Here is a 57150-nt window from a genome sequence, read left to right on the forward strand (position 1 = left end):
TTCGTATCTTTAATTGCTGTACATTCAAACACGAACATAATGGTAAATAATACACCTACTTGAAGTAAGCCCATCCAGCTTGCTAAACGCAGATTGATAATAGCCACTACACATAGTAATAATCCCCCTAATAGATAACTTTGCACTGGTGATAAATAAAAGAGCGGTGGTCCATACCATTTATTTAGTAACATAACGAAAACAATCAACGCAATTGGTAAAAGTGATATACATATATATATAATAGAGAATTCCTTTAATTTACTTGTTATAAATGCAGATTTACGAAAAGCAATGATGCCCATAGGAATACTAACAGCCAATACTATTGGATAACCGATTAAACTGATTAACGATATAGATACAGGCTCATTCACTCCATGAAACAAAAGATCTGGAACAGACCAATACGCAAGAACTCCAATGATAAAGAAAGTGAATAGATTCATGTTTTCTTTTTTATCAAGCTCCATTTCTTTTGCTAATTCTTCAGCATATACCTCTGGTGAATCTCCAAAAATATCTGCAACTGTTTTCCCTTCCTTTTCTCCTTCTATTAAGTGAAGTTTTGCATCTTCTATAAAAGAATCAATATCTTCCTTTTTTATTCCCTTCGTTACTAAATATACTGTTGTATCATCTAGAAATTTCTGTGCTTCCTTTGAAAACATTATTTTCCTCCTTTTATTTCTATATCAACCGTTATTTTTCTTTTCTTCCCTTTTACTTGACCACTTAATAAGCATATACAAGCTACCAAATTTATCTAGCTGCCTCTCTTTTATTCGCCTTCATAATAAATTCAATCGTAATAAGAATAAATAGACTGCCATACAAACAGACAATTTGAAATAACATTGGAATTAAATCCTCTGATGTAAATGTTTTAAAGACGAGCAAAATAGCGAGCGGAACCACTAAATATAAAACTTTATACCATCCTTCAAAGTACACATTTATAATTACTGTTGCGATGAAGATTGTGCCTGCTATCATATAACTTTGCAACTGAGTTAATGCAATCATTGGTGTAGGATAGATGATATCTAATATAATTACTGCCCCTAATAAAACCACCGGAACTGCCATCAATAACACTTGGACAAACAATTGTTTTGAAAAATGTAATCGAAAAGCCATTTTACGGAAAGCAAGATTGGGTACTATAAGCGCAATCATTAATGCCATTCCATAACCAATACATTGAACGACTGAAAACTGTAATTGTCCACTATCACTTACAACTAAGATAGAGGCAATAATCCAAAACGCAACAATATTCATCACTGTATATCCGATTTGTTTCCAGCTCTCCCTGCGATCTTTTTCCATTACTTTAACAAGTTCATTTGCATATTCTTTTGGCGAACTTCCAAAAATATCTGCTACACTTTTCCCGTCCGTTTCACCCTCGATTAAATGTAACTTTGCATCTTCTAAAAAGCTCTCAACATCACTTTCTTTTACACCCTTTGCCGTTAAAAACAGGCTCATATCTAATAAGAATTTTCTCGCTTCGGTAGATAGCATCATCGTCGTCTCCCCTTTCCTTCTAGCAAACGCTCTACACTACTTTGCATCGCTTCCCAGCGTCCCATAAACTCATCTAACGCATCTTCACCTTTTTCTGTTAATGTATAATATTTTCGTTTTGGACCAGATGGAGATTCCTTCATTGTACTTACTATCAGCCCTTCCTTTTGCATCCGTATTAATAACGGATAAATACTTCCTTCACTTGCCATAGTGAAACCATACTTAGCTAGCTTTTCACTCATTTCGTATCCATATATTTCTCCTTCAGAAATAATTGCAAGAAGACAACCTTCTAAAATCCCTTTCAGCATTTGACTTGTCGACATAATTCAAATCCTCCCTCTATCTTGTTTTACAAGATAGATAAGCATAAGTATCTTGCTTTACAAAATAGTATAGCAAAAGCTATTTTGCAAAGCAAGATAGCTCAGCGTATTTTTTCCAAATCTTTGCAGGATTTTCATTACATTCCCTCTAAATAGAGCAATAAGGCAAATTTTATATAAAGGAGTGCTCTCATCATGGTTTCAAATCGTGTCGTCTTTTTAACAGGTGCTGCAAGTGGAATTGGTTATGAAATGGGAACTGCTTTTGCGAAAGAAGGAGCAAAAGTGGTAATTAGTGATCGCCTTGAAGATCGTGCAAAAGAAGCTTCTGAACAGTTACGCAAGGAAGGATATGAAGCAATCGGCCTAAGATGTGATGTTACATCTGAGCAAGAAATATCCGAAGCTATTTCTGAAACTGTTACTCAATTCGGTTCTCTGGATGTGTTAATAAATAATGCTGGTATGCAACACGTTTCACCTATTGAAGAATTTCCAACCGACAAGTTTGAACTTCTTATTAAAATTATGCAAATCGCACCTTTTATCGCAATAAAACATGCTTTTCCAATTATGAAAAAGCAACAGTATGGACGCATTATTAATGTCGCCTCTATTAATGGACTTGTTGGGTTTGCCGGAAAGGCTGCATATAATAGCGCGAAACACGGTGTAATTGGTTTAACGAAAGTTGCTGCGTTAGAGGGAGCTACACATGGTATTACGGTAAATGCTCTCTGCCCAGGATATGTGGACACACCACTCGTCCGAAATCAACTTCAAGATTTAGCAACAACAAGAAATGTTCCACTAGAGCGTGTATTAGAAGATGTTATTTACCCACTCGTACCACAAAAACGATTGCTAGCTGTAGAGGAAATTGCTAATTATGCTTTATTTTTAGCAAGTGAGAAAACAAAGGGTATAACTGGTCAGGCCGTTGTCATTGATGGAGGTTATACAGCGCAGTAACTCTTCTTAATTATGAAAAAGGCTTATGCTCTAGAGCGATAAGCCTCTTTCTTCACTTCGTTTCATGCGGAGCTTCATATCTTGTGATTTGCTGTGGTAATTTCTCAATCGCAACAATTACACCATCTAATTTACTTTCAATGCGATGCAGTAAGTATAGTGTTACAACGATTGGGAACCCAACATTACCAATCATAGATATCCATTCCTCCATCTATTCCCCCTCCTTTCTTTTAAATAAATAAGCAAAAGAAAGGGAATTAGGCAATAAAAAAGCTACTATATATTATATTTTCAACATATAAGCCACAGTTATGAAAACAAAAGAAGTTCTCCACTTATTTCCTCCTGATGTTTTCATATGGCATGAGGCTAAAAAGAGAACTGACTTTATGCCGGTCTTTCAATGCGTATTTGTTGAGTTTGCGTTCTCGAATAACGAAGCAATCTCTACTGCATAATCCCCTTGTAGAATTCCCTTTTCAGTAATAATTCCCGTAATAAGATCATGAGGCGTTACATCAAATGCAGGATTATAAACACCGACGCCCTCTGGAGCAATTTGTTTTCCAAAAACCTTTGTAACCTCAGATTCATCACGTTCTTCAATCACAATTTCAGCCCCTGTTTTCTTCGTAATATCAAATGTAGAAAGTGGAGCAGCAACGTAGAAAGGAATCTGAAAATATTTTGCTAGTATAGCTAAATTCAAGGTCCCTATTTTGTTTGCTGTATCACCGTTTGCAACAATTCGATCTGCTCCTACAATAATAGCATCGATATTTTTTGTTCGAATCGCATGGGCCGCCATATTATCTGTAATAAGCGTCACATCAACACCCGCTTGTTGTAATTCCCATGTAGTAAGGCGTGCTCCTTGCAAAACAGGTCTTGTTTCACATGCATAAGCATATAAGTTCACCCCACGCTCTTTCCCGATATAAAATGGAGCTAACGCTGTTCCATAACGAGCAGTAGCAATGCTTCCAGCATTACAAATCGTTAAAATGTAATCACCGTCTTTAAATCTAGTTAAAGCATGCTCTCCAATGCTGCGGCACACATTTTCATCTTCTTGCTGAATTTTCAGTGCTTCCTCTTCTAATATTTTTCTTGCTTCCTTAATTGTTGTTACTTGCTTGATAGAAGCAGCCATACGATCAATTGCCCAAAATAAATTAACAGCTGTTGGACGTGAAGTTGCTAAATAATTACAATCTCTTTTAAATTGTTTTTCAAAGTCAGCGATATTTATAACACTATATTTTTTGGCTGCAAGTACTAGACCAAAAGCTGCGGTGATACCAATTGCAGGCGCCCCTCGCACCTCTAACATAACAATACTTTTCCATACATCTTCAATACTAGTTAACGTTTTATATTCAACAACATGCGGCAATCTTGTTTGATTTAATACTGCAAGAGAATCTCCTTTCCAGCTTATAGAACGTGGAACAACAACTGTTGTACTCAAGCTTTCACTCCTCCTCCAACGATATGTTGAAATAATGTTTGAAACAATCGAGCATCCGCACCTTTCGTTTCATGTAACAATAGTTCTCTACCTAAATATAATGCATGTTTTTTAGCTTGAATTCTTCGATTCTCATCCTGAATTCCATCTAGATCTGCTACATGTGCCAATCCAATTGTGCGGCGAATCATTTCACAACCTGCAAATCCAAGTGCATCAGCAAAAATATTTTGTAGTACAATTGCGAGCCATTGTTTCTCCTTTGTATATGGTTCGACCCCTTCTAGCACCCACAATTTTGTAAATACTTCTACAAAATTACTCCATGTTTTTTCAATATGATAGAATAAAACATTTCGTTTCTCGCCTTCTCTGGATAGTGCATTTAACAATAAATTTGCAATAAATTGACCAAGATCAAATCCCATTGGTCCAAACGTTGCAAATTCTGGATCAATCACCTTCGTTTCAGAAGGTGATGCAAAAATACTACCTGTATGTAAATCACCATGAATTAATGCTTCTTTTCTCGTTAAAAATTTATATTTATACTGCGCTACTTGTAACTTTAATTTTTTATCACACCAAAGCTCATCTAAAACAGGTTGCAAGTCTTTCTCATAATCGTTTGTTTCATAGTTTCCAAATGGATTTGTAAATACGAGATCTTCTGTAATTTTACAAAGATCAGGATTGATAAATTTTCCATCTAGCACCCTCTTATCTTCTGCCAATAATCCAAAATCTGAAGTATAAAAAAGAACATGCGCTAAAAAGCGTCCAATATGATGAGATAAAAGTGGATAATCTTCTCCCTCAATCAATCCTTTACGAGTAATTGTAAGAGCTGATAAATCTTCCATTACTGTCACAGCTAATTCTTCATCATGACCATATACTTTCGGAACATATTCTGGTACATATTTTGCAAAAATTTGTAAAGCTTGACTTTCAATTGTGGCTCTTCTTAACGAAAGTGGCCAGCTTTCCCCAACGACTTTTGCATATGGAAGAGCTTGCTTTACAATGATACTACGTTCTTCATCCTGGAGACGGAATACGTAATTCAAATTCCCATCTCCTATTTCATGACAAGTTATCTTTGCTTTTTCTCCAAAATATCCATTCTCTTTTGCATATTGAACTGCTGTTTCTTCTGTTAATGAACAATATCCCATTTTCTTATCCCCCTTTTTTAATCCAGAGGCTTTTCATCATAAGAAAAACCTCTTTCCATGAAGAAAGAGGTTTGAAGTTTATCTTCTCCCCTCTTATCTGTCAGAAAGCTATTCTTTCTGCTGGAATTAGCACCGTGCCTTTTTGGCGCATAAGCGCCCCATCTCACAATGGTATTACGGTCGGTTGCTGGGTTTCATCGGGCCAAATCCCTCCACCTGCTCTTGATAAGAGTTGCATGATTTATTTGAATTTTTAACTTTCTGTTACAGACTATAGCAAGAATAAAAATCATTTGTCAATATTTTTATTTATATAATTCTGGACGTCGATCAGCAAAAACAGGAATCCCCTTACGCACTTCCTTAATTTTTTCTAACTCTAAATCCCCATACAAAATAGATTCTTCTTCTCCTGCTTCCACTACCACTTCTCCCCATGGATCAACAATAAGAGAATGTCCCGCAAATACATTATTTGGATCCTTTCCTGCTCTATTGCATGCGACCACATAACATTGATTTTCAATTGCTCTCGCTTGAAGAAGTAAGCGCCAATGAGCTAAGCGAACAAGCGGCCATTCTGCTACAACGAATAACACCTTTGCTCCTCTTCCAGTATGAACACGCAGCCATTCTGGAAAACGAATATCATAACAAATGACACCACCGCATTGCACTTCATCCAATGTAAATTCCCCGGTTTCATCTCCTGCTATTAAGTAATTATGCTCATTCATCAACTGGAACAAATGGACCTTACTATACTCATTTTGCAGTTTTCCTTCACGATTTACTATATACATCGTATTCGTAACACCATGCTTTGTTTGCTTTGCAATAGAACCGCCAACAATATTCACACTATATTGCTGTGCCCATTCTGAAAGAAGTTGCTTTGTTTGAATCCCGTCCTTATCTGCTATTTCTGGCAATCTCTCTAAATCATAACCAGTCGTCCAAAGTTCTGGTAATACGATAACGTCCGGTTTTCCTTGCATCGCTTCTTCTATTTTCTTCTGTGCATTTTCCATATTTATTTTCACATCACCAAAAGCAATATCCATTTGAATACATGCGATTTTCATTTTATCCACCTCGTCTTCAATTTTTTCTTTACAAAAACTTGGAAAGGTTATATCATTTGTCACTAGAATTGTAACAATTTTCAAAAGAGGTGGAAAGTATGAAGCATTTTCAACCCTCCAGTATTGTAACATCATTACCAACGCAGTTTTTCGCTTCACTTGTTGCAAAAGTTAACAAAGTCGTCGAAGCAGGACACGATGTTATTAATCTAGGGCAAGGCAATCCAGATCAACCAACACCGCCGCATATCGTAACAGCTTTACAACATGCAGCAGAAAAAGCAGTTCACCATAAATACCCGCCATTTCGCGGACATGAAAGCTTAAAAGAAGCTGCCGCTACATTCTACGAGCGTGAATATGGCGTCAAAGTAAATCCCAAAACAGAAGTTGCTATTTTATTTGGGGGTAAAGCCGGATTGGTTGAGTTACCACTTTGTTTTACAAACCCTGGTGATACAGTACTTGTACCAGATCCAGGATACCCTGACTATTTATCAGGTGTCGCTTTAGCAAAAACAAAATTTGAAACAATGCCTTTACTAGCAGAAAATAATTTTTTACCAAACTATAAAGAAATTGATGCATCTATTGCCAAACAAGCAAAATTAATGTTTTTAAACTATCCAAATAACCCAACTGGCGCTACTGCTTCAAAGGAATTTTTTGAAGAAACAATATCATTTGCAAATAAACATGATATTTTAGTAGTTCACGACTTTGCTTATGGAGCAATTGGCTTTGATGGTAACAAACCAACTAGCTTCTTACAAGCAAATGGTGCAAAAGATGTCGGCATTGAAATTTATACACTCTCCAAAACATTTAATATGGCTGGCTGGCGCATCGCCTTTGCAATCGGTAATGAAAGTGTCATTGAAACAATTAACCTATTGCAAGATCATATGTATGTCAGCATTTTTGGTGCTGTTCAAGAAGCTGCTTGTGAGGCACTATTAAGCTCACAATCTTGTGTAAATGAACTTGTTGAACGCTATGAGTCACGGAGAAACGCACTTATTACAGCGTGTCGTTCAATTGGCTGGGATGCTGTCGCACCAAAAGGATCATTTTTCGCATGGCTTCCTGTTCCAAGCGGATATACATCGGAACAATTTGCTGATTTATTGTTAGAACAAGCGCATGTGGCAGTTGCACCTGGAGTCGGATTCGGTGAGCATGGCGAAGGCTACGTTCGTATTGGCTTATTACATACAGAAGAGCGACTACAAGAAGCAATTCAACGCATTCATAAATTAAAAATTTTCAAAAATCATTGACATCACAAAAAAACTCTGTCAAAATTCAGATATCGAAAAAATTTAAACATTTCTAAATACTTCTTATCAAGAGCAGGTGGAGGGACGAGCCCGACGAAGCCCGGCAACCGATCTACAATTGTAGGCACGGTGCTAATTCTCGCAGCATTACGCTGACAGATAAGGAGCTGGTTGTAAAAAAACCTCTCCTTAGCTGAGAGGTTTTTTTATTTAACTAGGAGGTTATGAAAATGAGCGGAATAACAGCAACTTATTTAATTCATGATGATTCTCATAATTTAAACCAAAAAGCAGAACAAATTGCTCTCGGTTTAACAGTCGGTTCATGGACTCATCTACCACATTTATTACAAGAACAATTAAAACAACATAAAGGCAATGTCATTCACGTTGAAGAGTTGGAAGAACAAAATGATGTAAATACGTATCTTGGAAAAAAAGTAACACGTGGACTCATTAAAATTCAGTATCCATCAGTAAATTTCAGCCCTGATTTACCAGCTATTTTAACAACAACTTTCGGAAAGCTATCATTAGATGGTGAAGTTAAACTCGTTGATTTAACATTTTCAGATGACTTAAAAAAACATTTCCCTGGTCCGAAGTTTGGCATTGAAGGAATTCGAAATCTCTTACATATTCAAGATCGTCCACTTCTGATGAGTATTTTCAAAGGAATGATTGGACGCAATATAGGATATTTAAAAACCCAATTACGTGATCAAGCAATTGGAGGCGTAGATATTGTAAAAGATGATGAAATCTTATTCGAAAATTCATTGACGCCACTCACAAAACGGATTCACGCTGGAAAAGAAGTATTACAATCTGTATACGAAACATATGGTCATAAGACTTTATATGCAGTGAATTTAACGGGACGTACTTATGATTTAAAAGAAAATGCAAAACGAGCAATTGAATACGGTGCTGATATTTTACTTTTTAATGTATTTGCGTACGGATTAGATGTACTACAATCACTTGCAGAGGATAAAGATATTTCTATTCCTATTATGGCTCATCCTGCTGTAAGCGGCGCATACGCTTCATCGGAATTATATGGATTTTCTTATTCACTACTACTTGGAAAGCTACTTCGTTATGCTGGTGCAGACTTTTCTTTATTCCCATCACCTTACGGAAGCGTTGCACTAGAAAAGAAAGAAGCTCTTCTGATTACACATAAATTAACTGAAAAAGACCCATCTTTAAAACGAAGCTTTCCTGTCCCATCGGCCGGTATCCATCCTGGCTTCGTCCCGTTTATCCTTCGTGATTTTGGAAAGAATGTTGTCATTAATGCAGGCGGTGGTATTCACGGTCACCCGGCTGGAGCACAAGGCGGTGGGAAGGCATTCCGTGCAGCAATTGATGCCACTTTACAAGGTACACCATTACACGAAGTAGGTAACGTTGATTTACATGCTGCACTGCAACTATGGGGAAATCCATCACGGGGGGTGAAACTATGAGTCTTCAAATTTTTTGTGACTTTGATGGTACGATTACGAACAATGATAATATCGTTGCTATTATGAAGAAATTCGCTCCACCAGAAGCTGAAACGATCAAACAAAAAATTCTATTGCAGGAAATCTCTATTCAAGAAGGTGTTGGGGAGATATTTTCCCTTTTACCTACAAGCTTACAAAATGACATCACTACTTTCATAAAAGAAACAGCGGTGATTCGAGATGGATTTCAAGAGTTTGCACAGTTTGTCCAAACAAATCAGATTTCACTTCATATTATATCGGGAGGAATGGATTTTTTCGTCTACCCTCTTCTCAAAGGGTTAATCAACCCAGATCATATTTATTGTAATACGACTGATTTTTCAGGGGAAACCATTCAGATAAACTGGCCTCATCCGTGTGGTGAACATTGTAAAAATAAATGTGGGCTTTGTAAATCGACACTGATTCGTCAATTAAGTTCAAACGGTGATTTTAATATTGTAATTGGAGATTCAATTACAGATTTACAAGCAGCAAAACTTGCTGATAAAGTATTCGCCCGTGATTTTCTCATTACAAAATGTGAAGAACATCAAATTTCCTATACAGCATTTGAAACGTTTTATGACATACAGGCAGAAGTTAAGCAATTGTTGGAGGTGATAAAATGAAACAACTTTTTCGCCAATGGGAAGAATTAAGTAAACTAAAGAAAGAATTAACAGATCGCAACTGGTTTCCTGCTACAAGTGGAAACATTTCAATAAAAGTAAGCAATGCTCCAATTACCTTTCTTATTACAGCAAGTGGCAGAGATAAAACGAAAACAACACCTGATGATTTTCTATTAGTTGATCATACTGGAAAGGCTGTTTTAGAAACCGATTTACGTCCTTCAGCAGAAACATTGCTGCACACTCATATTTACAATCATACAGAAGCTGGATGCGTCTTACATGTCCATACAATTGATAACAATGTAATTACAAACGTATACGACAAAGCAGTTTCATTTTCTAATCAAGAAATCATTAAAGCTCTTAATATATGGGAAGAAGGAGCTTCTATCAAAATTCCAATTATTGAAAATCATGCTCATATTCCAACGCTAGGAGAAGATTTCCGAAAACATATTCATGATGATGCTGGAGCCATACTCATTCGCAACCACGGTATTACCGTTTGGGGAAAAGATAGCTTTGATGCAAAGAAAAGATTAGAAGCATATGAGTTTTTATTCCAATTTCATATAAAACTATTATCAATTCAAGGAGGCGTTTCACATGGCGCAAATTCGTATTCATGAAATTAATACTCGCATTGAAAATGAAGTGGAAGTAGAGCAATTTTTACAAGGAGAAGGCGTTTTATATGAGAAATGGGATATTTCAAAACTTCCCACTCATTTAAAAGAAAATTACTCCTTAACTGATGAAAACAAAGAAGAAATTTTAGCAGTGTTTTCTAATGAAATTGCTGATGTTTCGAATCGTCGAGGTTATAAAGCACACGATGTTATTTCACTTTCTAGTAGCACACCAAACCTTGATGAATTATTAATTAACTTTAAACAAGAGCATCATCATACTGACGATGAAGTTCGCTTTATCGTTAGTGGCCATGGTATCTTTGCCATTCAAGGTAAAGATGGTCAATTCTTTGATGTCGAACTTGAGCCTGGTGATCTTATCTCTGTACCTGAAAATGCAAGACATTATTTCACGTTACAAGATGATCGCCAAGTTGTAGCCATTCGTATTTTTGTTACAACAGAAGGCTGGGTTCCTATTTACCCCGCTATTCGTGGGCAGTAAGATCTCCACTCAAGATTGAGAGAGGGACAAGGATCCATAAAAGCCCCATTGATGAGGGCTAATAATCAATGGTGGATAAAGCCCCCGACTGATTAAAGTTTCACTTTACTAAGGTAGTTAGTTGAATAGAAGGTACTGGACCCCCTTTTCCAGCCTTTTATTCACTCTACATATATACATCCTCCTATGGAACAGGCTTATTTCACAGTTGTGAAGTAAGCCTGATTTTTTTTCTTTTCCCACAACACACACTTCCTTCTCGTTTTAAAATTTATCAAGTGTATTTACGAATAATTTTTGAACATTTTTTGAACTTTTTCTGAAAATTCTGTTTAAATTGTGCTATAATACAAATAATAGAAAATGAAAAGAAAACTGTAAATAGAGGAGGAAAAACATGAGCTTAATTATCGCACTTATAATTGGTGTTACTTGCGGAGCTGTCCCTGCCATTCTTGGTGCATTTATGGAAGAATTAGAAATCGGTATGTTAGGTTTTGTCGCATCTTCTGTAAGCGCTTTATTATTTGGTTTGTATGGTGCTATTCCTGTTGCTATTCTGTTTGCAGTATATATATTACGTCACGCTCGTGCAAAACAATTTAGTCCTAATCACATGGCCCAAATTATCCCATTTCCAATTGAACGCTCTCGTCGCGCTTCTAGCTTATAATCCCATTACATCGTATTGCATACTTTTATATCCTCACAATAATACCGCCTGCCTTTGTCCAAATCAACTTCCAAATTTCCCGAAAAATATTGTAAACAAAAAAAGTCCTCGATTGAGGACTTTTTTATTTATTATCTTCTAAAAACTGAAATAGTTCTTGTAAATGCAGAGCCTCTTTCTCGTAGCTAACAGATACATAACATACACCATCAATTTCAGCATGCATATAAAGGTCAATTTCTTCACGATCATACTTTAAAGCTAAGTAAAATTCCATTTCTTCTAGCATTTTCTTTGACGTTCGAATAACGTAATGGTCATCTTCATCGCGCCCATATTCAAATGTTGGCTCAAAATCATATTTTTGTTTAAATGCTGCTTGTTGTTTATCGTTAATCGGCATACAAGTTGTACGTTGCACAGCATCAATCATTCCATCAAATTTTTCTAAATTCATCCTATTACCCCCTTATGTATTTTTTATATAATACTTGTGTTCCACTGTCTTCTTCTCCTGCTTCCACTAATTGTTCATATAAGTCTTTTGCAAGAGTTAAGCCTGGTACAGGTAATTCTAATTTTTCAGCTTCATCTAACGCGATTTTCATATCCTTCATAAAATGTTTCACATAAAATCCTGGTGCAAAGTCCTCTTTTAACATACGTGGAGCTAAGTTACTTAATGACCAACTACCTGCTGCCCCAGTTGAAATACTTTGTAATACTTTATCAGGATCTAATCCTGCTTTCTTTGCATACGCTACCGCCTCACAAACTCCTATCATATTAGAAGCGATTGCAATTTGATTACACATTTTTGTGTGCTGTCCACTTCCTGCTGGCCCTTGTAGTTGAATGTTTCCCCCTAGTTTCTCAAATAAAGGTAAACAAACTTCATATACTTCTTGATCTCCACCAATCATAATGGCAAGTCTACCTTCTTTTGCGCCAATATCTCCTCCTGATACTGGCGCATCTAAAGTATGTACATTTTTTGTTTTTCCCTCTTCATATATACGTTTTGCTAACGTTGGTGTCGATGTTGTAAAATCAATTGCAATTGTCCCTTCATTTGCATGCGCGAGAATTCCTTCTGTTCCAAAATAGATTTCCTCTACATCATGCGGATATCCTACCATCGTCATAACAACATCTACATTCTTTACCAATTCTTTTGGTGAATCGCACCAATGTGCTCCTTCTTCTAATAAAGAAGTTGCTTTCTCTTTCGTACGGTTGTATACATATACTGTATAACCACCTTTTAATAGATGCTGTACCATACTTTTCCCCATAACACCTATACCAATAAAACCAATTGATGAAATTACTTGTTTCATCTACTCATCCCCTTTGTTCTATTAAGTCGCTGACCATCTTCCGAAATTCTTTATTAAAATCATCATCCACGCCATTTTGCACATTTGAAAATAAAATAACAAATGTTTTCTTATCTTTATTGAAATTATTAAATGTATTCCAACCAGCAAGTACACCATGATTATGAAAATAATCAGGATAAATATAAAAACTAAATGCATATTTCTTTTCAGATGATGGTGTAAACATCATTTGTATACTTTTCTCTGAAAGAAGTTTTCCATTTATAATTGCCTCATCTAACTTCTTCATATCCACAACTGTAGTATACATCTCACCACAACCATATAGCCAGTCCATTGCTAATTTTGGCGCTGGTACGAGTACATTATCTTTCTTTCTATATCCTTTAGTAAAATGTTGATCTCCTGGCACCATATTCCCCATACCTGATTCATACATTTCTACTCGTGCAAATATATTCTCCTTTATATATTCTCCTAAAGGTTTTTTAGATATATTTTCTACAATATAAGCAAGCACCATATAATTATAGTCAGTGTATTCCCAACCAGTTCCTGGCGGAAAAACTACTTGTTGCTTTCCAATCCAAGTAACTAAATCTAAACGGGATGCAGCATTCACTTTTCCCTTTCCTTTTCCTGGTAAGCCAGAAGTATGTGTCAAGAGGTGATATAATGTAATATTTTTATTTGCCGGGAATGAAGGGATATATTTATTTACATTATCCTGAATATTTACCTTTCCCTGCTCTTGCAACTGTAAAATGGATGTTGCCACAACAGTCTTTGTAATTGAACCGATGCGATATTTTGTTTGCGGTGTATTTTTAATGTTTTTTTGAACATCCGCATACCCATATCCTTTATTCAGCACCACATGATCTTTATCCGTGACAAGAACCGTCCCATTAAAACCTTTATCTTTTAAATATTGATCTAACTTTTGGGCCACACTGGCATAATCAATTGACGGTGCCTTTTTTTCTTCTCTACTATCATGTAGCGCAGACTCAACAGAAGGCGTTACTTTAGGAGTTACTACTTCTTCCTTCTTTTGTATATAAAAAAAGTAATACACACTTCCGCATACTATAAAGCAACTCAAGACCATAATAATCCATTTTTTTATCATTCAAAACCTCCGAAGTTACTTCGTTGTAAATGGTCCCCCTCTTTCTATTATCAGACAACAAAAAAAAATCGCAACACTTTGTTGCGAAAAATTCACATTTTTTCTTTTCTATATAAACGCACCTGGTTTTTCCCATTTTTTTTCGCTTCATATAAAGCAATATCTGCTCGTTGTATTAATTCCTCTTTTGTAATTCCTTGCTCATACAAAGCAACCCCGAAACTCGCTGTTAATTTTGAAATACTAGAAAATTGTTTCGTTTCAATAAAAAAACGCAAAGACTCAGCAACTTGGAAAACCTCTTTTTCCGTTGTATTTATTACTAATATACTAAATTTCTCTCCACCCCACCGTGCAAAAATATGCTGGGATCCCATTTTCGATTTCATAAGTTCTGCTAACTGAATTAATGCCAAATCACCAAAATCATGGCCATATGTGTCATTCACTTTTTTAAAATCGTCTATATCAAAAAGAATAAGTGCCATTGTTCGATTTATACGTTCTTCACTTTTCCATTTTTCCTCCAATAGTTGTTGAAACTTCAAGCGGTTATAGATTTCTGTTAAAGGATCAAATGCAGCAAGTTGCTCTTGTTCTTGATATAATTCATCTAATTCCGTAATATCTGTACATTTAACAATAAACCTAGATAAATCTTCTGGCACAGATGCCGCACGTAATAAAAAGATAAATTCTTCACCTTCAAAATTATACATTTTAATCTTTCTAGCTTGTGCTAAAGAATCATCAAGCCATGTGATATCGTGATTTGTTGCGTAATATCCATGCTCTTCAATAAAATGTTCCGCAAATATCATATGATTCTCATGATATGAAAATAAATCTTCATATCCAAAAAAATTCAAAAAGTTCGTATTACAGTCCACGATCTCATCATCTTCTACAATAAATAATAAATCATTTTGAAAATCAAACATCATTTGAAGAAGCTCTTGTTGAATGGTTACTTGCTGCAATAGGGATAATTGATAGAGACTTTTATTTATCTCCTCTAGTATCCCTTGTGGTGTAACAGGGGCCATCACAATATTTCGGATCCCTATTTTAAGTAAATCTACAAATTTTGAAGTCACCGGCTGATCCCAAATAACAATAAACGAACTCATCTCATCATACATACGCCTTATATGCTCTACTTGTGTACCCTCCGATACATAAACGATTACAACTTGCGGTCTTACTTTTTCAAATAACCTTTCTCCTTCTTCAAAGCTATTTGCTATAAACATACATTTGGGATGTATATCATCAATCGTATACCGATGATTGCAGCCTTCTTCTATATAAAGTACATTTACATGGAGATCCTGTAATACGTTTTGAAAAACTGTATTCTCTAATAAAAAATGTAGTATGTTCACCACTGTTCTTCACTCACTTCATATATCCTGTTCTACTGAATTCTTCGCTATCCTTTTCTATGGACCGTTATCAAAAGAACTCGATTGGTGAGGGTTGAGCATCAGTAGGAACGAGAATCTCTCCCACTGACAGGAATTTCACTTTACTTATTAATTCTTGATCTATGAATCATCTTTTTATTGTATGACTACATGAATAACAGCGATTGTACGAATGTCCCCTTTTTATCCTATTCTCAACAACTTGACAATTAAAATAAAGATATTATATTCTTTTACAGTGATAACTTACAAAATGTAAGTGTTTTTTGACATGTGGTATTTTTTGTGAGCCCACATAAAAATTTGGAGGTATATTATGACACAGCAAGATTTCTTTACTGTTTTATACGAACGAACATCTAATCGCGCATTCAACCCTGAAAAGGAAATTTCAAAAGAGGAATTACAAGAAATTTTAAAAGCAGCTGCCCAAGCACCATCAGCTTGGAACTTACAACATTGGAAGTTTCTTGTTTTCCAAGGTAAAGACGTACAAAGCCGTTTACATCCCATCGCTTATAATCAACAACAAATTCTTGATGCCTCTGCAGTAGTAGCTATTTTAGGCGATTTAGAAGCAAATAAAAACGTCGATCCTGTATATGGACCAATCGTAGAGCAAGGATTTATGAAAGAAGAGGCCAAAGAACGTTTAACGCAAAATATTGAATCTGCTTATAAACGTGAACAATATCCACGAGATGCAGCCTTCTCTAACGCATCCCTAGCAGCAATGCAACTTATGCTTGCAGCAAAAGCAACAGGCTGGGATACTTGCGCAATCGGTGGCTTTAATCAACAAGCACTAACAGAAGAGTTTAATGTTTCTTCTCGTTATGTACCAATCATGCTCATTACAATTGGTGAATCTACATTAAAAGGACATCCAGCACCACGTATGAAGGTCGATCAAGTAGCTGAATGGGTAAAATAAAGGATATCTCAATGACATTACGAAAAAAGCGACATTCCTTTTCGTAATGTCATTTTTTTGTAATATTTCAACATACAAATCCATACATCATCACAAAATAAATCATAAGATATGCTTACATCTATTCGAAAAACGTAGTATTATGTCGAATCTTGTTATACATTGAAATATAAAGGGTGTTTTTTTGTTACAATTATGATACAATGGTAACAAATAGATAACAAGAGAGGGATTTTCATTGAATTCATATGGAAGCTTTATTGCATTTCTAAGCTATACCGTAACTGTATTGCTTCTATACTTTATTGGAGATGCCACAAATATTACAATGCTACAATTTCCAAAAGAAAAAGCACTACAGCTAGAAGAAGGACTACATATCTCACAATCTATCGTACCATTACTTTTGGCTCTTCCCGTATATGCAATCGTTTTATATAAAAGCAGAAAAGTGTGAAGGATACCTCGTCATAAATGAAGGTGTCCTTTTTTATGTATCCAATTCTTTATAGATAATAAAACCTAAAACTTCGTATTCATTGCTTTTGAATGAATACGAGGGAACTCCTCATAAAAATCTCAATTCTCAAATAAAGCGAAACTTTAATCAGTAAGGTTTTTTCCATCCCTCCACTGATAATCGAGCTTTTACAGGATAAAGAAACATACTATAATACAGGTTTTAATCTATTCAACCTGTCATTTGTCCCTATCCAAATACCATTAAGTAACAAATACCCATCTGGTTATTTAAAATAAGAAAATATCCCAGTAAAAATTCCACGCTCTGTCCAATCACCCCATACCGAACTTACATACATTATAAGTGTGAAGGGGGTGAAGAATTATGTTTGGATCTTTTGGATGTTGTGATGACTTTAGAGATCGTCATCGCGAAAGAGATTGTCACCGCGAAAGAGATACTCACCGTGAAAAAGAAGACCATAGTAAAAGAACAGCAGTATGTAACGTACTTGCAAATATTTCAGTAGGAACAGAGATTTCCCTTTTAAGCATCAAAGGTAACGGAACATTCCGCAATGTAATTTTTGAAGGGTTTGCTAACGGTGTTGCTCTTTTCTCTGCTTTAGCTATGGGAGATGACAAAGATAATAAAGACGATAAGAATAACCAGAACACAAATAAATTTACAGGCATTTTACGAGTTTGCCCAAATGATATCGTAGCAATTGCTATTTAATTCTATCTCTTATCCTCAGAAGCATAAAAACAAATCTAAAATTAGTATATAAAAAAAACCTGAGATCGATTTGAAATCGGTCTCAGGTTTTCTTTTTCATATTAAATGCTTTTCACTAATTCAACAACTTCTTCAGCAGTTGACATTGTTAATGCTTTTTGTGCTAACTCTTCCATTTGTGCTTTTGACAACTTGCTTAGTTGTGTTCTTGCAGGAAGGATTGATGTTGCACTCATACTGAATTCATCTAAACCTAATCCAAGTAATAATGGGATTGCAAGTGAATCTCCTGCCATCTCCCCACACATACCAGCCCATTTTCCTTCTTTATGAGCAGCATCGATAACCATTTTTACAAGACGTAAAATAGATGGATTATACGGTTGGTATAAGTAAGATACACGTTCATTCATACGGTCAGCAGCCATTGTATATTGGATTAAATCGTTTGTTCCGATAGAGAAGAAGTCAACTTCTTTAGCAAACTGATCAGCTAATACTGCAGAAGCAGGGATTTCAACCATCATACCTACCTCAATATCGTTAGAAACAGTTGTACCAGCTTGAACAAGTCTTTCTTTCTCTTCTAATAAAATTGCTTTTGCTTGACGGAATTCATCAAGAGTTGCAATCATTGGGAACATAATTTTTAAATTACCATATACGCTAGCACGAAGTAATGCACGAAGTTGTGTACGGAACACATCTTGTTCTTCAAGACATAAACGAATTGCACGGTAACCTAAGAATGGATTCATTTCTTTTGGTAAATGTAAGTATGGAAGCTCTTTATCTCCACCGATGTCAAGTGTACGAACAACAACTGGTTGATCTGCTTTTACACCTTCAAGAACTGCTTTATACGCTTCGAACTGCTCTTCTTCTGTTGGAAGATTGTCACGACCCATATATAAGAATTCTGTACGGTATAAACCAACGCCTTCTCCACCATTGTCGATGATACCTTGTACATCATTTGGTGTTCCGATATTTGCAACAAGCTCAACGTGGTGTCCGTCGCTTGTTACAGTAGCTTGATCTTTTAATTTCGCCCATTCTGCTTTTTGTTCTTCGAATTTTGCTTTCTTTTCTTCGAAAGTACGAAGTGTTTCTTCAGAAGGGTTTACAATTACTTCTCCATCTAGACCGTCGATAATTACGATATCGCCGTTTTGGATTTTCTCCATAACAACTTTCGTACCAACAACAGCTGGAATTTCCATAGAACGAGCCATAATTGCAGAGTGAGATGTACGTCCACCGATATCAGTTGTGAAACCTTTTGCATACTTACGGTTTAACTGAGCTGTATCAGATGGTGTTAAATCTTCAGCAATGATGATGACTTCTTCAGAAATTGTACCTGGATTTGAGAAGTTAATTCCTAGTAAATGTGCAAGAACACGTTTCGTTACGTCACGGATATCCGCAGCACGTTCTTTCATATATTCGTTATCCATGTTTTCAAACATAGTAATGAACATTGTTGCAACTTCATCCATTGCAAATTCAGCATTTACTTTTTCACTATTTACTTTATCTTTTACTGGATTTACTAGTTCTGGATCATTTAGTACTAGTAAATGTGCTTCAAAGATAGCAGCTTTATCAGCACCAAGTTCAGCAAAAGCATGGTCTTTAATTGCTTCTAATTCAGATTTTGCTTTCTCAAGCGCAGCGTCTAAGCGTGCAATTTCTGCAGCTTCATTCGTAATCGTTTTCTTTTCAATGTTAAATTCAGGATTCTCAAGTCTGAAAGCCTTCGCAATGGCAATCCCACTTGATGCAGCGATCCCTTGAATGTTAAGAGTCATTATTCTCCTAATCCTTCGTTTTTCATAGTTTCTTCGATAGCTGCTAGTGCTTGAGCTGCATCATCACCATTTGCAGTGATTTTAATTTCTGCGCCTTGTTGAATACCTAAAGACATAACACCCATGATTGATTTTAAGTTAACGTTTTTACCGTTATATTCTAAATTGATATCAGCACCGAATTTGCTTGCAGTGTTTACAAGTAGAGTTGCTGGACGAGCATGAATTCCTGAGTCGCTAGTTACTTTAAAGATTTTTTCCATAATAATCTATCTCCTTTAAATACAGTATTTTTTAGTTGTATAGACGTTAGTACTACATAATCTATTGTATATAATAGGCGATGTGCGGTCAACCACATCGCCCATTATAATTATAAACATTTTGCGTCAATTTCTTACTGAATGTCAATAATAGATGCTTCGCCTTTCTTGACATTCCCTTCTTTTTTCAATTCAACTTGTTGTCCTTGCCCTAAATTCGTAAAAATAATTGGCGTGATAATAGACGGTGCATTTTCTTTTACAAATGCTAAATCTACTTTTAATAAAGGTTGTCCTTGTTTCACTGTATCTCCTTGTGCTACAAGCGCTTCAAAGCCTTCACCATTTAATTTTACAGTATCAATACCGAAGTGAATTAAAATTTCTTTTCCACCTTCAGATTGAATACCAATTGCGTGTTTTGTAGGGAATACATTCACAATTTCACCGTTAACTGGAGAAACTACTGTTCCTTCTGTTGGCTCAATTGCAAATCCATCTCCCATCATTTTTCCTGAGAATACTTGGTCAGGTACTTCTGTAATCGGTAAAATTTTTCCCTCAATTGGTGATACGATTGTTTCGTTTTCATCCACTTTTTGAGGAGTTTCTTCTACTTTTACAGGCTCTTCTTTTTCAACATGAGGTGTGCGACCTGACATAATATCATGAATTTGTGACTTCAATGTGTCTGATTTCGGTCCGAAAATAGCTTGAATGTTATTTCCAACTTCAAGTACACCAGCTGCTCCAAGTTCTTTCAAACGATCTTTGTTTACATTTTTTTGTTCGTTAACTTGAACACGTAAACGTGTAATACAAGCATCTAAAGAAGCGATATTCTCTTTACCACCAAGTGCTACTAACACTTCACGTGGAAGTTCGCCTGCTTCTGCCTTTCCTGTGCCGTCATTAGCATTTGCTACTTCACGACCAGGTGTTTTTAAATCCCATTTACGGATTGCAAAGCGGAATCCGAAGTAGTAAATAACTGCTAGTACAAGACCAACAACAATTACCCACCACCATGCTGTACGGCCCGGTAGTACACCAAATAACATAAAGTCAATTAAACCACCAGAGAATGTCATACCAATTTTAACACCTAAAATTTGCATTGTCATAAATGATAGACCAGCAAATACAGCATGAATTCCGAATAATACTGGTGCTACGAATAAGAATGAAAATTCAAGTGGCTCTGTAATACCTGTTAAGAAAGATGTTAATGCAGCAGATCCTAAAATACCAGCTGCTAATTTTTTATTTTCCGGACGTGCTTCATGATACATTGCTAAAGCTGCTGCTGGAAGACCGAACATCATGAACGGATACTTACCAGTTGTAAATGTACCTGCTGTTAATTCTACACCGTCTTTTAACTGTGCCATAAAGATTTTTTGGTCACCGCGGATTAATTCGCCAGCTGCATTTGTATACTGACCAAATTCAAACCAGAATGGTGAATAGAAAATGTGGTGTAATCCAAATGGAATTAATGAACGTTCAATTAAACCGAATATGAATGCTGCTAACGTTCTATTTGCATCAATCATTTGATGCGAGAATGTATTTAAGCCACCTTGAATGTATGGCCAAACGAAACACATGATAATCCCTACTACTAAAGAGAATGTTGCCGTTGCAATAGGTACGAAACGCTTACCTGCAAAGAAACCTAAGTATGATGGTAATTCAATGTTGAAGTATTTATTATAACAATATGCCGCTACTATCCCGACGATAATACCACCAAACACCCCTGTTTGTAGTGTCGGAATTCCTAATACGTTCGCGTACGCAGGATCCGCAAAACCAATTTTTACTGGATCTGTTCCCGTACTTGTTACTTTCACTAGCTTATCTACTTCTAAGAACACACTCATCGTTTTGTTCATAATTAAGTAGCCAACGAATGCCGCTAAACCAGCTACTCCATCTCCGCCAGCTAAACCAATTGCTACCCCAACTGCGAATAATAACGCCAGGTTAGCGAAAATAATGTCACCAGATTGCTCCATGATTTTTGCAACCATGACAAACCAATCTGCTTTTAAAGCAGGAATCAAATTTGTTAGCTGTGGATTTTGAAATGCATTACCAAATCCAAGCAAAATACCTGCCGCCGGTAAAATCGCTACTGGAAGCATAAGCGCTTTTCCGACTTTTTGAAGAACACCAAAGATCTTCTTAAACATGGAAACCCTTCCTCTCTTATCTATATTGATACTTTTCGACAAACGCCAAAAAGGCATGAGGAAAAAAAGATAGAACGATAGCTATACAAAGGGTAGTATGTCCCTTTCTCTAGCTTACATTCCTGACTTTTCTCCACTCATGCCTGATCGAATCAGTAACACGTGTCAAAAATAGGTTTACGTATAAGTTCACTATTTTTAAAGCAAACGTTTTCGTTGTTTACCTTAACTTGTTTGTCGAATCTTGTATAACTTTGCATGACTTATTATACAAAACAATTGTAAGCGATTCAATCATTTTTTTTAACGTTTTCATTTTAGACAAAAATATATGTTCTCACGCATGGTCTGCTTTTACTAATCTTTGCAGGTGCATCGTTAAATAAATACTTTCAGCCTCATATACAGGTAACTGCAATTCTTTTTGCATAACCTTTACCAACTTCCACGCTAAATTATAACAGACCGGGTACTCAGCTTTTAATAAATCAGTAAATCCTTGTGACTCCTCTACTTTTTCTCCGTTTTTCACCCGCTCAATTGCATATTGCAAGTGGCGAATAAGACGTAAATAATGAATGCTTTCTGAATCTAATGTAAGGTGCAAATTTGTTTCAATTAAAGAAACAAGCTGCGCAATAAGACGGGAGTTTTGATTAACAGAAGATAAATCAGAATTTGTGAGTGAGCTATAGATATGAAGTGCAATAAAACCGATTTCCCCTTCTGGCAATGTAATTTGCAAACGGGAATTTAAAAGTTGTACAACTCCCTCAGCAATTTTATACTCTTCTGGGTACAGCATTTTTGTTTCAACTAAAAAAGGATTATCTATTGCGAATCCTTGTTTCAATCTTTTAATAGCAAAAGAAATATGATCTGTTAAAGCGATATGAATATGTTCATTTAATGGAGAATGTACTTTCTCTTGAATATACATCATAATATCATTCATCAATTCAATTAGCTTTTCACTTACCTGTGGTACTAACAGTTTATATTGTTCACGGTCACGTTCATTTTTTAAAATAAACATTTTTTCAATTTGTGCAGGTTCTAGCACATCTTTTACTTTTTTTCCAAATCCAATTCCTTTACCAATCACTACTACTTCCTCATGTTCAAAATGGCTAGCAATGATGACATTATTATTTAAAACTTTTTTAATTTCTAGACAATTATTCATAGAACACCACCCTCGTACTTAAATAGCCTGCTTTTATGTTACAGAACATTCTTCTTTTTCGTCAATGTAAAACATCTACCATTTTAGAAAAATTCATTTTTTAGACATGCTTACACTATATACGTATAATGTAAGAGCAGATGTACATAGAAAGGAGAGCGCAACATGATAAAAATGTTTGTAAGTGATATTGATGGTACGATGATGCAACATGGAGGTTTAATTGATGAACAAGATGTGATTGCTCTTCGTAATCTTGCAGCACAAAATGTAATTCTTTGCTTCGCCTCTGGTAGGCTTGATAATGAAATCGCTGGTTTAATGAAAGAAATCGATACTGATTTTCACCGTATTAGCGTAAATGGTGTATTTGTATATACTCATGAGAATAAACAGTTATTGTCTGCGACATTTGATTCAAGCATTTTACCAGAGTTGTTAGCAATAACAAAAGAAGAACCTTATTTCCGTTATGTAAGTGATGAATACAATTATTACATCGAGGAAAAAACACCGTTTATTCATGAACTCGAAAAACAAGTTACAATGACTTCTGTTGAAGAACCAAACTTATTACAAAAAATTGATGATACAATTTTCCCTAATAAAATTTCAGTTGGAGGCACAAAAGAAGATCTACAGTCACTTCAGAAAAAAATTGATGAGAAATTCAATGGTAACGTCAGTACCTTTATCTCTGCTGAGCAGTGCTTAGATGTTATGCCACCAAATATTAGTAAAGGCGCTGCTATCTCTGTTTTACTACAAGAATTTCAAATAAAGCCTGAGGAGATTGCTTGTATTGGTGATTCTTATAACGATATTCCAATGTTCGCACTAACACCTCATAGCTTTGCCATGGCGCAAGCAGATGACGCAGTAAAAGAACATTCTCATCATGTCGTAGACTCTGTAAAAGATGCTGTCGAACACGTTCTAGCCTACAATTCAAAACAAAATAAAAATACGACTCACTCCATATAAGGATGAGTCGTATTTTTATTTCTTTACATACCTAATTGATCGAAAGTTTACTGCGTTTCAAAAATCACTTATTTCGTGAAATACTCGTAATGAACTTATAACGATCACCACGATAAATACATTTCACGTATTCTAGTGGTAATTCCCCTTCTGCATATGACCATTGTCTCATGACAAGCACAGGGGCTTTTTTAGGTATATGAAGATGTTCCGCTTCATCATCCGTTGCAATTGAAGCTTCAATTGCTTGAGTAGCACGAACAAGTTTAAAACCTAATTTTTTCTCTAAATGTTCGTATAAGGATTGTTGCAAAATCTCTTCATTAATATCTTTTACAAGAGTTGGCGACAAATATGTCGTCTCAAAAGCAATCGGTTCATCATCAGCTAGACGAATACGTCTCACCTCATAGACTGATTCCCCCTCTTGAATTCTAAGCCGCTCTGCTACTTTAACAGTAGCTGGAACGAGGCGAAAGCTTAATAGCTGACTGCTCGGTTTCATACCACGGGAGAGCATATCCTCTGTAAATCCCGTCATTCCTTGCAGTTTTTGTTCTACTTTTGGAAGTTGAACAAACGTTCCAATTCCACGCTTTCGATATAAATATCCTTGTTCCACTAAATTGTTAATTGCTTGTCTAATTGTCATGCGACTTACTTCGAACTTATCACAAAGTTCATTCTCAGATGGAATTTTATCTCCCGGCGTCCATTCACCGTCCTCAATTAGCTGTTTCACCCACTCTTGAATCTGATAATAGATCGGAAATGGTGAATACTTGTCGATGTTCATCAGCAATCGCCTCACTGCATAAAGATAGAGCTTCTGGATCAGCAATTACGGTTACATTCGGATGACGTTGCAATACTGTAGCAGGACACGCTTCGTTATACTCACCTTGCAATAATTCTTTGATTGCTTCCGCTTTTTTCGGTCCCATAGCAACAAGTAGAATTTGCTTCGCTTTCATAATGCTACCAATTCCCATTGTAATTGCATGAGTCGGCACATCTTCTTCTTTTTCGAAGAAACGAAGGTTTGCTTGGCGTGTAGATTCTGTTAATTCCACAATATTAGTTGGAGAATCAAAAGATGTTCCTGGCTCGTTAAATCCGATGTGACCGTTTTCACCGATTCCAAGAATCTGTAGATCAACTGGGTTAGCTGCTAGAATGCCTTCATAACGCTTGCACTCTTCCTCTAAATCACTTGCCATCCCATTTGGTACATAAGTTTCTTTAAAGGGAAGATGATCAAACAACTGTTCTTGCATAAAGTAATGATAGCTGTTTTTATCTTCGTGTGGTAAATTTACGTACTCATCTAAGTTTACAGTGGTTACATGGCTTGTATCAAGTTTATTTTTTCGCATTTCTGCATAAATACCAAGTGGAGAGCTTCCTGTAGCCATTCCTAACGTTGGATTTCCTTTTGATTTTACAACTTCTTCAATTAATTTATAACCTGATTCGGCTAATTCTTCTGATGTTTTTACAACAAGAATATTCATTTGTTACTTCCCTTCCTTCATATGAATTCCTAATCGAACCGTATCATATACATGTAAATCTTCGGTCATGACAACAAAGTCCGCATCTTTTCCTACTGCTAATGCCCCTTTATTCGTTAATCCGAACTCTTCTGCTTGGTTAACTGATGTCATAAGTACAGCATCTTCAATGGAACACTCTGTAAATTCAATTACATTTCGGAATGCTTGGTCCATTTTCAAGATACTACCTGCTAACGTTCCGTCTTCTAAACGGGCGCTACCATCTTTCACATGTACAGGCTGTCCACCAAGCTCATACAATCCGTCTTCTAAACCTTTTGCGCGCATCGCATCTGTAATGACGCTTACTTTTTTAGGACCTTTTAATTTATATGCTAATTTCACCATATCTGGGTGAATGTGAATACCATCTGTAATTACTTCAACCATTACATTTGGGTTCAATAACACATGACCGACAACACCTGGTTCACGGTGATGTAAGCCGCGCATTTGATTGTATAAATGTGTTGCATGTGTAATATGTCTATTTTTTAATTGTGCATCAATCGCATCTGTATGGCCCATTGTACCAATGACACCAGTTTCAGCAAGATACTTTTCAAACTCCACCGCACCCTCTTCTTCTGGTGCATATGTTACTAATTTAATTAAATTACCGCTCGCTTCTTGCCATTGTGTAAATTGCTCAATATTCGCAGGAACAATATGTTCAAGTGGCTGTGCTCCTGCACGTTTTTTCGAAACATACGGTCCTTCTAAATGAATATATTCAAAATGCGCTCCTTTTTCTTTCGCTTCTTTGGCAGCACTTAAAGCCACCTCGATCGCTTCTGGCGCTTGTGTCATTGTTGTTGGGAAGTAAGTTGTAACCCCTTCTTTTAACATTTCTTTACCAAGAGTTACTAATCCATCGCTATTTGCATCCATCGCATCAATATCGTATCCACCATGAATATGAACATCGATCATACCTGGAATCACAATTTTTCCTTCTGCATCCAAAACAGCTTCATTTTCTTGTGATACATATTGAGCCATCAAACCAATTTCTTCAATTTTTTCTGCGTAACGAATAAATCCACTTTCCACTACTTCGTGACCTGTATAAATTTTGGCATTGATGACAACTTGCGTTTTCATTTTCATCGATCCTTTCCCATGAAATACCTACTTGTTATTATTACCTATTTGCCTAATTCCATCTTAATATATACACGAGTAGTTGTCTATACATTGAAAGTAAATTTCCTCTTTTATAAATTTAAAAAGGAAACTTACTCTTCTCTAAGTATAATATATATTATTCATTTTTCCAAAAGAAGACAGTGAATCTTTTATGAATTTCGGTATCGATTCATTATTTTTTTAAACTTTTAACAACCATTCCTTACAGATTCATCTTAATAATGGCAGGGGTAAATTAGACCACATTACAAGATGCTCTCCATCTGTTTCAATTTCGACTGTTTGTTTATCTGTTGTATATATCATCACACCATGTCTCTTTAACCTTTTTACTACACTTTGATGAGGATGCCCATATGGGTTATTTTTATCATAAGAAAGAATGGCGAATTGAGGATTTGCTTTTTCTAAAAGCTCTTCACTAGTTGACGTATACGAGCCGTGATGACCTACTTTTAAAACATCTGCATGTACATCATACTGCTTTATTATTTTCTTTTCAGTTTGTATATCTGCATCTCCCATTAATAAAAAGTCAGCTTTATTATATCGAACTTTTAAAATAATTGATGATTCATTATTTTCATCCTTTGACTTTCCATTATTTAAAACCTGGATTGAAACTTGGGGATCTAACGGAATATACTGTCCCTGTTTTACCCGAACAAATGGAATCCCCCTTTTTTTAACATTATTCCTATACGTATGATATGTAAAAGAACTATAAGTTTTACCGCTATCTAATACAAGTGACACTGGCATTTGTTCTATAATAGGTATAAGCCCACCTATATGGTCCATATCTGGATGAGTTCCTACCACAACATCTAAATGATTAATTCCCTTTTCAACCAATTTTTGAATAATTACCTCTCCAGCTTCATAAGGTCCTCCATCGATTAACATGGTTTGACCATTCGGTAAAATAATCAGTGTTGCATCACCTTGTCCTACCTTAAAAAAACTTACTTTCATTTTCCCAAAATGCAGACGTTGCATAGAAAAAGAGGACGCAGTATGAACAGACGTCATATATCTTTTGGCAGATGTGCTGTTTAATGAGAAACATAATAAAACAGAAACTAACAATAGAATAATCCGTACACCTTTCATAATTCGTCTCCTTTTTTCATTTAGTATGACACGAGGTGTATTTCATATACAAAAAAAGCTTAGCAATATGCTAAGCTACGATTTTGACAGTTCCTGTAAGGAACCAAAGAATAAGTCTGCTTCATTCATTTGTTCATTTTCATCAGAAAGGGTTGGTAAATCATCTAATGTTTGAAGTCCAAACGTATCTAAAAATTCTTTCGTCGTGCCATATAGAATAGGACGTCCTGGTCCTTCGGCGCGGCCCGTTTCTTTTATTAATAAGTGCGAAACCAATGTTTGCAGTGCTCGATCTGTTTTCACACCACGTATCTCTTCTATTTCTGTTCTTGTAATTGGCTGACGATAGGCAACAATCGCCAACGTTTCAAGAGCGGCCTGTGAAAGAGATGCTGCTGTTGGTGTATCCATTAATTTTTGATAATAAGGCGCATGTTCTTTTTTTGTCGCAAGACGGTATACTTTTGCAAATTGTACAATTTGCAAGCCGCGCTGTAATCCTTCACATTCCTTTTGCATTTCCTCGATAATCTGCATTACACTTTTCACTTCAATCTCAAGTACTTTTGCAATTTGTTCTGGATAAACTCCTTCATCACCTGCAACAAATAAAAGTCCCTCAATAATCGCCATTTGTTCTTTTCTATCCAATATACAGTCTCCTTTCTCCTATCTTTTCGTGCAAAAATATCCACGACAAAAACCGAATCACAGTCTATTGCGTCCGGTCCAACATTCCTTCTACTGTTCCAAACAAAATGCTGTAAAACTATGATCAGCGAGGTTACTCCCACTGATCATTCGTCTTGACGAGTCAAATACTTACTACTAATTTTCATTATAACCTTGAAACAGGGATTTACTAAGATTTAGAGCGAGTTAAGAAGATTTCATCAAAGTTGTGTTCCTGCTCAATAACAATCTGCTGATTTTTCATAAGTTCAAGTATGGCTAAAAACGTTACAACCATTACTTCGCGCTCCTCATCAACAAATAAATCATAAAAACTTTGGCGGCCTTCTACCGTTTCTAATTTCTTTAAAATATCACTCATACGTTGTTCAATCGGTATCTCTTGACGAGTAATTCTCGTCGTTACTGGCCGTTTGGATTTTTTTCGACGTATAAGCTTTTGAAACGCTGCCAACATATCATATAGTGTGACATCGAGAGGTACGTTCGTCTCCTCTTCTTGTTGAAACGATGTAAAATCGATTGGTGGACGTGTATAAAGTTGTGCTCTCTCATGTTCTCTCTCTTTTAACTCAGCAGCAACTTGTTTATATTTTTTATATTCAATTAACCGCTCCATTAACTCTTGACGAGGGTCATCTATAAAATCTTCACCACTATCAGGTACATCTTCTTCTTGTTTCGGTAACAGCATTTTACTTTTAATTTGTAATAGCGTTGCAGCCATTACTAAATATTCACTTGCAACATCCAATTGCAATTCTTTCATCGTGTGGACATAAGACAAATACTGCTCTGTAATTTCCGCTACAGGAATATTATATATATCGACCTCATAACGATGAATTAAATGTAACAATAGATCTAAAGGCCCTTCAAAAGCCTCTACTTTAAAATTATATTGCACAAAGCATCCCACCACATTTTTTCTATAACAACATAAGTATAGAGCATACTTATGTTCTATCCAACCTTTTTAAGAAATTTAGTTGAAAATAGACATTTGCCCATGCAATAATGCCCACCCCTTCATATGCTAACAGTGTAGTAAGTTCAATGTAGGAGGTAAAAACTATGGGCCATGTTGATTGTGGTTTTAACGGCGGTTTCGCTTTACTTGTTGTGCTCTTTATCTTACTAATTATTGTAGGCGCAGCTTGCTTCTGCTAATGCAGAATATAATAAACGACTAGAGAACCTCTAGTCGTTTATTATTTATCCCGCTATTTACGGCGTTTCACTTCATGATACACTGTACATAAGACCATTTAGACAGGAGCGAAAAGAATGTATCCTACTGCATACATACAGTTTTTAATTCATTTTCACGGAGATTACGATTACTTTGAATGTCACGAAGTATTAGAAGAGTATTGGAAATTAAAACCTCGAGGAGAACGCGACAACTACTGGGTTGGTTTTATTCAAATAGCAGTTTCTTTGTATCATCACAGACGCTTGAATTGGAACGGTTCGATGCGAATGATGAAAAGTGCCATTGCCATTTTACAAAAAGAAAAGAAACAAGTGCACAAATTAGGGCTAGACCAACAAAAACTGTTAACTATTTTACAAAAACAATTACAGTCGATTCAAAGGAAAGAACCCTTTACACCTATATTTTTACCTTTTTCAGATCCTTCTTTAGAAAACACATGCTTGCAGTTATGTACAGAAAAAATGATTCCGTGGAAAGATCTTCATTCTTTCCCTACTGATTACATTGTCCATAAACATAAATTGCGTGACCGACGTGATGTAATTGTCGAACGAAATGAGCAACTACAAAAAAGAAAGCAGAGATGACATGGTTCCTATCTCTGCTTTCATGAATGTATATTCTGTTCAACTTCCTTGCACTTTTCACAAAAACTAGCAGTTTGTTCATTACCACAAACCGTAACACCCTGAAACTTATTTTTTAATTCTTGTACCATTTTCGTACCAATCCCCATGTGACGATGCGATGGATTCACACTAAGATGTTGAATCTCTAATGCATTTTCTCCATTAATTACTCCAACGATTCCAACAAAATCATCATTTTGTTTCCATAAATACAATTGCCAATTATCGTTTTCATTATATTCTTTCATTGTTACTTGTAAAGTTTTTACATCTTTTTCAGTTGGCATAAAAGAAAGTAGCCCCATTGCAATCTTTTCATAACTTTTTTTAAAACGAATTAACATAAGCCTTATCCCTTCTTACAAAAGTTACAAACCATGTATCCCCTCTAGCACTATTTCTGTATCATATCCATTCTACAATATTTTCACTATAGTGAGAAGAGCTACAAAAAACAACTTGATAATCATACAAAGAGAGTGTAGGAAAGTCAACTGCATATACAAATCTTACTATATCCTATGTATATTCACAAAAACTAGTTCTTCGTTCCATACTTGTATTTTCTACATTATCATTTACTGCATAACCGCCAGTAATTCCTCTTTATAACGTAAAAGATTCCCATCTCTCTTTTCAGGCTTATGATAAAAACTGAAAGAGGCCAAAAACATTTTTCACACAAGTAAGCAAAAAAAAGAGAGCTACATTGCTCTCTTCCCCTTATTCTTCCCAAACTTTAACTTCTTTCATAACATCGCCTTGACGCATATTTAATACTGTTTCAATACCACTTGTCACTTTACCAAATACAGTATGTACGCCATCTAGGTGTGGTTGTGGCTCATGAACGATAAAGAATTGGCTACCACCTGTATTACGGCCAGCATGTGCCATAGAAAGTGATCCAACTACATGTCGATGAGGATTCTCATCAGTTTCACATGGAATAGAGTAACCAGGACCACCTGCACCTGTTCCTGTTGGATCTCCGCCTTGGCTTACGAAACCAGGAATCACGCGGTGGAATGTAACCTCGTTATAAAATCCTTGATCTGCTAATTTCTTAAAGTTTTCAACTGTTTTTGGTGCTTCTTCTGGGAAAAATTCTAATTCGATTTTTTCACCGTTCTCCATTACTATGTATCCTAAAGTTTTCATACGTATATGTCTCCTTTCAACTATCTCAGCACTATATTACCATATTCGTGCTCAGAAACAAAAAGAATCCGACAATCTGTATACTTCTTTTTTTAAATCAGCAAGAAGACAGATGACAAATTTCAAAAATATACTATAATTACTTTGTTGCCCGAAAATTCCAGAAAGAGAAAGGGAGCGATTTTTCGTGAAAACGAAACTTTTAGCTCTGCTATTAGCTGTCACATTATTTATGATTCCGACAGCTTCATTTGCAGACGTGATTGAGGGAGAATCAATCGTTACACTAGGAGAAAACTTATCTGAACAACAAAAACAAGATCTTTTGAAAGAGATGAAAGCTCCAAAAGATGCACAAATTATTACTGTATCTAATGCGGAAGAACATAAATTTTTAGAAGGTATCGTTCCAAAAGCACAAATTGGCACGAGAGCTATTTCCTCTTCTATGATTACGTATACAAAACCAGGATCAGGACTTATTGTACGAGCAAAAAACATTAACTGGGTAACAGATGCCATGTATACAAACGCACTCATTACAGCGGGTGTCAAAGATGCAGAAATTCAAATTACAGCACCATTCAAAGTATCCGGAACAGCTGCTTTAACAGGATTAATGAAAGCTTACGAAACAACATCGAAAAAAGAAATTCCTGAAGAAGTAAAAAAAGTAGCCAATGAAGAAATGGTACAAACTGCCAAGCTCGGTGACCAAATTGGTGAAGAAAAAGCTGTTCAACTTGTTGCAAAAGTAAAAGAAGAAATTGCTAAGGAGCAACCAAAAACAACAGAAGATTTGCGTGCGCTAATTAAAAAAATTGCTGAACAACTCGGTATTACATTAACAGATGAGCAGTTAGATAGCTTAGTTTCATTGTTTGATAAAATGAAAAATTTAAATATTGACTGGGACCAAGTTGGTAGCCAATTAAATAAAGCGAAAGAACATGTTTCAGCATTCTTAGGGTCTGAAGAAGGACAAGGATTCCTAGATAAAGTAAAAGATTTCTTCTCTAGTATCATTGATTTTATTAAATCCTTATTTAAGTAAGAAAGAGCTCGTCATTGACGAGCTTTTTCTGTATGCATCCAATTTTAAAAATGACGTAAACCCTCTTCTTTTTTAGATGGGAGAGATCATCCACCCATGCATAGAATCGATCAGTTCTTTTTTCGCCCCATTCCTTGTGAAAACAAAGAGAGGAAATGAGTGTATTTGCGGACAGTAACACTCTCATCTCAAAATATTTCACTTTATATAAGCAAGGGCAACTTCATAACAGCTTCCTCTACTGAGCGAACAACGTGACCTGCCTTTTCCTTTACATAAGGATGTGCATGATGAAGAGTAAACGAATGTGGTGTTACTGAAAACATCGAGATATCATTAAAAGAATCCCCGATACATGCTACTTCGTGCGCTTCAATTTTCAAATGCTCCATTAAACGTTTTAAAGCATTTCCTTTACTAACTCCTACTGGCATAATATCTACATAACCTTTTCCAGAAATGAAAATTTCAGCTTGCTCATGAAAAACCTCTCTTAATTCTTGATCCAACACCTCAATCTTTTCAGTTTCTCCATACACAAATAATTTTGCAGGATGGACTGTCTTACCGAATTCTTCTTCTAATGCTTCAATTTCAGCAATATGCACCCCCATATATTTTTCAAAAACGTAATGGTTTTCATTTTTCTTTTTTGTATATCGTTGCTCTTTTGCACACACAATATCAGCTAATCCTTTTTCATGTATATATCGGTATATTTCCTGGGCAACTCCGTTATTAAATTTCGATTCATGGAATACTTGCCCATTTGGTAGCAACATCGTAGCTCCATTTAAACCCGTTGTATAGTAAGGGAATGTGAACTCTTTCACTGCATCATGAATCCTATGCGTAAAGCGGCCAGAAGCAAAGCAAATATTTGTCCCTTTTTCCGCTAGCCAACAAAGTGCTTTTTCATCTTCCTTATGAATATGACTCACATTATAAACAAGTGTATCATCCAAATCACTTACAAATAATTTGATCATGCTCTCTTCCCCTTTCATACACAATTTCTACTCTAAGTGTACGAAAAAAATGTTATGTTTTTGTTAAAAAACGATAAATTTATAATAAAAAATAAGTAGGAAAATAATCCTACTTATTTTTGTCTACGTATATTTTGTGGGTGTACAATACTCGGACGCACTTTTAAACTAGACATAGTTGGGCGTAATAATATTGTTTTTAATGCTCCCCAGTCAAATGGTAAAAACGGCCATAAATATGGCGTTTGCAAGCTTTTGATGGACGTTAAAAATAAAATTAACATCGTCATGCCAATTACAAATCCTATCTCATGGAACAAACCAGTTAAAATAATAACAAATAATTTTCCGAGTTTGTTTCCAAGTCCTAATTCATAACTTGGTGTTGCATATATTCCAAGCATTGAAACCGCTGTATATAAAATAACCTCTGGAACAAATAACCCAACGTCAATTGCAATTTGCCCAATTAAAATCGCTGAAATTAAGCCAGTAGCTGATGATAGAGGAGTCGGTGTATGAATTGACGCCATTCGCAAAAATTCAAGTCCAACATCAGCTATAATGATTTGTAACAAAATAGGGAGATTGGTCATTTTATTGGGCCCAATGAAAGCAAGTTTCTCTGGTAATAATGTTGGATCGAATACAAACACGAGCCAAAATGGCAGTAGAAACAAAGAAAATATAATACCCATAAAACGAACCCATCGTAAAAATGTACCAACTGCCGGGTTTTGTCTAAACTCTTCTGCGTGCTGCACATGATGAAAATAAGTTGTTGGTGTAATCATTACGCTTGGTGATGTATCAACAATAACTAATACATGCCCTTCTAATAAATGATTTGCTGCTACATCCGGTCTTTCCGTATAACGAATAAGCGGGAAAGGATTATAACCCTGCTTTACTAAAAACTCTTCAATCGTTTTATCAGCCATCGTAATTCCATCTACTTCTATACTCTCTAGCTCTTGCTTAATGATTTTTATCAAATCTGGATTCGCAACATCTTGAACATACGTAATGCAAACATCGGTTTGTGACCTATCCCCTACCCGAATAATTTCATTCCGAAGGCGCGGATCACGAATACGTCTTCTTATCAATGCTGTATTGACAACAATATTCTCCACAAAACCATCTCTTGCCCCGCGCACTACTTTTTCTGTATCTGGCTCTGTTGGTGTACGACCAGGATAACTACGGACATCAATTACAAAAGCTTCCGTTTCACCTTCTACAAAAATAACCACGAGACCAGATAAGACTTGTGTCATTACGTCATCCATCGTTTTTACTTTACTTACTTGTTGATGAATAAGCCGATTTTCTAAAAGCTTGACTGTATCTTCCTCGACATCCCTTATCTCATTTGTATCCACTGCTTCTTCTAAAATCGGAATAATGTAGTTTGTATCACACAATCCATTTACAAATAATACACCGATTTCTTTATCAAGAATTTGAAACTTACGAATCCCAACATCAAATGTGACGCCAAGTCCAGCTGTTTGTTTCAAATAATTTTCATTATCACTCAAGAAGGAAGAAATCGGGATATTAACTTTCTTCTGCTCTGTCATAAAACCCACTTCTTTCTAAAATTAATTGAATTGCTTTCTTTGTAATGGGTGATCCTCGCTCCCATTCATCATTTCCACACATCTTCCCTATATCACCAATCCCAACAATGACCGGGACGTTCAATTCATCTAAACAATAAATTGTATCTCCATTAATTCTGCCAATTTCACCATCAGCCAGTCCAAATTTATCAACACCGTATTCTGTTAACCTTCCTTCTCGATCTACACTTACATCTACACGCGCCCATTCTAGATGATGTGTATTCGATGCAACAGCTAAAATGCCGAGAACATCAATTTGTTTATGCGTTGCTACGTATTTTAACGCTTTTTCACCAGAACCTTCTCCAATAAACCCACTATCATCAAACATGACAAATACAGGATCGGATGGCGTTTGCATAATTAGCTCCACAATCTTCTTTCCTGTCAATTTTGTTGGATTGCTTTGCGATGCAGAAATACACCTGCCGCCAAATTCCTTTGTTAACAGTTCAATTGCTCGCTTTGCATATTCATCTCCATCTGTCACCAAAATAACCCTTCGTCTCATTTGATTTTATCCTTTCGGTTTACATATAAGTGCTACAAAAAATGCAAATAATATCGCTGCTGAAATACCTGACGATGTTAAACTAAACATGCCAATGCCGATTCCTAAATAACCATGTTTTTCAGCCGCCTCTAATGCCCCATGTAAAAGAGAATGTCCAAAGCTCGTTATCGGAACAGTTGCTCCTGCACCTGCAAATTTTATGAGCTTATCATATAGCCCAAAGCTATCTAAAATGGCTCCTACTACTACAAAAGTCGCCATTAAATGGGCGGGGGTCAGTTTTACAAAATCCAATAGTAGTTGTCCAATTACACAAATTATCCCTCCAACAATAAACGCATATACAAAGTCCACCGTTCACACCCCTTTCACCCTTTCAAATACAACCCCATGCGCAATTGTCGGTATCGTTTCTTTTTGTTGTATCATAATCGGACTTAACAATGCTCCTGTTGCCACTACAAACATACGCTGTAAGTTTCCTTTTTTCATTTCTTCTAGTAAATGACCGTATGTTACAACTGCCGAACAAGCACAACCGCTCCCACCTGCAAAAACCTCTTCTTGATCTCTTTTGTAAATCATTAATCCGCAATCATTATATATATTTCCTAAATCATATCCTTCCTCAAGTAAAAGTTGCTTCGCAATTGGCGCTCCAACCCCTGACAAATCGCCTGTAACGATAAGATCATAATCCGCTGCACTTCTCCCTAAATCTTCAAAATGTTGTTGAATCGTATGAGCAGCTGCAGGTGCCATGGCCGATCCCATATCGAAAGGGTTTGTAATTCCTAAATCTCGTACTTTTCCAATGGTGGCCGCTGTTATTTTAATATCACTCGGTTCTTTACTAATTAAGACAGTCCCCGCTCCTGTAACAGTTGAAGTAGCTGTACCAGGCCTTTGTCCGCCGTATTCCGTCGGATAGCGAAACTGCCTTTCTGCAGTTGCATTGTGACTACTAACCGTAGCTATCACACGATTAGCAAAACCTCCATCAATAAAAGCTGATCCAATTGCTAGCGTCTCCATTGAAGTTGCGCAAGCACTAAACATGCCTAAAAAAGGAACGCCAAGCCCTCGAGCCACATAATTGGCTGTAGTAGTTTGGTTTAGTAAGTCACCTGCTAAAAAAAAATCAATTTGTGAAGAGTTTATATCACCTTTTTGCATGGCCTGCTGAACTGAGTCATTCATCAATCTTCTTTCAGCGAGCTCCCAATTTTCTTCCCCGCAGTGCAAATCATCATACGAAACATCAAAACACTTTCCAAGGGGGCCTTCCGCTTCTTTTGGACCGACAGCAGTACCTGTTGCATTCACAAATATATGATTTTGAAATACCCATGTTTGCTTTCCTGTCAATCTCATATCTAGTCTCCTTTAAGACATCCAAAGTTTAAATGTATATCTGATTAGGCCAACAATATATGCTCCAACAACTCCAAATACAATGACACTTCCAGCAAGCTTAAACATATTTGTCGCAACTCCAAGCACAATCCCCTCGCTGCGATGCTCCATCGCTGCACTTACCATTGAATTTGCAAATCCAGTCACAGGAACTGCTGAACCCGCCCCTCCAAATTGACCGATTTTATCATACACACCACATCCAGTTAATATGGCTGATAATAGCACAAGCGTTGCTACTGTAGGATTTCCCGCATTACTCTCACTGAAGTGAAAATAATACATATAAAATTTCATCAAGCATTCTCCTACTGTACAAATCACTCCTCCTACAACGAACGCTTTCATACAATTCATTACATAATTTGGATTTGGATGATAATCTTTTACTTTATTTATGTAATCGTCTTTTAATTTATCTTGTGCCATCTTGTTGCCTCCTATCTTGCAAAATAAATCCAATGAAATAAAGACCCCATTACTTTTCCAAGTACAAGTGCAACGAGTAAAACAACAATTTTCCCATCTACTCCCACCCGTTTTGCTAATATAGGCAAAACATTTAATACTTCTGTCAAAGCCGCAGCAAGCATACCGATAAATGTTCCACAAAATAAGCCAAGTAAAATGAGCCAATACTGAGATACTTGAAAGGTTACATCCCTTAAACTGCACCATGCTCCTATTAAAGAACCACCTATTACAGCCCATTCAAACCATTGAATACGATGCCCGCTCCTTGTTAACTGCGCTAAACGCGGGATAACACCGAGCACAGCTAAAAATGCAACGTAGCCCCCTCCAACCGCAATCCCACCAGCAAGTCCCATTACAATCACCAAACCATACTCAATCATCTGCAATTTGTTTTGCACTCTCTTTATTTTCATTAATCATGACATATTGATCGAGCGACTGTTGATATTGGAACATTTCCACTTCTAACGGACTGGGCTCCTCATTAATTCGTTTTTGAAACACATGATTAAAAAATAAGACCATCCCTAATCCCAGCCCTAAAGAATAAGGAATTTGAAATAAGAGCGGTTTATAATTGACTTCGCCTGTAATCATGTAATATAAGCGCCAATGTACTTGTTGCATACTAACATCTTCATGAAAATAAATAATCGCCAGAGCTGCCCCAACAAAAAGTAACATCCAAACTAACCCAAAGAAAATAGGATGCACTTTCTTTTTTTCATAGACAATTTCAACAAGCGTTTGTCCCGGGCCAAATAAATTAATTTGTATATGCTTCGTAGCTCCCTCAATCACTTGAATGATTCTCATTGCATCAATGACAACATGTGTTTTATCATGTTTGGTGATTTTATAAACAAGTTGCTTTTTTATCTTTTCTACTACATTCGAATCCCCAACTACTTGAGCAATATCTTCAACTTTCACCTCATATGAAGGCGATACCCTCAAACGATTTCGCATTTTAATATAGATTGTTTGCTCCACTCCATTCACCTCTTCACAATTCCTCGTAGTTGTAGTATGGTTTTTGGTATTTTTTCTAATACAACTTTTTTATAAAAGTGTGAGAGACTTACTATTGAATCCAATAAAAAACATCTGCACCATGTTGGTGCAGATGTTTTTTATTAAACTTTCTTTTTCCTAAATAAATTTGCAATACTTAATGCTAAACCTCCCCAAATCACGACAATCCCGATAATCATCATCATAATTGCTGATCCACTCATTATGAAACACCTCGATCCTTCCATTCTTTTTCAAGCCGGGCGGAATCTGAATGTATTTGCGCATTCCATTTTTTTACACTAATAATTAATGCAATGATAAGAAATGCTGCTACTAGACCCCAGCCATACGTCACGACAAATTGTGTTGGATAATCACCATAGTTCTTTTGAATGTTTTGAATCGTACCATCAATAAGCATATATCCTAACATAAGCGGTGTAATAACAAGTAAACTAACTCTCCAGAACATCCCTAGTTTAATATCCGATGTGAAATTCGCATGATTTTGGTATACTGGTAAACGGCGAAGGATTAAACCAACCGTTACAACCTCTACTAGCGCAATGACAATAAGTCCAAAATTATTTGCAAAGTAATCCACAACGTCTAGGAACATCAATCCGCCGCGTGTTGCAAATATAAGTGAAACTAATACAAGAAGAGTACCCATAATTCCAATCGTCTTCTGACGGCTTAGGCCAAACTTCTCAGATACTGCTGCAAAACATACCTCTGCTAATGAAATAAGTGATGTAATTCCAGCTACCGTTAAAGATAGGAAGAATAATACGCCAAATAGTGGTGACATCGGCAATTCATTAATAATTTGCGGGAATACGACAAACGCAAGTCCAACCCCAGCACTCGCTACTTTATCAACTGGTACTCCCATGTTATTTGCCATAAAGCCAAGTGCGGCAAAGACACCAATTCCAGCTAATAATTCAAATCCCGAATTCGCAAAACCAGTAATAAAAGCGTTATTTGTTGTATCAGAATTTTTCGGTAAATAACTAGAATACGTAATCATAATTCCAAATGCTAACGATAAACTAAAGAAAATTTGTCCGTAAGCAGCAAGCCATACTTTTCCATCTAAAATACGACTCCAATCCGGTTTAAAAAAGGCATCAAGCCCTTGCATTGCTCCTTCCATCGTAACAGCGCGAACAACAATAATTAGAAACATCACAACAAGTAAAGGAATAAAAATGCGATTTACCACTTCAATCCCTTTCTTAACTCCTTTAAATGCCACACCTAGTACAATAATCCAAACGAGTGCGAGTGGGATTAATACTTCTGGTACAAGCCCTCCAAATTGTCCTGGTTTTTCTGCAACTTGTAAGTATTCTTTAAATAGAAAGCCTTCTGTATCTTTTCCCCATGCACCTGTAATCGAAAAGTATGTATATGATATCGACCAAGCGATAATTACGGAATAGTACGTCGAAACAACAAACGTAACCGCCATTTGCCACCAACCGATAAATTCGGCCTTTGGGTTTATTCGAAAGAAAGTTAACGGCGCTGATCCACGGTGACGATGTCCAAGAGCAAATTCAAATGCTAATAATGAAATACCAGTCGTTAATAATGCAAATAAGTACGGTAAAAAGAATGCGCCTCCTCCGTTTTCATACGCAGTATACGGAAAACGCCATATGTTTCCTAGTCCAACCGCAGAACCGATTGCCGCGAAAATAAATCCGGCCCTCGTTCCCCATTGCTGCCTTGTTTCCATGTTTTCTTCCTCCTTTATGACAAGTTTATACTTGGATTATATTTTAAATTTACTAAATTATCAATAAATTCTGTAAATAAATATGGATGATTGAATTTTTTTGATTTTGGAAAGGATAACAACAATAACATACGCTACTATGATTTTCTATTTTCATTTGAAACATCACTACTTTCTAGTCCAAAATAAAAAGATCGAATAGATGGCTATTCATCTATTCGATCTTTCATCTGTTTTAATATTTTCTTTTCAAGCCTGGATACTTGAACTTGTGAAATCCCAATTCGCTCCGCTACTTCTGATTGGGTTTGATCTTTATAATAGCGCAAATACACAATTAAACGTTCACGCTCATCTAGCTCTCTAATCGCCTCTTTGAGAGCGATTTTTTCGAACCATTTTGTTTCTGTTTGATCTGCAATTTGATCTAATATTGTAATGGGATCCCCATCATTTTCATAAACCGTTTCATGTATGGATGACGGAGTACGACTCGCCTCCTGTGCAAGAACAACTTCTTCTGGCGTCAGTTCCAATGCTTCAGCAACCTCATTAATCGTGGGGGCCCTTCCATATTCTTTAGAAAGTTCATCCTTCATTTTCCGGATTTTATTTCCAGTCTCCTTTAAAGAACGACTTACTTTCACAGATCCATCATCTCGCAAGAATCGCTGTATTTCACCAATAATCATTGGAACTGCATAGGTTGAAAATTTCACTTCGAAAGACAAATCAAATTTATCTACCGACTTCAAAAGTCCAATACAGCCAATTTGAAATAAATCATCTGGTTCATATCCTCGATTGAGGAATCGTTGTACAACTGACCATACAAGACGCATATTGCTTTGGACTATCGTATCTCTCGCCCCTTGATCTCCATCTTGACTTTTTTGAATTAACGCTTTTAACTCGTGGTCCTTTAACTGAGGTTTCTTCTTCTCATTTCTGACCTCTATGTCCATAGGCAATTCTCCTTAATTGCATAGAGCGTTACTATTTGATAAGTATTTTGTCAAATGGATTGTTGTCCCGAAAGATTCATTTGAAATAACTTCTACTTCATCCATAAAATTTTCCATGATAGTAAATCCCATTCCGGAACGCTCTAATTCAGGTTTAGTTGTAAAAAGAGGTTGCCTTGCCTCGTCTAAGTTAAAAATGCCAACCCCTTCATCTCGAATCGTGAGTTTCACCATTGCTTCTTCCAAAATCACTGAAATGTAAACAAAACCTTCCGCATTCCCTTCATATCCGTGAATAATTGCATTTGTGACTGCTTCAGACACAACCGTTTTAATCTCTGTCAATTCCTCCATCGTTGGATCTAATTGTGCAATAAAAGCAGCAACTGTAACGCGAGCAAACGATTCATTTTGACTTAACGCTGAAAATTGAAGGTTCATTTCATTTCTCATTTATGCCACCCCCAATGTCGCGAGCGCATGCGCTTCACTTTCTTCTAAGCGAATAATTTTAAACAGACCAGACATATCAAATAAACGCTTTACAGGTGGTGAGATTGCACAAACGACCATCTCCCCTCCTAAACCTTTAACATGCTTATATCTGCCTAATATAACACCAAGACCAGAACTGTCCATAAATGTTAACTTCTCTAAACTTAGTACAATATGATGAGCGTGATGCGTCTCAATCATATCCGTTACTTTTGCTCGCAACTCTTCAGCAGTATGATGATCTAATTCACCCGCTAGCCGAACACATAAGACATCACGCTTTACTTCTAAATGCATGGAAAGACTCACACGATTTCCTCCTTATGCTTAAACTTGACTCATTACATAAGATTTTCGTGAACATAAAATAAGAATCCTTCCTACTGACAAAAGAAGTACTATTTCGCCATAATGTGAACCTTTCAGCAATTATTCTACCTTTTTCATGTATGCGGATAGAAAAACGGCAATATCTTTGCCGTTATTTCGATGTTGAAAATGTTCCTAAACTTCTTTTAAATAGTTCCCACCAGCTTGCTGCAGCAACATCCTCTTTCGCTACAATCGTTTGCTTTAATAAAACATTTTTATCTTTTTTAATAACAAGTGTACCGAGTGCATCGCCTTTTTTAATTGGTGCTTTTACTTTCTTCTCAGTGATAATTTCCTGTTTGACCTTGTCCATATTCTCTCCTTTTTTCATAAGAAGAGATACATTATCCGATGCAACTAAATCTACCTTTTCTTTCTTACCTTTTCCTACTTTTACGGTTTGAATTTTTTCACCGCGCTTATACATTTTTTTCGTTGTATATTGCCCAAATGCATAATCAAGGAGCTTTGTTACCTGATTGTTACGTTCTTTTGATGTTGGTGCTCCCATAACAACAGAAATAACACGCATGCCATTTTTCTCAGCTGATGCAGTTAAACAATATTTTGCCTCTGTCGTAAAACCTGTTTTCACCCCATCTACCCCTGGATAAAAACGAACTAATTTATTCGTATTTACAAGCCAAAATTTTTTCTCTGTATTTTCACGTAAATAATCTTCATACTTTCCTGTATATTTTCGAATGAGTGGATACTTCATCAATTCTTTCGCCATAATTGACATATCATATGCCGTTGAATAATGATCTTTCGCTGGAAGACCCGTTGGATTTTGGAAATGTGTATTTTTCAGTCCTAAATCCTTTGCCTTTTTATTCATCATGTTTACAAAGCCTTCTTCTGAACCAGCGATATGCTCAGCAACCGCAACAGATGCATCATTTCCCGATGCAATCGCAATTCCTTTTAGCATTTCATTCACTGTCATTTCTTCACCTGGCTCAAGAAAAATTTGCGAACCACCCATTGATGCTGCATGTTCACTTGCTCTAACTTTATCTTCTAGTTTTAATTTTCCTTTTTCAACTTGTTCCATAATCAGTAGCATCGTCATAATCTTCGTCATACTAGCAGGTGGTAGTTTTTCATTTGGATTTTTCTCAAATAAAACTTTACCTGTGTCTTGCTCAATCACAATCGCTGACGATGCTTGCTCTGCTAACTTCGGCCCTGTTTCTACTTCTTTTTTCTCAGACTGTGCTTTCTCAGATTGTGCAAAGCCAACAGAAGCACCAGAAAATAACAACATGAAACAAACAAGTATTCCAAAAACTCGCCTCATGACTAACCCTCCATTCTATATCAAACCTATTTTTTCCAATTTGTTCGTTTTTATACCATATTTTTCTATAAAATTGTATTGACAAACAAATCTATCACATATATTGTATTAAGTGTATTACATGTAGTAGTACACTAAAAACATGAGGAAGGAGACATTGCTCTTGCACATTCAACTCGATCCGAGAAGCAACACTCCGATATGGGAACAAATCGTTCACAATATAAAAGAGCTCGTACTAAGAAATATGTTAGCTCCAACAGATAAACTACCATCAGTACGTGAACTCGCTTCACTTCTTGTCATTAATCCAAATACAGTAAGCAAAGCGTATCAAGAATTAGAACGGCAAGGAATTATTGAAACACTGCGAGGAAAAGGGACGTTTGTCTCCCAATCGATCACACCAATATTAGACGAAAGGAAAATCGCCATGGTTGAAAAACAATTCCATCAATTACTACTAGAAGCTTCTTACCTTGGAATTACGAAAGAGAAAATTCACGATTGGATAGATTCATACTATAAAGAACTAGGGGGAAATAAGGATGCTAAAAGTGACGAATCTAGGAAAAACAATTGATAACCAAGTCATTTTAGACAATATTTCTTTCACATTACAAAAAGGAAGTATCGTTGGATTACTTGGAAGAAACGGTGCGGGGAAAACAACTTTACTCCGGACACTTGTTGGTATTTTAGATCCTGATGAAGGCACTGTTACATATGATGATGTGGATGTTCATGAGCATCCAGAAATGAAACAGAAGATAGCCTATGTGCCGGATTCTACTAATATATTAAGCGGATATACAGTAAAAGAAATTGCGAAGTTTTATAAGGCTGTTTATCACGATTTTAATGAAGAACATTTCTATCAGCTGCTAGAACGCTTCAAATTGCCTGAAAAGCGCGTTCGTAGTTACTCACGCGGGATGAAGGCACTTCTTGCTATGATTTTAGCGTTTTGTACAGGTGTAGAATACATTATTTTAGATGAGCCAACCAATGGGCTTGACCCAATTGTAAAAAGACAAATTTTACAATTTTTAATTGAAGAAGTAGCAGAACGTGAAATTACCATTCTTATTTCGACTCACCACTTAGATGAAGTAGAAAAAATTGCTGACACAGTTATTATTTTAAAAGATCATACAATCGCATCGATTACAGCATTAGAAGATACGAAATCTCGCTATGCAAAAATACAAGTCGCTTACGAGCGTTCACTACCGCAAAAACTAGAAAACTTAGCAAATATAAAAATATTAAATCAAACTGGAAAAGTATATACGATTTTAATTGAAAATAATGTAGCAACTACGTTAGAGAAGTTTCATAAAGAACAACCTCTTTTATTAGAAGAATTACCAATGTCACTCGAAGACATTTTTGTCACAACGTTTGAGGAGGATTCGCATGTTTCATAAAGCTTTATGGATGAGGCAATGGAAACAAGGAAAATATATCATTCTATTGTTTTGGTTAATTAGTTTGTATCAACTCCCTTATAAATATTATCAAGCAGCACAAATGGCGCTAAAACAATCCACAATGAAATTTGATGACTATACGTATTACTACTCCTACTATTTTCAGACAGATGAAGGTGTCTTCTTTCAAGGAGCTACTCTTATTGCACTTGCTTGTCTTTTAATTGGATGGGAACGTAACAATCAATCTACTGATTTTCTATTCTCGATGCCTTTTAAGCGAAAAGATATTTTTTTAACAAAGTGGTTGTTTGGCGTTTTCAACATCATTGCGGTACAAGTCATTTGCTGGATTAGCATGTACGGAATCAAAAACGGTTCATTTCACAATGAGTATCAAATCTTTACCCCGTTCCATAGTTACTTTTTATATGCTACGGTTGTACTCATTGCTACTTATACATTTGCTTTATTCATCGGTACGATTACCGGAAATATTTTCTCACAAAGCAGTTTAACTGCCATTTTATTATTTTTACCATACGGCCTAGTGTTGTTAATATCTGGATTTATTTATTCTAATACACAAGGTTCAGTAGAAGCATTAGGTGAAATAGAGCGCAAGACTGGTATATATTTACAACAAACAAGCATCATGTCACCATTAGAGTTTTTTTCAATTACTTATGATTACCACCCGATAGAAGCATTTGATGACTATGGAAATAAACTTTCTAGTGTACCACAGGAGGATCCAATGGAAAAAATACACATTTCATCCGTATGGAAGTTATTAACTCCTTTTGCTTATATCATCGTCTTTTTACCATTATCAATTTTTCTATACACACGTACACCAAACGAACAAAACGGAAAAATACTATTGTTTCCTAGCTTGCAAAAGTGGTTCATGCTTTGTACTGTTCTATGCTTCGGGCTGCTTGGCGGTAGAATATTAGGCGGACGAGATGCACTCCTGTCTTATTATATTGGATTTTTCCTATTCGCTATCATAAGTTACTTCACTTTTACACGTCTATTAAAATTGAAGTTTGCTTTTGGAGGGAAATAAAGTGAGACTTTAATCAGTGAGGGATTTCTGTATCCCCCACTGATTATTAGTTGAACCAATCAGGCTTTTACGGGCAGTTGCCCCCTACCTCTCTTCCTCGTTTTTTTCTGAATTTTGAGGTGTGGGTCTTACTGCCCGTTCATGCGGGATAAATACGAATTGAGGTGGGTATATGTTTCAAAAAGCTTTATGGATGCGAAACTATAAACAAGGAAAATATGTTATTTGGCTATTTTGGCTAAGCACTTTATACGCCTTACCATATAAATATTATACTGCCGCACAACATACAGATGCGTATTTACGTGAAACAACAGATACGTATTATAGGTATCATTTACAAGGAGCTGACGCTGCAATACCTCCGGCTTTTCTACTAATGGTATTAGCAATTCTCTTAATCGGATGGGAACGCAATAACCAAAGTATCGATTTCCTTTGGTCCCTGCCATTTAAACGTTCACACTTATTTTTATCAAAATGGTTATTAGGCATCGTTCATATCTTAAGTGCGCTTAGCCTTAGTTGGCTTCTTACGTATATCATCTATAGGAGCACAATACACGCTCAATATCAATCTTTTGAACCATTTCATATATACTTTGCGTATACAATCATTACACTTATTGCCGTTTACACATTCACACTCTTTATCGGAACTATTACAGGGAACATAATCTCACAAGGGGCTTTAAGTTATATTATTATCATTTTACCTTTTTACATCTTTCGACTTATATTCCCTTTGTTTGCATTACATGTGGATTTATCACAAGAAGAGTACAATTATAATTATAATAAATACGCCCTTTATACAGAAAATGTAAGTGTTTCATCTCCTCTTACTCATTTTCGTATTAACTACAACTATGACCCACAAAGTGAATCTTATACAGATGAATTCGGCAATATACAAACAGGGCCTACTTATCATCAAATACCGTCTAGCTGGACACTGTTAAGTCCTGTTATCTATATACTCATCTTCCTTCCGCTAGGAGCTTATTTATATACACGTGCTCCAAATGAGCATAACGGAAAGATATTATTATATCCAAAACTTCATAAGTATTTCTTAATCTGTACTTCGATTTGTTTTGGACTTCTTGGTAGTACTGCTTTTACTGATGGTAGTCAGTCTTTACCTCTTCACTATATGTATTTAATAGGATTTGGTCTACTAACATATGTGATCTTACGGCGACTTTTGAAACATAAGTTATCTTTATATGCAAAATAACCTCCTTATCCCGAGGAGGTTATTTTGCATTCTCTCTTCTTTTCCCGTACTCTTTCTCTTCTTTCATTCCAAACCCATCGCCATTCTCTATCATTTGATCTGTCGGAGCGACAATACTTTCAGCAATCCTCCAATCTCCTTGTTCTTGGACAAATACTTGCAGAAAGTAATTCATTCCATTTAATTGATATGGATTTTCTTTTTTCACTTCATAACGAACAGCAACGTAATAAACTTGCACATTTTTATTTTCAAACTTAGATACATATTGAGATAATCTCGGAATGTACTGCGAAGCCTTTTCAAGTGAAAGCTGCTTTACTTTTACGAGGGAAGAATCGGTGACATTACGCAATGTATCCTGCCCACGAATATTGTTACTATGGTGAAATAGAATTGTATTCTGCATAGAACGAACCCATAATTTTGAATATAGAATAGGTTGATCGTTCGCAATATAATGCAACTCTTTTTGCACAACTTGAATTGGAGTTTTTGCATAACTTAATGTGCTAGAGCATAGAAAACTTCCAATAATAATTGCAAGTGAAACGATGTATTTCATTATTTTTCCTCCCATACTTTTTACTTAAAGTATTGGGATTTCCAAATATTTTTATTCAAAAGAAAAAGGACAGGAAAGCGCTACGCCTCCTATCCTCATTTATTATCATTATAACACGCGACCAAATAGTTCTAATACCATCTCAACCTCTTGATCGCTCCACTCTTTAAATTTCTCTTTATAGTATTCTTTACGTACAGCTTCAAGTTTTTGCGTAACTTCTTTTCCGTGTTCTGTGATTTCTAAATATACGATACGACGATCTGAATCAGAACGTTTTCTCGTTACAAATCCCTTTCGTACAAGGCGATCCGTTACTGCTGTAATATGGCTAGACGTTACATTAACTTCACTAGCTATTTGCGAAGCCATTTGCGGGCTTTTCAAAAACAATGCACGCAATACAGAAAATTCATTATATGGCATATGCTCTGAAAAACGTGTATTAATATCATTTTGTAATAAACGTATCATTTTTCGAAATGATGTAGATAAATCTAAAATCAGTGCTTCTCTTTTTTCGTTCACTAGCCTCGACCCTTTTTCATCATATTTGTACATATTATAATCTATAAATACCTGAGTTGTATATGTTTTCTTTCCTTTTGATTCTTAATTATGTAACTTTTTACATACAATTTTTTCTCCCTTTTACTCATATACATATAAAGTGAAACTTTAATCGGGATAAAAAGGATGGTGAGCAAAATGCAAGTTGGCATGAATCCATATTCACCCGATGTCCGTAACGGAAAACAAGCAACGATTACTGTACAAGGAGAAGGCGTTATAAAGGCGAAACCCAATGTTGTTATATTAACAATTGGTATTCGCACAGATAATAAAGATGTCAAACAAGCACAAGCGGAAAATGCAATCCAATCTAATCAATTACTTGCTGCACTTAAACAACTTGGTATCGCCGATAAGGATATAGAAACCATCTCCTACACAATTACACCTCAATATGAATACGTAAATGAAAAAGCATTATTACAAGGTTACCGAGTAGAGCATTTGTATGAAATTACCGTTTTAAATGTACAGAAAGCTGGGGAAGTATATGATATAGCCGTTACAAATGGAGCAAATGTCGCAAGAGGACTACGCTTTCGTATTTCCCATCCAAACGCGTATTATCAACAAGCACTCTTACAAGCAGTTCAGCATGCTCAAGAAAAGGCACGCATCATTGCGAATTCATACAACTTAAATATTAATCCTGTCCCTCTTTCACTCGTTGAAGAATCGGCACAATTGCCGCGCGAGTTTACGACTCATGCTACTTTACAGGCACAAGCTGCTCCTCCGATTCAATCTGGAGAACTAGAAATTATCTCTACTGTTCGTGCGATTTTTACTTATTTGTAACACCAGTTAGCTTTTAAGAAACCGTTCTCATTTTTTTATTGTAAAAAGATTATGTTCTGATATAATAAAGAACGGTGAGCTCTTTACAAAAGGGATATCACGGGTGGGAGAGGGATATGAAAAAGAAGGTTTAACATGAAAGGAATTCTTGAAAGAACATTTAAATTAGACCTACACCACACATCAACAAAGCAAGAAATATTAGCTGGGGTCACGTCATTTTTCACAATCGTTTACATTATGATTGTCAATGCGTCTATTTTATCAGATGCCGGTATTCCACTTGAAGCTGGAATTTTGGCAACTGTTTTTAGCTCATTTGTCGGATGTCTATTGATGGCATTTTGGGCAAATGCACCTGCTATTCTTGTACCAGGTATGGGTGTAAATGCATTTTTCACGTACACAGCTGTGCATACGCTTGGATTAAGTTGGCAAGAGGCATTAGCAGCCGTCTTTATCGCCGGTATTATTTTTGCAATCGCCGCGTTTACACCAATTGCTCGCACTTTGTCTTTATCCATTCCAAAGTCATTAAAAGAAGCGATTACTGTCGGCATCGGCTTATTCTTAGCTTTCATTGGATTACAAAAAGGTGGTTTAGTCGTTTCAAATCCGAACACTGCTGTCGCATTAGGAAAGTTAAGTAATCCTGTTGTTTTGGCAACACTACTTACTCTTATTGTCGCACTTGTTTTATTTATTCGAAACGTACGTGGAAACTTTTTATGGACGATTGCAATTGGGACTGGTATTGCATGGCTATTTGGTCTTGTTGATACGAGTCAGGTAGGAACTAGCTCATTTTCATTCGCTAGCTACGGAGATGTATTTGGAGCTATGTCATTTGGAAAACTTTCCTCCTTACCGTTTTGGATTGCAACATTCTCTTTAAGCATGGTGCTTATCTTTGAGAACATGGGACTACTGCACGGATTATTAGAAGATGATCGCAAATTCCCACGTGCTTATCAAGCAAATGCAATTTCAGCAATGACATGTGGTCTATTCGGCACAAGCCCTACCGTTTCAACAGTAGAAAGTGCTGCAGGTATTGCTGCGGGAGGTAAAACAGGTCTGACGTCTATCGTTACAGGACTATTATTCTTCGCATCACTGTTTGCTCTTCCGTTTGTCAAATTAATTCCTGATAGTGCCATTGCACCGATCTTAATTATTATTGGTGGTCTAATGATTACAAACATTCTGCAAATCCCTCTAAATGATTTTTCAGAAGGATTTCCTGCGTTTTTAATCATTGTGATGATTCCACTCACATATAGCATCGCTGATGGTATTGCGTTCGGATTTATTGCTTATCCTATTTTAAAGGTTGCTCTTGGAAAGCATAAAGAAGTCGCACCGTCCATGTATATTATTACATGTCTATTCTTAGCCATGTTTGTCTTACATGCCATCGGCTAATAAAAAACCGCTAGGGGAACTCCCTAGCGGTTTTTACTTAAACCATCCTTTTTTATAAAACCAAACCATCATGCCTCCACCTATAAAGGCCATAACTGCTAAACAAATAAAATAACCGTACTCCCACTTTAATTCCGGCATATTCTCAAAATTCATCCCGTACACACCAACAATAAATGTTAATGGCATAAAGATCGTGGAGAACACCGTTAATGTTTTCATAATGTTGTTCATATGATGCGAGTTCAATGAGAAATAACTATCCCGAATATCCGCTGTTAATTCTCGACTTGCTTCAATCATTTCTGAAAGCTTTAATAAATGATCATGAATATCTTTAAAATAAATTTCATGATCGCTGACACCATAAAAACGAGTCGAATTTAAAATACGATATAATAGGTCACGCATTGGTATAATCGTACGTCTAAGCTTAGATAGATCCGCTCGAATATCAAATACTTCTTCTAGTACACTTCCTGCTGTATCCCCTGTTAAATTATCATCAATTGCATTTAAATGATCTTCAATATAGTACACCGGCGCAAAATAATCATCAACGATTTGGTCAATAATTGTATGCGCTACATGCAAAGGACTCTTCTTAATCCGTTTCTTCTCACCAAGCGTTTGCCACACTCTCTCAATCGCATTATTATGTGAGAAATGAAACGAAACAATATAACGATCACTAACAAATAGATCGATTTCATGTGGCTCTAATCCATCTTCTCCAAATGCATGAAGCACTAAAAAATTATATCCATCATAGAAATCTACTTTAGGCCTCTGTACGTATTCTACACAATCTTCAATTGCAAGAGGATGGAATTTAAAATAATCTTGTAAAATATATGTATACTCTTCTTTTGTTGGCTTATATAAATCCAACCAATACCATGCGATGTTCTCTTTCTTTACTTCTTCTAAAGAAATATCATATAATACTTCATCTTCTTGCGTCACTGCACAAATTCTAATCATAATTTCACCCATTACTATTATAAACAAAAAGTAGAAAAAAAAGCCAAGGAGAAGTCTCCTTAGCTTTTTAACTTATTTCGTTACAACGCCATGCACAAGTTTTGGTGCATCAACATGTTCTTGCTCTATTTTCATGTTCTCGTAAATTTTTGCTTTTACATCTTCTACATTTTCGCGGTTTGCGTAAATCGTAACAAGTGAGTCACCTTTTTTCACGCTATCGCCCACTTTTTTACGAAGCATCAGTCCAACTGCTAAATCAATTTCAGATTCTTTCGTTGCACGCCCTGCACCTAAAAGCATTGCCGCTGTACCAATTTCGTCCGCAACAATTTCAGATACATATCCGTCTTCTTTTGCTTCTACTTCGATTTTATATTCTGCTTGCGGAAGTTTAGAAGGATTGTCAACAACGGAAGCATCTCCGCCTTGTGCCGCTAAGAACGTTTTAAATGCTTCTAATGCTTTTCCATTGTTCATTACTTCAATTAACTTCTCACGAGCATCTTCTAAAGAAGAAGCTTTTCCAGCAAGGTATACCATTTGACTTCCAAGTGTTAAACATAGCTCTTCTAAATCTTTTGGTCCCTTACCTTGTAATGTATCAATTGCTTCCTTTACTTCTAATGCATTGCCGATTGCCTCACCAAGCGGTTGGCTCATATCTGAAATAACCGCCATCGTTTTACGGCCAACGTTATTACCAATACGCACCATCGCTTCTGCTAAACGTTTTGCATCTTCATCTGTTTTCATAAATGCGCCTGCACCTGTTTTCACATCAAGTACAATTGCATCGGCACCAGCTGCAATTTTTTTACTCATAATAGAGCTTGCAATTAGCGGAATAGAGTTTACTGTCGCTGTTACATCGCGAAGCGCATATAACTTTTTATCAGCAGGTGTTAAGTTTCCACTTTGTCCGATAACTGCAATTTTATTTTCATTTACAAGACGAATAAATTCGTCATTTTCAATTTCAACATGGAATCCTGGAACTGCTTCTAATTTATCAATTGTACCGCCTGTATGTCCTAAACCACGTCCAGACATTTTTGCAACTGGTACATCTAGAGCAGCTACTAACGGACCTAACACAAGTGTAGTTGTGTCACCAACACCACCTGTTGAGTGCTTATCTACTTTTACCCCTTCAATCGCTGATAGGTCAATTGTATCACCGCTATTAACCATTGCCATCGTTAAATCAGCACGCTCTTGTTCATTCATATCTTGGAAGAAAATCGCCATTGCAAATGAACTCATTTGATAGTCTGGAATATCACCATTTGTGTAGCCTTCTACAATAAAGTTCACTTCTTCTGTCGTTAATGCATGTCCATCACGTTTTTTTGCAATTAGGTCCACCATTCTCATTGTGAACTCACCCCTTCATTTGTTTTACGATTGCTTTTACTAATGTTAAGAAATTAGCTTTTACACGTTCTGTCGTTTCAATTACTTCATCATGGTGAAGTGGTTGATCTAAAATACCAGCTGCCATATTTGAAATACAAGAAATACCAAGTACTTTCATACCAGCATGACGCGCTACAATTACTTCCGGTACAGTAGACATACCAACTGCATCTCCACCAACTGTACGAATCATACGAATTTCAGCAGGTGTTTCATATACAGGACCTGTCATCCCAACGTATACACCTTCTTGTACTTTAATATTTAAATCTGCTGCAACTTGTTTCGCCATTTCACGAAGTTCTGGCGTATATGATGTAGACATATCAGGGAAACGCACGCCCATTTCAGAATCATTTGGTCCAATTAATGGATTCGTACCCATGAAGTTAATATGGTCTGAAATTAACATAAGATCGCCTGGTTCAAACTCTGTATTTACCCCACCAGCTGCGTTTGTTACAACAACTGTTTCTACACCTAGTTCTTTCATCACACGAACTGGGAATGTTACTTTTTGCATGTCGTATCCTTCGTAGAAATGGAAACGTCCTTGCATTGCTACTACTGTTACACCTTGAAGTGTACCAAATACAAGCTGTCCTGCATGACCTTCTACAGTTGATACTGGGAATTCAGGAATTTCACTGTAAGGTACTGTTACTGCATTTTCGATTTCATCTGCTAATACACCTAGTCCAGATCCAAGGATTAGTCCTACTTGTGGTGTTTCTTGAAATTTCTCTTTTAAGTATGAAGCTGATTTTGTAATAAGTTCACGATTCATTATGTTGTCCCCCTATTTCTTTAATTCGTTTAAGAAACTTGTTCCGTATTCTGGCATTTCTACACCGAAGTTTTCTGCTACAGTTGCACCAATATCAGCAAATGTTTGACGAAGTGGTAATTCTTCTCCGCCTTCTTTCATGCTTGGGCTATATGCTAATAACGGTACATATTCACGTGTATGGTCAGTACCATGATGGATTGGATCATTACCATGGTCTGCTGTAATGATTAATAAATCATCTTCTTTTAGTTTTTCAAATACTTCTGGAAGACGTGCATCATACTCTTGCAATGCCTCTCCATATCCTTGAGGATCACGGCGGTGACCGAACATCGCGTCAAAATCAACTAAATTCAAGAAGCTAAGACCTGTAAAGTCCATATTTAATGTATCTACAAGCTTATCCATTCCATCCATATTCGATTTTGTACGAAGAGATTCTGTTACACCTTCTCCGTCATAAATATCAGAAATTTTACCAATCGCAATCACATCATAATCGCTATCTTTTAATTCGTTCATTACTGTACGACCAAATGGTTTTAATGCATAGTCATGACGGTTTGGTGTACGTGTGAAGTTTCCAGGCTCTCCAACGAACGGACGAGCAATCACGCGACCTACCATATATTTCTCATCTAGCGTTAACTCACGTGCTATTTTGCAAATTTTGTAAAGTTCTTCAAGCGGTACAACTTCTTCATGAGCTGCGATTTGTAATACACTATCAGCTGATGTGTACACGATTAGAGATCCTGTTTCCATTTGCTCTTGACCAAGTTCATCAAGAATTTCAGTTCCAGAAGCAGGTTTATTCCCAATAATTTTACGTCCTGTTTTCGCTTCTAATTCATCTAATAATTCTTTTGGGAATCCTTCTGGGAACACTTGGAATGGCTTATCAATGTAAAGACCCATGATTTCCCAATGACCTGTCATTGTATCTTTACCAGTAGATTTCTCTTGCATTTTTGTATAGTAACCAAGTGGTTTCTCTACTTTTGAAATCCCTTTCATTTCACGAATGTTACCAAGGCCTAATTTCACCATATTTGGCATTTGTAATCCATTCATATGTTCAGCAATATGACCGATTGTATCAGAACCTACATCACCAAATTTGTCAGCGTCTGGTGCTTCTCCGATTCCTACTGAGTCCATTACGACTAGGAATATACGTTTATATTTATTCATAACTGCAACCTCCTATATGTTCAGTTCTACTTCTTGTAGTATGTTCAAAACGTTGTAAAGTGAAACTGCTATTAGTGAGAATTCTCTTTATTACATACACTAAAAAACGTATGTTTTATTAGTCATTCTCTAGCCTACCTCGTAGCACTTTCACACGAAGTAACAAGCTTCCTGTTTTTTCTAAGTCAGATGTCAGACATCTGATACCGATATCATAACATGTTTACGCTTTCTTTTTAACACCTTTTCGTAGAAATTCTTATTTTCTTCACACTTCTATTGTAATTCATTCTGCAGAAAAGTGCTAATAATATTATGGCTGATTCCATAATATTAAAATAAAAAGCAGCTCTAAAGAGCCGCTCCTTATTTTACTTCTACTGTTTCTTCCTTATGTTCGTGAAGCTCACCTTTTTTCACATGAACTTTCACTTTATATGCACCTGCATCTTTAAACGTATGTTTACTTACATATTCGCCTTTATTACCTTCTTCAGCAGGAATATATTCATGTTTTTCCGCGCCATCTTTCCAAATTTCAAGTTGTACTTCAGCACCTGTTAAAGTTTCTTCTTTTTGTTTCAAATGAACTTTCATTGTTGATTCAGCATTTGCTTTCACATCGCCAGCCATAAGATGAATCATTGTCTCACTCTTATGATCACCATGTCCTGCTTCATGACCGTCCTTGCCTTTCTTTGCATCCTCAACTTTTGCATTTCCTACAGCTATTTTCTCTTCTGGCATTACATGCATGTCACGTGCGTTTGTATGTGCAATAACATGATATACACCATCTGTTGGGAATGTTTTCTCAACTGCATAAACACCTTTCCCTTTATGCTTAGCGTTTAACATTTCATGCTTTTCATCGCCATCTTTCCAAATTTCAAACTTTACATCGTCAGCATCCGTTACTTTTTCTTTTCCTTGTGTAACAAGAGCCTGTACTTCTGCTTTTTCATTTGGCTTAATTTCTTTCGGATTTGTTTGAACTGCTACTTTTACTTCTTCAAGTTTTTCTTTTTTTGTTGTGTCCTCTTCCTTTGTATTACAACCAGCTAATGCTAGCATTGCGATAAATAAAGTGATTACAAGTTTTTTCATTTTGATTTCCTCCTTTATACTTTATTTAGTATAGAGGATATACCAGTTCATATTCCAGCCCTCTGCTGAAAACAATGTACGAAATGTTTGTGAAGTTTTTGTGAGCTCTTCACATCTCCTTACTTTTATTCTCTAAACACATGGTTCGTTTATTCATGAAATCTAGCAATCTATATTCATTTGGACTTCCTTATAAAAGGAAGCTTTAATCAGTAGGATTTTCTTCATCTCCCTGATTATCAGACCTCACGAATCGGGCTTTTACGGATAGTTAATACGAGATAAATATGCCTTGTGATTCCCCTAAGAATCTGATCGCTAAATTCACTCTCCCACCTAAAAATGGAGATTTTATACCGTTGCTTCAATATAAATACAAAAAGAGCATAATACTTATGCTCTCGGATGGAACTGTTTATATACATCTTTTAATCTAGTTTTTGAAACGTGCGTATAAATTTGTGTTGTAGAAATATCTGCATGTCCAAGCATTTCTTGTACAGCACGTAAATCTGCCCCATTTTCTAATAAATGTGTTGCAAAAGAATGGCGCAGTGTATGCGGAGTAAGCTCTTTTTCTATATTCGCTTCTTTTGCGAGTCGTTTTAAAATCTTCCAAAATCCTTGGCGGGACAATCGATTACCGTGATGGTTCAAAAAGAGGGCATCAACTGTTTTTTTTCCTACAAGTTCTCTTCTGCCCTTTTCAATATAACGTTGAATCGCTTCTGTCGCCAAACTACCTAGTGGGATAATTCTCTCTTTATTCC

65 protein-coding genes and 2 riboswitches (2 of these 67 only partly in view) are annotated in these 57150 nt (G+C 36.2%); of the genes, 20 read left to right on the forward strand and 45 right to left on the reverse strand.

The genetic code is table 11. The annotated features are described in order from the left end of the window. The 3 genes from CN373_RS04925 to CN373_RS04935 form a co-directional block, all read right to left on the reverse strand. On the reverse strand, positions 1 to 671 hold the 5' portion of the coding sequence (locus CN373_RS04925; RefSeq protein ID WP_098358894.1) for a DUF1129 domain-containing protein. Its footprint begins 91 nt before the window's first position; only the first 671 of its 762 coding nucleotides appear in the window; the start codon lies at positions 669 to 671; its stop codon lies beyond the left edge, outside the window. A gap of 91 nt (positions 672 to 762) precedes the next feature. Then, positions 763 to 1530: a DUF1129 domain-containing protein gene (locus tag CN373_RS04930; RefSeq protein WP_002057590.1), complete on the reverse strand. Its 768-nt coding sequence runs from the start codon at positions 1528 to 1530 to the stop codon at positions 763 to 765. Then, on the reverse strand, positions 1530 to 1862 hold the full coding sequence (locus tag CN373_RS04935) for a PadR family transcriptional regulator (RefSeq protein ID WP_000107995.1): 333 nt from the start codon (positions 1860 to 1862) through the stop codon (positions 1530 to 1532). Before CN373_RS04935 ends, CN373_RS04930 begins: the two co-directional genes overlap by 1 nt. Positions 1863 to 2057: 195 nt before the next feature. Here CN373_RS04935 and CN373_RS04940 point away from each other — a divergent pair, with 195 nt between their 5' ends. Beyond that, positions 2058 to 2834 (forward strand): 3-hydroxybutyrate dehydrogenase, encoded by a 777-nt coding sequence (locus tag CN373_RS04940; protein ID WP_098358895.1) that lies wholly within the window; start codon positions 2058 to 2060, stop codon positions 2832 to 2834. 52 nt (positions 2835 to 2886) lie between these two features. Here the strand turns inward: CN373_RS04940 and CN373_RS04945 are convergent, their stop codons facing one another. The 4 genes from CN373_RS04945 to CN373_RS04960 all read right to left on the reverse strand — a co-directional run bounded on the left by CN373_RS04945 (position 2887) and on the right by CN373_RS04960 (position 6655). Then, on the reverse strand, positions 2887 to 3048 hold the full coding sequence (locus tag CN373_RS04945) for a YvrJ family protein (RefSeq protein ID WP_000393347.1): 162 nt from the start codon (positions 3046 to 3048) through the stop codon (positions 2887 to 2889). 189 nt (positions 3049 to 3237) lie between these two features. Continuing rightward, positions 3238 to 4308 carry an S-methyl-5-thioribose-1-phosphate isomerase gene (gene mtnA / locus CN373_RS04950; RefSeq protein WP_098358896.1) on the reverse strand — a complete coding sequence of 357 codons (1071 nt, stop codon included), beginning with the start codon at positions 4306 to 4308 and terminating at the stop codon, positions 3238 to 3240. Further along, positions 4305 to 5486 (reverse strand): S-methyl-5-thioribose kinase, encoded by a 1182-nt coding sequence (gene mtnK, locus CN373_RS04955; protein ID WP_098358897.1) that lies wholly within the window; start codon positions 5484 to 5486, stop codon positions 4305 to 4307. Before mtnK ends, mtnA begins: the two co-directional genes overlap by 4 nt. Before the next feature lie 90 nt (positions 5487 to 5576). Continuing rightward, a riboswitch (SAM riboswitch) is annotated at positions 5577 to 5718 on the reverse strand. Positions 5719 to 5791: 73 nt separating this feature from the next. Next, positions 5792 to 6655, reverse strand: a complete 864-nt coding sequence (locus tag CN373_RS04960; protein WP_000706987.1) for a carbon-nitrogen family hydrolase — start codon at positions 6653 to 6655, stop codon at positions 5792 to 5794. A 14-nt stretch (positions 6656 to 6669) separates the two neighbouring features. Here CN373_RS04960 and CN373_RS04965 point away from each other — a divergent pair, with 14 nt between their 5' ends. The 6 genes from CN373_RS04965 to CN373_RS04990 all read left to right on the forward strand — a co-directional run bounded on the left by CN373_RS04965 (position 6670) and on the right by CN373_RS04990 (position 11798). Continuing rightward, complete coding sequence (locus CN373_RS04965; protein WP_000680207.1) at positions 6670 to 7851, forward strand: pyridoxal phosphate-dependent aminotransferase; 1182 nt, start codon at positions 6670 to 6672, stop codon at positions 7849 to 7851. Positions 7852 to 7911: 60 nt separating this feature from the next. After that, positions 7912 to 8017, forward strand: a riboswitch (SAM riboswitch). Positions 8018 to 8081: 64 nt separating this feature from the next. Next, positions 8082 to 9326, forward strand: a complete 1245-nt coding sequence (gene mtnW, locus CN373_RS04970) for a 2,3-diketo-5-methylthiopentyl-1-phosphate enolase (RefSeq protein WP_000014501.1) — start codon at positions 8082 to 8084, stop codon at positions 9324 to 9326. Beyond that, a complete protein-coding gene (locus CN373_RS04975; protein ID WP_000058088.1) occupies positions 9323 to 9982 on the forward strand; it encodes a 2-hydroxy-3-keto-5-methylthiopentenyl-1-phosphate phosphatase in 660 nt (219 codons plus the stop codon). Before mtnW ends, CN373_RS04975 begins: the two co-directional genes overlap by 4 nt. Beyond that, positions 9979 to 10617 carry a methylthioribulose 1-phosphate dehydratase gene (locus CN373_RS04980; RefSeq protein ID WP_000811316.1) on the forward strand — a complete coding sequence of 213 codons (639 nt, stop codon included), beginning with the start codon at positions 9979 to 9981 and terminating at the stop codon, positions 10615 to 10617. The genes CN373_RS04975 and CN373_RS04980 overlap by 4 nt, the downstream gene beginning before the upstream one ends. Continuing rightward, positions 10595 to 11125, forward strand: a complete 531-nt coding sequence (locus CN373_RS04985) for a 1,2-dihydroxy-3-keto-5-methylthiopentene dioxygenase (RefSeq protein WP_098358898.1) — start codon at positions 10595 to 10597, stop codon at positions 11123 to 11125. The genes CN373_RS04980 and CN373_RS04985 overlap by 23 nt, the downstream gene beginning before the upstream one ends. A 397-nt stretch (positions 11126 to 11522) precedes the next feature. Continuing rightward, complete coding sequence (locus CN373_RS04990; RefSeq protein WP_000052453.1) at positions 11523 to 11798, forward strand: hypothetical protein; 276 nt, start codon at positions 11523 to 11525, stop codon at positions 11796 to 11798. A 124-nt stretch (positions 11799 to 11922) separates the two neighbouring features. Here the strand turns inward: CN373_RS04990 and CN373_RS04995 are convergent, their stop codons facing one another. The 4 genes from CN373_RS04995 to CN373_RS05010 form a co-directional block, all read right to left on the reverse strand. Further along, positions 11923 to 12255, reverse strand: coding sequence for a DUF3909 family protein (locus CN373_RS04995; RefSeq protein WP_098358899.1), 333 nt, complete (start codon positions 12253 to 12255; stop codon positions 11923 to 11925). Positions 12256 to 12259: 4 nt separating this feature from the next. Next, entirely contained in the window at positions 12260 to 13138 is an 879-nt protein-coding gene (locus tag CN373_RS05000; RefSeq protein WP_000815688.1) for an NAD(P)-dependent oxidoreductase, read from the reverse strand. A 4-nt stretch (positions 13139 to 13142) separates the two neighbouring features. After that, complete coding sequence (locus tag CN373_RS05005; protein WP_000592960.1) at positions 13143 to 14273, reverse strand: serine hydrolase domain-containing protein; 1131 nt, start codon at positions 14271 to 14273, stop codon at positions 13143 to 13145. Positions 14274 to 14365: 92 nt separating this feature from the next. Continuing rightward, positions 14366 to 15658, reverse strand: a complete 1293-nt coding sequence (locus CN373_RS05010; protein WP_033664788.1) for a GGDEF domain-containing protein — start codon at positions 15656 to 15658, stop codon at positions 14366 to 14368. Between the two features lie 358 nt (positions 15659 to 16016). Here CN373_RS05010 and CN373_RS05015 point away from each other — a divergent pair, with 358 nt between their 5' ends. The 3 genes from CN373_RS05015 to CN373_RS05025 all read left to right on the forward strand — a co-directional run bounded on the left by CN373_RS05015 (position 16017) and on the right by CN373_RS05025 (position 17835). Beyond that, entirely contained in the window at positions 16017 to 16634 is a 618-nt protein-coding gene (locus tag CN373_RS05015; protein WP_000193603.1) for a nitroreductase family protein, read from the forward strand. Positions 16635 to 16872: 238 nt separating this feature from the next. Then, positions 16873 to 17091 carry a hypothetical protein gene (locus tag CN373_RS05020; RefSeq protein ID WP_001089791.1) on the forward strand — a complete coding sequence of 73 codons (219 nt, stop codon included), beginning with the start codon at positions 16873 to 16875 and terminating at the stop codon, positions 17089 to 17091. 390 nt (positions 17092 to 17481) lie between these two features. After that, positions 17482 to 17835: a DUF3915 family protein gene (locus tag CN373_RS05025; RefSeq protein ID WP_000468009.1), complete on the forward strand. Its 354-nt coding sequence runs from the start codon at positions 17482 to 17484 to the stop codon at positions 17833 to 17835. Positions 17836 to 17936: 101 nt separating this feature from the next. Here CN373_RS05025 and ptsP read toward each other — a convergent pair whose 3' ends face one another. The 4 genes from ptsP to glcT form a co-directional block, all read right to left on the reverse strand. Then, positions 17937 to 19649 (reverse strand): phosphoenolpyruvate--protein phosphotransferase, encoded by a 1713-nt coding sequence (gene ptsP, locus CN373_RS05030; RefSeq protein ID WP_098358900.1) that lies wholly within the window; start codon positions 19647 to 19649, stop codon positions 17937 to 17939. After that, positions 19649 to 19912 carry a phosphocarrier protein HPr gene (gene ptsH, locus CN373_RS05035; RefSeq protein ID WP_000411078.1) on the reverse strand — a complete coding sequence of 88 codons (264 nt, stop codon included), beginning with the start codon at positions 19910 to 19912 and terminating at the stop codon, positions 19649 to 19651. Before ptsH ends, ptsP begins: the two co-directional genes overlap by 1 nt. Before the next feature lie 134 nt (positions 19913 to 20046). Further along, complete coding sequence (gene ptsG / locus CN373_RS05040; protein WP_000473173.1) at positions 20047 to 22110, reverse strand: PTS glucose transporter subunit IIABC; 2064 nt, start codon at positions 22108 to 22110, stop codon at positions 20047 to 20049. Positions 22111 to 22447: 337 nt separating this feature from the next. Further along, positions 22448 to 23296 carry a glucose PTS transporter transcription antiterminator GlcT gene (gene glcT, locus CN373_RS05045; protein WP_098358901.1) on the reverse strand — a complete coding sequence of 283 codons (849 nt, stop codon included), beginning with the start codon at positions 23294 to 23296 and terminating at the stop codon, positions 22448 to 22450. Between the two features lie 165 nt (positions 23297 to 23461). On the opposite strand from glcT, the gene CN373_RS05050 reads away from it, so the two are divergent. Then, positions 23462 to 24280, forward strand: a complete 819-nt coding sequence (locus tag CN373_RS05050) for a Cof-type HAD-IIB family hydrolase (protein ID WP_000594254.1) — start codon at positions 23462 to 23464, stop codon at positions 24278 to 24280. 64 nt (positions 24281 to 24344) lie between these two features. On the opposite strand, the gene phnF is transcribed toward CN373_RS05050, so the two are convergent. From phnF to CN373_RS05080, 6 genes are all read right to left on the reverse strand, one after another. Then, positions 24345 to 25076 (reverse strand): phosphonate metabolism transcriptional regulator PhnF, encoded by a 732-nt coding sequence (gene phnF, locus CN373_RS05055; RefSeq protein WP_079999542.1) that lies wholly within the window; start codon positions 25074 to 25076, stop codon positions 24345 to 24347. After that, positions 25006 to 25794 carry a glucosamine-6-phosphate deaminase gene (gene nagB, locus CN373_RS05060; protein ID WP_001024218.1) on the reverse strand — a complete coding sequence of 263 codons (789 nt, stop codon included), beginning with the start codon at positions 25792 to 25794 and terminating at the stop codon, positions 25006 to 25008. Before nagB ends, phnF begins: the two co-directional genes overlap by 71 nt. A gap of 3 nt (positions 25795 to 25797) precedes the next feature. Next, positions 25798 to 26940: an N-acetylglucosamine-6-phosphate deacetylase gene (gene nagA, locus CN373_RS05065; protein ID WP_033664787.1), complete on the reverse strand. Its 1143-nt coding sequence runs from the start codon at positions 26938 to 26940 to the stop codon at positions 25798 to 25800. Positions 26941 to 27195: 255 nt separating this feature from the next. Then, a complete protein-coding gene (locus CN373_RS05070; protein ID WP_000679368.1) occupies positions 27196 to 28098 on the reverse strand; it encodes a ComEC/Rec2 family competence protein in 903 nt (300 codons plus the stop codon). Positions 28099 to 28173: 75 nt separating this feature from the next. Continuing rightward, on the reverse strand, positions 28174 to 28749 hold the full coding sequence (gene scpB / locus CN373_RS05075) for an SMC-Scp complex subunit ScpB (protein WP_000375177.1): 576 nt from the start codon (positions 28747 to 28749) through the stop codon (positions 28174 to 28176). Positions 28750 to 28960: 211 nt separating this feature from the next. Next, positions 28961 to 29698: a segregation/condensation protein A gene (locus CN373_RS05080; protein ID WP_001199767.1), complete on the reverse strand. Its 738-nt coding sequence runs from the start codon at positions 29696 to 29698 to the stop codon at positions 28961 to 28963. Positions 29699 to 29865: 167 nt separating this feature from the next. On the opposite strand from CN373_RS05080, the gene CN373_RS05085 reads away from it, so the two are divergent. Next, on the forward strand, positions 29866 to 29961 hold the full coding sequence (locus CN373_RS05085; protein ID WP_000510192.1) for a YjcZ family sporulation protein: 96 nt from the start codon (positions 29866 to 29868) through the stop codon (positions 29959 to 29961). Between the two features lie 117 nt (positions 29962 to 30078). Beyond that, positions 30079 to 30597, forward strand: a complete 519-nt coding sequence (locus CN373_RS05090) for a DUF309 domain-containing protein (RefSeq protein WP_000283559.1) — start codon at positions 30079 to 30081, stop codon at positions 30595 to 30597. A gap of 20 nt (positions 30598 to 30617) precedes the next feature. Here CN373_RS05090 and CN373_RS05095 read toward each other — a convergent pair whose 3' ends face one another. Beyond that, positions 30618 to 30983: a GNAT family N-acetyltransferase gene (locus CN373_RS05095; RefSeq protein ID WP_000908406.1), complete on the reverse strand. Its 366-nt coding sequence runs from the start codon at positions 30981 to 30983 to the stop codon at positions 30618 to 30620. 379 nt (positions 30984 to 31362) lie between these two features. Next, a complete protein-coding gene (locus CN373_RS05100) occupies positions 31363 to 31800 on the reverse strand; it encodes a peptidylprolyl isomerase (RefSeq protein WP_000853793.1) in 438 nt (145 codons plus the stop codon). A gap of 187 nt (positions 31801 to 31987) precedes the next feature. On the opposite strand from CN373_RS05100, the gene CN373_RS05105 reads away from it, so the two are divergent. Beyond that, positions 31988 to 32854: a DUF1002 domain-containing protein gene (locus tag CN373_RS05105; RefSeq protein WP_098358902.1), complete on the forward strand. Its 867-nt coding sequence runs from the start codon at positions 31988 to 31990 to the stop codon at positions 32852 to 32854. 203 nt (positions 32855 to 33057) lie between these two features. Here the strand turns inward: CN373_RS05105 and CN373_RS05115 are convergent, their stop codons facing one another. From CN373_RS05115 to CN373_RS05180, 14 genes are all read right to left on the reverse strand, one after another. After that, positions 33058 to 33861: an HAD family hydrolase gene (locus CN373_RS05115; RefSeq protein ID WP_111901826.1), complete on the reverse strand. Its 804-nt coding sequence runs from the start codon at positions 33859 to 33861 to the stop codon at positions 33058 to 33060. 95 nt (positions 33862 to 33956) lie between these two features. Continuing rightward, positions 33957 to 35429 (reverse strand): spore germination protein, encoded by a 1473-nt coding sequence (locus CN373_RS05120; protein WP_000139287.1) that lies wholly within the window; start codon positions 35427 to 35429, stop codon positions 33957 to 33959. Continuing rightward, on the reverse strand, positions 35407 to 35985 hold the full coding sequence (locus CN373_RS05125; RefSeq protein WP_033664228.1) for a stage V sporulation protein AE: 579 nt from the start codon (positions 35983 to 35985) through the stop codon (positions 35407 to 35409). The genes CN373_RS05120 and CN373_RS05125 overlap by 23 nt, the downstream gene beginning before the upstream one ends. A gap of 6 nt (positions 35986 to 35991) precedes the next feature. Further along, positions 35992 to 36342: a stage V sporulation protein AE gene (spoVAE, locus tag CN373_RS05130; protein ID WP_098358904.1), complete on the reverse strand. Its 351-nt coding sequence runs from the start codon at positions 36340 to 36342 to the stop codon at positions 35992 to 35994. Between the two features lie 3 nt (positions 36343 to 36345). Further along, positions 36346 to 37362, reverse strand: coding sequence for a stage V sporulation protein AD (gene spoVAD / locus CN373_RS05135; protein WP_098358905.1), 1017 nt, complete (start codon positions 37360 to 37362; stop codon positions 36346 to 36348). Positions 37363 to 37374: 12 nt separating this feature from the next. Continuing rightward, positions 37375 to 37833 carry a stage V sporulation protein AC gene (spoVAC, locus tag CN373_RS05140; protein WP_000046062.1) on the reverse strand — a complete coding sequence of 153 codons (459 nt, stop codon included), beginning with the start codon at positions 37831 to 37833 and terminating at the stop codon, positions 37375 to 37377. A gap of 11 nt (positions 37834 to 37844) precedes the next feature. Beyond that, positions 37845 to 38261: a stage V sporulation protein AB gene (locus CN373_RS05145; protein ID WP_000575193.1), complete on the reverse strand. Its 417-nt coding sequence runs from the start codon at positions 38259 to 38261 to the stop codon at positions 37845 to 37847. Further along, positions 38254 to 38874, reverse strand: a complete 621-nt coding sequence (locus CN373_RS05150; RefSeq protein ID WP_000438375.1) for a stage V sporulation protein AA — start codon at positions 38872 to 38874, stop codon at positions 38254 to 38256. The genes CN373_RS05145 and CN373_RS05150 overlap by 8 nt, the downstream gene beginning before the upstream one ends. 143 nt (positions 38875 to 39017) lie before the next feature. Further along, positions 39018 to 39119 carry a methionine/alanine import family NSS transporter small subunit gene (locus CN373_RS05155; protein WP_000016825.1) on the reverse strand — a complete coding sequence of 34 codons (102 nt, stop codon included), beginning with the start codon at positions 39117 to 39119 and terminating at the stop codon, positions 39018 to 39020. Beyond that, positions 39119 to 40645, reverse strand: coding sequence for a sodium-dependent transporter (locus tag CN373_RS05160; protein ID WP_000450060.1), 1527 nt, complete (start codon positions 40643 to 40645; stop codon positions 39119 to 39121). The genes CN373_RS05155 and CN373_RS05160 overlap by 1 nt, the downstream gene beginning before the upstream one ends. Before the next feature lie 206 nt (positions 40646 to 40851). After that, positions 40852 to 41610 (reverse strand): RNA polymerase sporulation sigma factor SigF, encoded by a 759-nt coding sequence (gene sigF, locus CN373_RS05165; RefSeq protein ID WP_000350736.1) that lies wholly within the window; start codon positions 41608 to 41610, stop codon positions 40852 to 40854. A 12-nt stretch (positions 41611 to 41622) separates the two neighbouring features. Next, positions 41623 to 42063 (reverse strand): anti-sigma F factor, encoded by a 441-nt coding sequence (spoIIAB, locus tag CN373_RS05170; RefSeq protein ID WP_001243396.1) that lies wholly within the window; start codon positions 42061 to 42063, stop codon positions 41623 to 41625. After that, the gene (spoIIAA, locus tag CN373_RS05175) at positions 42064 to 42414 is read right to left on the reverse strand and encodes an anti-sigma F factor antagonist (protein WP_000059126.1); all 351 of its coding nucleotides are present in this window, start codon (positions 42412 to 42414) and stop codon (positions 42064 to 42066) included. It abuts the gene before it with no gap. Between the two features lie 172 nt (positions 42415 to 42586). After that, entirely contained in the window at positions 42587 to 43780 is a 1194-nt protein-coding gene (locus tag CN373_RS05180) for a D-alanyl-D-alanine carboxypeptidase family protein (RefSeq protein WP_001255120.1), read from the reverse strand. Between the two features lie 163 nt (positions 43781 to 43943). Here CN373_RS05180 and CN373_RS05190 point away from each other — a divergent pair, with 163 nt between their 5' ends. From CN373_RS05190 to CN373_RS05205, 4 genes are all read left to right on the forward strand, one after another. Further along, positions 43944 to 44363, forward strand: coding sequence for a GntR family transcriptional regulator (locus CN373_RS05190; RefSeq protein WP_000548020.1), 420 nt, complete (start codon positions 43944 to 43946; stop codon positions 44361 to 44363). Further along, positions 44329 to 45210 carry an ABC transporter ATP-binding protein gene (locus CN373_RS05195; RefSeq protein WP_000922103.1) on the forward strand — a complete coding sequence of 294 codons (882 nt, stop codon included), beginning with the start codon at positions 44329 to 44331 and terminating at the stop codon, positions 45208 to 45210. The genes CN373_RS05190 and CN373_RS05195 overlap by 35 nt, the downstream gene beginning before the upstream one ends. Next, on the forward strand, positions 45200 to 46285 hold the full coding sequence (locus tag CN373_RS05200; RefSeq protein WP_000468505.1) for an ABC transporter permease subunit: 1086 nt from the start codon (positions 45200 to 45202) through the stop codon (positions 46283 to 46285). Before CN373_RS05195 ends, CN373_RS05200 begins: the two co-directional genes overlap by 11 nt. A gap of 172 nt (positions 46286 to 46457) precedes the next feature. Beyond that, positions 46458 to 47525: an ABC transporter permease subunit gene (locus tag CN373_RS05205; RefSeq protein WP_000486557.1), complete on the forward strand. Its 1068-nt coding sequence runs from the start codon at positions 46458 to 46460 to the stop codon at positions 47523 to 47525. A 19-nt stretch (positions 47526 to 47544) separates the two neighbouring features. On the opposite strand, the gene CN373_RS05210 is transcribed toward CN373_RS05205, so the two are convergent. Together CN373_RS05210 and CN373_RS05215 are read right to left on the reverse strand one after the other, a co-directional pair. Beyond that, positions 47545 to 48090 carry a hypothetical protein gene (locus CN373_RS05210; protein ID WP_000875300.1) on the reverse strand — a complete coding sequence of 182 codons (546 nt, stop codon included), beginning with the start codon at positions 48088 to 48090 and terminating at the stop codon, positions 47545 to 47547. 108 nt (positions 48091 to 48198) lie between these two features. Next, positions 48199 to 48618 (reverse strand): MarR family winged helix-turn-helix transcriptional regulator, encoded by a 420-nt coding sequence (locus tag CN373_RS05215; protein WP_001003304.1) that lies wholly within the window; start codon positions 48616 to 48618, stop codon positions 48199 to 48201. A gap of 180 nt (positions 48619 to 48798) precedes the next feature. On the opposite strand from CN373_RS05215, the gene CN373_RS05220 reads away from it, so the two are divergent. Continuing rightward, positions 48799 to 49461 carry an SIMPL domain-containing protein gene (locus tag CN373_RS05220; protein ID WP_001195962.1) on the forward strand — a complete coding sequence of 221 codons (663 nt, stop codon included), beginning with the start codon at positions 48799 to 48801 and terminating at the stop codon, positions 49459 to 49461. A gap of 135 nt (positions 49462 to 49596) precedes the next feature. Further along, positions 49597 to 50886, forward strand: a complete 1290-nt coding sequence (locus CN373_RS05225; protein WP_000676229.1) for an NCS2 family permease — start codon at positions 49597 to 49599, stop codon at positions 50884 to 50886. 33 nt (positions 50887 to 50919) lie between these two features. Here CN373_RS05225 and corA read toward each other — a convergent pair whose 3' ends face one another. The 6 genes from corA to xerD form a co-directional block, all read right to left on the reverse strand. After that, positions 50920 to 51882: a magnesium/cobalt transporter CorA gene (gene corA / locus CN373_RS05230; RefSeq protein ID WP_002057536.1), complete on the reverse strand. Its 963-nt coding sequence runs from the start codon at positions 51880 to 51882 to the stop codon at positions 50920 to 50922. Positions 51883 to 51942: 60 nt separating this feature from the next. Further along, a complete protein-coding gene (locus CN373_RS05235) occupies positions 51943 to 53247 on the reverse strand; it encodes a pyrimidine-nucleoside phosphorylase (protein WP_001243087.1) in 1305 nt (434 codons plus the stop codon). A 7-nt stretch (positions 53248 to 53254) separates the two neighbouring features. After that, positions 53255 to 54076 (reverse strand): purine-nucleoside phosphorylase, encoded by an 822-nt coding sequence (locus CN373_RS05240; RefSeq protein WP_001078442.1) that lies wholly within the window; start codon positions 54074 to 54076, stop codon positions 53255 to 53257. 12 nt (positions 54077 to 54088) lie between these two features. Beyond that, positions 54089 to 55273 carry a phosphopentomutase gene (deoB, locus tag CN373_RS05245; RefSeq protein ID WP_001046065.1) on the reverse strand — a complete coding sequence of 395 codons (1185 nt, stop codon included), beginning with the start codon at positions 55271 to 55273 and terminating at the stop codon, positions 54089 to 54091. A gap of 366 nt (positions 55274 to 55639) precedes the next feature. After that, positions 55640 to 56380 (reverse strand): FixH family protein, encoded by a 741-nt coding sequence (locus CN373_RS05250; RefSeq protein ID WP_000737521.1) that lies wholly within the window; start codon positions 56378 to 56380, stop codon positions 55640 to 55642. A gap of 393 nt (positions 56381 to 56773) precedes the next feature. After that, on the reverse strand, positions 56774 to 57150 hold the 3' end of the coding sequence (gene xerD / locus CN373_RS05255) for a site-specific tyrosine recombinase XerD (RefSeq protein ID WP_000390075.1). It continues 514 nt past the right edge of the window; only the last 377 of its 891 coding nucleotides appear in the window; its start codon lies beyond the right edge, outside the window; its stop codon occupies positions 56774 to 56776.

This window comes from Bacillus cereus, assembly GCF_002561295.1.
Lineage (GTDB): Bacteria > Bacillota > Bacilli > Bacillales > Bacillaceae_G > Bacillus_A > Bacillus_A cereus_S.

What these genes read in the sequence shown, in the direction of transcription:
- CN373_RS04995 (WP_098358899.1), bottom strand. Translation starts at nt 12,255, where the DNA reads ATGAATTTAGAAAAATTTGATGGAATGATTGATGCTGTGCAACGTACA.
- CN373_RS05250 (WP_000737521.1), bottom strand. Translation starts at nt 56,380, where the DNA reads ATGAAAAAACTTGTAATCACTTTATTTATCGCAATGCTAGCATTAGCT.
- spoVAC (WP_000046062.1), bottom strand. Translation starts at nt 37,833, where the DNA reads ATGGCACAAGATAAATTAAAAGACGATTACATAAATAAAGTAAAAGAT.
- CN373_RS05015 (WP_000193603.1), top strand. Translation starts at nt 16,017, where the DNA reads ATGACACAGCAAGATTTCTTTACTGTTTTATACGAACGAACATCTAAT.
- CN373_RS05025 (WP_000468009.1), top strand. Translation starts at nt 17,482, where the DNA reads ATGTTTGGATCTTTTGGATGTTGTGATGACTTTAGAGATCGTCATCGC.
- nagB (WP_001024218.1), bottom strand. Translation starts at nt 25,794, where the DNA reads ATGAATATTCTTGTTGTAAAAACATCAGAAGAATTAGCCGAATCAGGT.
- CN373_RS05235 (WP_001243087.1), bottom strand. Translation starts at nt 53,247, where the DNA reads ATGAGAATGGTGGACCTAATTGCAAAAAAACGTGATGGACATGCATTA.
- CN373_RS04930 (WP_002057590.1), bottom strand. Translation starts at nt 1,530, where the DNA reads ATGCTATCTACCGAAGCGAGAAAATTCTTATTAGATATGAGCCTGTTT.
- mtnW (WP_000014501.1), top strand. Translation starts at nt 8,082, where the DNA reads ATGAGCGGAATAACAGCAACTTATTTAATTCATGATGATTCTCATAAT.
- CN373_RS05095 (WP_000908406.1), bottom strand. Translation starts at nt 30,983, where the DNA reads ATGTTAATTCGTTTTAAAAAAAGTTATGAAAAGATTGCAATGGGGCTA.
- mtnK (WP_098358897.1), bottom strand. Translation starts at nt 5,486, where the DNA reads ATGGGATATTGTTCATTAACAGAAGAAACAGCAGTTCAATATGCAAAA.
- glcT (WP_098358901.1), bottom strand. Translation starts at nt 23,296, where the DNA reads ATGAATAATTGTCTAGAAATTAAAAAAGTTTTAAATAATAATGTCATC.
- deoB (WP_001046065.1), bottom strand. Translation starts at nt 55,273, where the DNA reads ATGAATAAATATAAACGTATATTCCTAGTCGTAATGGACTCAGTAGGA.
- CN373_RS05160 (WP_000450060.1), bottom strand. Translation starts at nt 40,645, where the DNA reads ATGGAAACAAGGCAGCAATGGGGAACGAGGGCCGGATTTATTTTCGCG.
- sigF (WP_000350736.1), bottom strand. Translation starts at nt 41,610, where the DNA reads ATGGACATAGAGGTCAGAAATGAGAAGAAGAAACCTCAGTTAAAGGAC.
- spoVAD (WP_098358905.1), bottom strand. Translation starts at nt 37,362, where the DNA reads ATGAGATTGACAGGAAAGCAAACATGGGTATTTCAAAATCATATATTT.
- CN373_RS04940 (WP_098358895.1), top strand. Translation starts at nt 2,058, where the DNA reads ATGGTTTCAAATCGTGTCGTCTTTTTAACAGGTGCTGCAAGTGGAATT.
- CN373_RS05180 (WP_001255120.1), bottom strand. Translation starts at nt 43,780, where the DNA reads ATGAGGCGAGTTTTTGGAATACTTGTTTGTTTCATGTTGTTATTTTCT.
- CN373_RS05070 (WP_000679368.1), bottom strand. Translation starts at nt 28,098, where the DNA reads ATGAAAGGTGTACGGATTATTCTATTGTTAGTTTCTGTTTTATTATGT.
- CN373_RS05220 (WP_001195962.1), top strand. Translation starts at nt 48,799, where the DNA reads ATGCAAGTTGGCATGAATCCATATTCACCCGATGTCCGTAACGGAAAA.
- CN373_RS04965 (WP_000680207.1), top strand. Translation starts at nt 6,670, where the DNA reads ATGAAGCATTTTCAACCCTCCAGTATTGTAACATCATTACCAACGCAG.
- CN373_RS05085 (WP_000510192.1), top strand. Translation starts at nt 29,866, where the DNA reads ATGGGCCATGTTGATTGTGGTTTTAACGGCGGTTTCGCTTTACTTGTT.
- spoIIAB (WP_001243396.1), bottom strand. Translation starts at nt 42,063, where the DNA reads ATGAGAAATGAAATGAACCTTCAATTTTCAGCGTTAAGTCAAAATGAA.
- CN373_RS05115 (WP_111901826.1), bottom strand. Translation starts at nt 33,861, where the DNA reads ATGAAAGGGGAAGAGAGCATGATCAAATTATTTGTAAGTGATTTGGAT.
- CN373_RS05240 (WP_001078442.1), bottom strand. Translation starts at nt 54,076, where the DNA reads ATGAATCGTGAACTTATTACAAAATCAGCTTCATACTTAAAAGAGAAA.
- ptsH (WP_000411078.1), bottom strand. Translation starts at nt 19,912, where the DNA reads ATGGAAAAAATCTTTAAAGTAACTAGCGACTCAGGAATTCATGCTCGT.
- ptsP (WP_098358900.1), bottom strand. Translation starts at nt 19,649, where the DNA reads ATGACTCTTAACATTCAAGGGATCGCTGCATCAAGTGGGATTGCCATT.
- CN373_RS05005 (WP_000592960.1), bottom strand. Translation starts at nt 14,273, where the DNA reads ATGATAAAAAAATGGATTATTATGGTCTTGAGTTGCTTTATAGTATGC.
- CN373_RS04935 (WP_000107995.1), bottom strand. Translation starts at nt 1,862, where the DNA reads ATGTCGACAAGTCAAATGCTGAAAGGGATTTTAGAAGGTTGTCTTCTT.
- CN373_RS05090 (WP_000283559.1), top strand. Translation starts at nt 30,079, where the DNA reads ATGTATCCTACTGCATACATACAGTTTTTAATTCATTTTCACGGAGAT.
- corA (WP_002057536.1), bottom strand. Translation starts at nt 51,882, where the DNA reads ATGGGTGAAATTATGATTAGAATTTGTGCAGTGACGCAAGAAGATGAA.
- CN373_RS05050 (WP_000594254.1), top strand. Translation starts at nt 23,462, where the DNA reads ATGATAAAAATGTTTGTAAGTGATATTGATGGTACGATGATGCAACAT.
- CN373_RS05145 (WP_000575193.1), bottom strand. Translation starts at nt 38,261, where the DNA reads ATGATTGAGTATGGTTTGGTGATTGTAATGGGACTTGCTGGTGGGATT.
- CN373_RS04990 (WP_000052453.1), top strand. Translation starts at nt 11,523, where the DNA reads ATGAGCTTAATTATCGCACTTATAATTGGTGTTACTTGCGGAGCTGTC.
- CN373_RS04975 (WP_000058088.1), top strand. Translation starts at nt 9,323, where the DNA reads ATGAGTCTTCAAATTTTTTGTGACTTTGATGGTACGATTACGAACAAT.
- CN373_RS05100 (WP_000853793.1), bottom strand. Translation starts at nt 31,800, where the DNA reads ATGAAAACTTTAGGATACATAGTAATGGAGAACGGTGAAAAAATCGAA.
- CN373_RS05000 (WP_000815688.1), bottom strand. Translation starts at nt 13,138, where the DNA reads ATGAAACAAGTAATTTCATCAATTGGTTTTATTGGTATAGGTGTTATG.
- CN373_RS05205 (WP_000486557.1), top strand. Translation starts at nt 46,458, where the DNA reads ATGTTTCAAAAAGCTTTATGGATGCGAAACTATAAACAAGGAAAATAT.
- CN373_RS04980 (WP_000811316.1), top strand. Translation starts at nt 9,979, where the DNA reads ATGAAACAACTTTTTCGCCAATGGGAAGAATTAAGTAAACTAAAGAAA.
- CN373_RS05125 (WP_033664228.1), bottom strand. Translation starts at nt 35,985, where the DNA reads ATGAGACGAAGGGTTATTTTGGTGACAGATGGAGATGAATATGCAAAG.
- CN373_RS04945 (WP_000393347.1), bottom strand. Translation starts at nt 3,048, where the DNA reads ATGGAGGAATGGATATCTATGATTGGTAATGTTGGGTTCCCAATCGTT.
- CN373_RS05195 (WP_000922103.1), top strand. Translation starts at nt 44,329, where the DNA reads ATGCTAAAAGTGACGAATCTAGGAAAAACAATTGATAACCAAGTCATT.
- phnF (WP_079999542.1), bottom strand. Translation starts at nt 25,076, where the DNA reads ATGAACATCGACAAGTATTCACCATTTCCGATCTATTATCAGATTCAA.
- CN373_RS05120 (WP_000139287.1), bottom strand. Translation starts at nt 35,429, where the DNA reads ATGACAGAGCAGAAGAAAGTTAATATCCCGATTTCTTCCTTCTTGAGT.
- CN373_RS04985 (WP_098358898.1), top strand. Translation starts at nt 10,595, where the DNA reads ATGGCGCAAATTCGTATTCATGAAATTAATACTCGCATTGAAAATGAA.
- CN373_RS05225 (WP_000676229.1), top strand. Translation starts at nt 49,597, where the DNA reads ATGAAAGGAATTCTTGAAAGAACATTTAAATTAGACCTACACCACACA.
- CN373_RS05155 (WP_000016825.1), bottom strand. Translation starts at nt 39,119, where the DNA reads ATGAGTGGATCAGCAATTATGATGATGATTATCGGGATTGTCGTGATT.
- ptsG (WP_000473173.1), bottom strand. Translation starts at nt 22,110, where the DNA reads ATGTTTAAGAAGATCTTTGGTGTTCTTCAAAAAGTCGGAAAAGCGCTT.
- CN373_RS05200 (WP_000468505.1), top strand. Translation starts at nt 45,200, where the DNA reads ATGTTTCATAAAGCTTTATGGATGAGGCAATGGAAACAAGGAAAATAT.
- CN373_RS05210 (WP_000875300.1), bottom strand. Translation starts at nt 48,090, where the DNA reads ATGAAATACATCGTTTCACTTGCAATTATTATTGGAAGTTTTCTATGC.
- nagA (WP_033664787.1), bottom strand. Translation starts at nt 26,940, where the DNA reads ATGAAAACGCAAGTTGTCATCAATGCCAAAATTTATACAGGTCACGAA.